At 67.0% G+C, this 57,046-nt stretch carries 57 protein-coding genes (2 of these 57 only partly in view); 17 read left to right on the top strand and 40 right to left on the bottom strand.

Annotated features, from left to right (window positions below):
- On the bottom strand, positions 1-142 hold the 5' portion of the coding sequence (locus AC5Y5O_RS03145; protein WP_500023668.1) for a hypothetical protein. Its footprint begins 8 nt before the window's first position; only the first 142 of its 150 coding nucleotides appear in the window; its start codon is at positions 140-142; its stop codon lies off the left edge, out of view.
- A gap of 29 nt (positions 143-171) precedes the next feature.
- On the opposite strand from AC5Y5O_RS03145, the gene AC5Y5O_RS03140 reads away from it, so the two are divergent.
- A complete protein-coding gene (locus AC5Y5O_RS03140) occupies positions 172-573 on the top strand; it encodes a styrene oxide isomerase (protein ID WP_500023667.1) in 402 nt (133 codons plus the stop codon).
- A 23-nt stretch (positions 574-596) separates the two neighbouring features.
- Here the strand turns inward: AC5Y5O_RS03140 and AC5Y5O_RS03135 are convergent, their stop codons facing one another.
- The 11 genes from AC5Y5O_RS03135 to AC5Y5O_RS03085 form a co-directional block, all read right to left on the bottom strand.
- Positions 597-1,196 carry a hypothetical protein gene (locus AC5Y5O_RS03135; RefSeq protein ID WP_500023665.1) on the bottom strand — a complete coding sequence of 200 codons (600 nt, stop codon included), beginning with the start codon at positions 1,194-1,196 and terminating at the stop codon, positions 597-599.
- Between the two features lie 257 nt (positions 1,197-1,453).
- Positions 1,454-3,079 carry a chaperonin GroEL gene (gene groL, locus AC5Y5O_RS03130; RefSeq protein ID WP_500023663.1) on the bottom strand — a complete coding sequence of 542 codons (1,626 nt, stop codon included), beginning with the start codon at positions 3,077-3,079 and terminating at the stop codon, positions 1,454-1,456.
- 88 nt (positions 3,080-3,167) lie between these two features.
- On the bottom strand, positions 3,168-3,470 hold the full coding sequence (gene groES, locus AC5Y5O_RS03125; RefSeq protein WP_090600574.1) for a co-chaperone GroES: 303 nt from the start codon (positions 3,468-3,470) through the stop codon (positions 3,168-3,170).
- A 240-nt stretch (positions 3,471-3,710) separates the two neighbouring features.
- Complete coding sequence (gene tsaD, locus AC5Y5O_RS03120; protein WP_500023660.1) at positions 3,711-4,739, bottom strand: tRNA (adenosine(37)-N6)-threonylcarbamoyltransferase complex transferase subunit TsaD; 1,029 nt, start codon at positions 4,737-4,739, stop codon at positions 3,711-3,713.
- Positions 4,736-5,203 (bottom strand): ribosomal protein S18-alanine N-acetyltransferase, encoded by a 468-nt coding sequence (rimI, locus tag AC5Y5O_RS03115; protein WP_500023658.1) that lies wholly within the window; start codon positions 5,201-5,203, stop codon positions 4,736-4,738. Before rimI ends, tsaD begins: the two co-directional genes overlap by 4 nt.
- On the bottom strand, positions 5,200-5,829 hold the full coding sequence (tsaB, locus tag AC5Y5O_RS03110) for a tRNA (adenosine(37)-N6)-threonylcarbamoyltransferase complex dimerization subunit type 1 TsaB (protein WP_500023656.1): 630 nt from the start codon (positions 5,827-5,829) through the stop codon (positions 5,200-5,202). The genes rimI and tsaB overlap by 4 nt, the downstream gene beginning before the upstream one ends.
- On the bottom strand, positions 5,826-6,293 hold the full coding sequence (tsaE, locus tag AC5Y5O_RS03105; RefSeq protein WP_500023654.1) for a tRNA (adenosine(37)-N6)-threonylcarbamoyltransferase complex ATPase subunit type 1 TsaE: 468 nt from the start codon (positions 6,291-6,293) through the stop codon (positions 5,826-5,828). The genes tsaB and tsaE overlap by 4 nt, the downstream gene beginning before the upstream one ends.
- Positions 6,286-7,338: an alpha/beta fold hydrolase gene (locus tag AC5Y5O_RS03100; RefSeq protein WP_207768515.1), complete on the bottom strand. Its 1,053-nt coding sequence runs from the start codon at positions 7,336-7,338 to the stop codon at positions 6,286-6,288. The genes tsaE and AC5Y5O_RS03100 overlap by 8 nt, the downstream gene beginning before the upstream one ends.
- Positions 7,339-7,390: 52 nt before the next feature.
- Entirely contained in the window at positions 7,391-8,557 is a 1,167-nt protein-coding gene (gene alr / locus AC5Y5O_RS03095; protein ID WP_096284938.1) for an alanine racemase, read from the bottom strand.
- A gap of 104 nt (positions 8,558-8,661) precedes the next feature.
- Positions 8,662-10,059 carry a glutamate decarboxylase gene (gene gad, locus AC5Y5O_RS03090; RefSeq protein WP_500023651.1) on the bottom strand — a complete coding sequence of 466 codons (1,398 nt, stop codon included), beginning with the start codon at positions 10,057-10,059 and terminating at the stop codon, positions 8,662-8,664.
- A 21-nt stretch (positions 10,060-10,080) separates the two neighbouring features.
- Positions 10,081-11,511, bottom strand: a complete 1,431-nt coding sequence (locus tag AC5Y5O_RS03085) for an NAD(P)H-hydrate dehydratase (protein ID WP_500023761.1) — start codon at positions 11,509-11,511, stop codon at positions 10,081-10,083.
- Between the two features lie 92 nt (positions 11,512-11,603).
- Between AC5Y5O_RS03085 and AC5Y5O_RS03080 the strand changes: the two genes are divergently transcribed.
- Positions 11,604-12,533, top strand: a complete 930-nt coding sequence (locus AC5Y5O_RS03080; protein WP_500023649.1) for a class I SAM-dependent methyltransferase — start codon at positions 11,604-11,606, stop codon at positions 12,531-12,533.
- On the opposite strand, the gene AC5Y5O_RS03075 is transcribed toward AC5Y5O_RS03080, so the two are convergent.
- The 7 genes from AC5Y5O_RS03075 to glmS all read right to left on the bottom strand — a co-directional run bounded on the left by AC5Y5O_RS03075 (position 12,530) and on the right by glmS (position 23,361).
- Entirely contained in the window at positions 12,530-14,428 is a 1,899-nt protein-coding gene (locus tag AC5Y5O_RS03075) for an alpha/beta hydrolase family protein (RefSeq protein WP_500023647.1), read from the bottom strand. The two genes, AC5Y5O_RS03080 and AC5Y5O_RS03075, sit on opposite strands and share 4 nt — an antisense overlap.
- Positions 14,429-14,432: 4 nt before the next feature.
- Entirely contained in the window at positions 14,433-16,214 is a 1,782-nt protein-coding gene (locus AC5Y5O_RS03070) for an N-acetylglutaminylglutamine amidotransferase (RefSeq protein WP_500023645.1), read from the bottom strand.
- A 1-nt stretch (position 16,215) separates the two neighbouring features.
- The gene (locus AC5Y5O_RS03065; RefSeq protein ID WP_500023643.1) at positions 16,216-18,834 is read right to left on the bottom strand and encodes a glutamate--cysteine ligase; all 2,619 of its coding nucleotides are present in this window, start codon (positions 18,832-18,834) and stop codon (positions 16,216-16,218) included.
- A gap of 77 nt (positions 18,835-18,911) precedes the next feature.
- Positions 18,912-19,625, bottom strand: a complete 714-nt coding sequence (locus AC5Y5O_RS03060; protein ID WP_243393768.1) for a rhomboid-like protein — start codon at positions 19,623-19,625, stop codon at positions 18,912-18,914.
- A gap of 39 nt (positions 19,626-19,664) precedes the next feature.
- Positions 19,665-20,504 (bottom strand): DUF4436 domain-containing protein, encoded by an 840-nt coding sequence (locus tag AC5Y5O_RS03055; RefSeq protein ID WP_500023641.1) that lies wholly within the window; start codon positions 20,502-20,504, stop codon positions 19,665-19,667.
- A gap of 120 nt (positions 20,505-20,624) precedes the next feature.
- Positions 20,625-21,503 (bottom strand): DUF4436 domain-containing protein, encoded by an 879-nt coding sequence (locus AC5Y5O_RS03050; RefSeq protein ID WP_243393766.1) that lies wholly within the window; start codon positions 21,501-21,503, stop codon positions 20,625-20,627.
- A complete protein-coding gene (glmS, locus tag AC5Y5O_RS03045) occupies positions 21,496-23,361 on the bottom strand; it encodes a glutamine--fructose-6-phosphate transaminase (isomerizing) (RefSeq protein ID WP_096284926.1) in 1,866 nt (621 codons plus the stop codon). The genes AC5Y5O_RS03050 and glmS overlap by 8 nt, the downstream gene beginning before the upstream one ends.
- Positions 23,362-23,545: 184 nt before the next feature.
- On the opposite strand from glmS, the gene AC5Y5O_RS03040 reads away from it, so the two are divergent.
- Positions 23,546-23,995, top strand: coding sequence for a DUF2510 domain-containing protein (locus AC5Y5O_RS03040; protein ID WP_096284924.1), 450 nt, complete (start codon positions 23,546-23,548; stop codon positions 23,993-23,995).
- A 9-nt stretch (positions 23,996-24,004) separates the two neighbouring features.
- Positions 24,005-24,844, top strand: coding sequence for a dienelactone hydrolase family protein (locus tag AC5Y5O_RS03035; protein WP_096284922.1), 840 nt, complete (start codon positions 24,005-24,007; stop codon positions 24,842-24,844).
- A gap of 2 nt (positions 24,845-24,846) precedes the next feature.
- Here the strand turns inward: AC5Y5O_RS03035 and AC5Y5O_RS03030 are convergent, their stop codons facing one another.
- On the bottom strand, positions 24,847-25,425 hold the full coding sequence (locus AC5Y5O_RS03030; RefSeq protein ID WP_096284920.1) for an ATPase: 579 nt from the start codon (positions 25,423-25,425) through the stop codon (positions 24,847-24,849).
- Complete coding sequence (locus tag AC5Y5O_RS03025) at positions 25,422-25,847, bottom strand: TA system antitoxin ParD family protein (protein ID WP_096284918.1); 426 nt, start codon at positions 25,845-25,847, stop codon at positions 25,422-25,424. The genes AC5Y5O_RS03030 and AC5Y5O_RS03025 overlap by 4 nt, the downstream gene beginning before the upstream one ends.
- 115 nt (positions 25,848-25,962) lie before the next feature.
- On the opposite strand from AC5Y5O_RS03025, the gene AC5Y5O_RS03020 reads away from it, so the two are divergent.
- Positions 25,963-27,003, top strand: coding sequence for an LLM class F420-dependent oxidoreductase (locus AC5Y5O_RS03020; protein WP_096284916.1), 1,041 nt, complete (start codon positions 25,963-25,965; stop codon positions 27,001-27,003).
- Positions 27,004-27,007: 4 nt separating this feature from the next.
- On the opposite strand, the gene AC5Y5O_RS03015 is transcribed toward AC5Y5O_RS03020, so the two are convergent.
- The 10 genes from AC5Y5O_RS03015 to eccCa form a co-directional block, all read right to left on the bottom strand.
- Complete coding sequence (locus tag AC5Y5O_RS03015; RefSeq protein ID WP_500023637.1) at positions 27,008-28,402, bottom strand: hypothetical protein; 1,395 nt, start codon at positions 28,400-28,402, stop codon at positions 27,008-27,010.
- 2 nt (positions 28,403-28,404) lie between these two features.
- Positions 28,405-28,722, bottom strand: a complete 318-nt coding sequence (locus tag AC5Y5O_RS03010; RefSeq protein ID WP_370494447.1) for a DUF7162 family protein — start codon at positions 28,720-28,722, stop codon at positions 28,405-28,407.
- 47 nt (positions 28,723-28,769) lie between these two features.
- Positions 28,770-30,107, bottom strand: a complete 1,338-nt coding sequence (gene glmM / locus AC5Y5O_RS03005; protein WP_500023634.1) for a phosphoglucosamine mutase — start codon at positions 30,105-30,107, stop codon at positions 28,770-28,772.
- Positions 30,108-30,253: 146 nt separating this feature from the next.
- Positions 30,254-30,712 (bottom strand): 30S ribosomal protein S9, encoded by a 459-nt coding sequence (rpsI, locus tag AC5Y5O_RS03000; protein WP_500023759.1) that lies wholly within the window; start codon positions 30,710-30,712, stop codon positions 30,254-30,256.
- Positions 30,713-30,762: 50 nt separating this feature from the next.
- Positions 30,763-31,206 (bottom strand): 50S ribosomal protein L13, encoded by a 444-nt coding sequence (rplM, locus tag AC5Y5O_RS02995; RefSeq protein ID WP_096284910.1) that lies wholly within the window; start codon positions 31,204-31,206, stop codon positions 30,763-30,765.
- A gap of 168 nt (positions 31,207-31,374) precedes the next feature.
- Positions 31,375-31,671: a HigA family addiction module antitoxin gene (locus tag AC5Y5O_RS02990; protein WP_096284908.1), complete on the bottom strand. Its 297-nt coding sequence runs from the start codon at positions 31,669-31,671 to the stop codon at positions 31,375-31,377.
- A 197-nt stretch (positions 31,672-31,868) separates the two neighbouring features.
- Complete coding sequence (locus AC5Y5O_RS02985; RefSeq protein WP_096284906.1) at positions 31,869-32,171, bottom strand: WXG100 family type VII secretion target; 303 nt, start codon at positions 32,169-32,171, stop codon at positions 31,869-31,871.
- A gap of 6 nt (positions 32,172-32,177) precedes the next feature.
- On the bottom strand, positions 32,178-32,504 hold the full coding sequence (locus tag AC5Y5O_RS02980; protein WP_096284904.1) for a WXG100 family type VII secretion target: 327 nt from the start codon (positions 32,502-32,504) through the stop codon (positions 32,178-32,180).
- A gap of 84 nt (positions 32,505-32,588) precedes the next feature.
- Positions 32,589-33,824, bottom strand: coding sequence for a type VII secretion-associated protein (locus AC5Y5O_RS02975; protein WP_096284902.1), 1,236 nt, complete (start codon positions 33,822-33,824; stop codon positions 32,589-32,591).
- Entirely contained in the window at positions 33,821-37,495 is a 3,675-nt protein-coding gene (eccCa, locus tag AC5Y5O_RS02970) for a type VII secretion protein EccCa (protein ID WP_096284900.1), read from the bottom strand. Before eccCa ends, AC5Y5O_RS02975 begins: the two co-directional genes overlap by 4 nt.
- A gap of 158 nt (positions 37,496-37,653) precedes the next feature.
- On the opposite strand from eccCa, the gene eccD reads away from it, so the two are divergent.
- Both eccD and mycP read left to right on the top strand, forming a co-directional pair.
- A complete protein-coding gene (gene eccD / locus AC5Y5O_RS02965; protein ID WP_279304383.1) occupies positions 37,654-38,997 on the top strand; it encodes a type VII secretion integral membrane protein EccD in 1,344 nt (447 codons plus the stop codon).
- A complete protein-coding gene (mycP, locus tag AC5Y5O_RS02960) occupies positions 38,988-40,301 on the top strand; it encodes a type VII secretion-associated serine protease mycosin (RefSeq protein WP_103175398.1) in 1,314 nt (437 codons plus the stop codon). The genes eccD and mycP overlap by 10 nt, the downstream gene beginning before the upstream one ends.
- On the opposite strand, the gene eccB is transcribed toward mycP, so the two are convergent.
- Positions 40,266-41,648, bottom strand: coding sequence for a type VII secretion protein EccB (gene eccB / locus AC5Y5O_RS02955; RefSeq protein ID WP_500023630.1), 1,383 nt, complete (start codon positions 41,646-41,648; stop codon positions 40,266-40,268). The genes mycP and eccB overlap by 36 nt on opposite strands.
- A 157-nt stretch (positions 41,649-41,805) precedes the next feature.
- On the opposite strand from eccB, the gene AC5Y5O_RS02950 reads away from it, so the two are divergent.
- The 4 genes from AC5Y5O_RS02950 (at position 41,806) to AC5Y5O_RS02935 (ending at position 45,837) form a co-directional block, all read left to right on the top strand.
- Complete coding sequence (locus AC5Y5O_RS02950; RefSeq protein ID WP_207768514.1) at positions 41,806-42,672, top strand: cutinase family protein; 867 nt, start codon at positions 41,806-41,808, stop codon at positions 42,670-42,672.
- Between the two features lie 30 nt (positions 42,673-42,702).
- Positions 42,703-43,365, top strand: a complete 663-nt coding sequence (locus AC5Y5O_RS02945) for a cutinase family protein (RefSeq protein WP_096284894.1) — start codon at positions 42,703-42,705, stop codon at positions 43,363-43,365.
- 84 nt (positions 43,366-43,449) lie between these two features.
- On the top strand, positions 43,450-44,094 hold the full coding sequence (locus AC5Y5O_RS02940) for a cutinase family protein (protein ID WP_096284892.1): 645 nt from the start codon (positions 43,450-43,452) through the stop codon (positions 44,092-44,094).
- A gap of 78 nt (positions 44,095-44,172) precedes the next feature.
- Complete coding sequence (locus tag AC5Y5O_RS02935) at positions 44,173-45,837, top strand: purine-cytosine permease family protein (protein WP_500023627.1); 1,665 nt, start codon at positions 44,173-44,175, stop codon at positions 45,835-45,837.
- 75 nt (positions 45,838-45,912) lie between these two features.
- Here AC5Y5O_RS02935 and truA read toward each other — a convergent pair whose 3' ends face one another.
- The 8 genes from truA to infA form a co-directional block, all read right to left on the bottom strand.
- Positions 45,913-46,773 (bottom strand): tRNA pseudouridine(38-40) synthase TruA, encoded by an 861-nt coding sequence (gene truA, locus AC5Y5O_RS02930; RefSeq protein WP_165796301.1) that lies wholly within the window; start codon positions 46,771-46,773, stop codon positions 45,913-45,915.
- Complete coding sequence (gene rplQ / locus AC5Y5O_RS02925; RefSeq protein ID WP_096284887.1) at positions 46,751-47,368, bottom strand: 50S ribosomal protein L17; 618 nt, start codon at positions 47,366-47,368, stop codon at positions 46,751-46,753. The genes truA and rplQ overlap by 23 nt, the downstream gene beginning before the upstream one ends.
- 117 nt (positions 47,369-47,485) lie before the next feature.
- The gene (locus AC5Y5O_RS02920; protein WP_279304457.1) at positions 47,486-48,562 is read right to left on the bottom strand and encodes a DNA-directed RNA polymerase subunit alpha; all 1,077 of its coding nucleotides are present in this window, start codon (positions 48,560-48,562) and stop codon (positions 47,486-47,488) included.
- 42 nt (positions 48,563-48,604) lie between these two features.
- Positions 48,605-49,210 carry a 30S ribosomal protein S4 gene (rpsD, locus tag AC5Y5O_RS02915; RefSeq protein ID WP_090600537.1) on the bottom strand — a complete coding sequence of 202 codons (606 nt, stop codon included), beginning with the start codon at positions 49,208-49,210 and terminating at the stop codon, positions 48,605-48,607.
- A gap of 9 nt (positions 49,211-49,219) precedes the next feature.
- Positions 49,220-49,639, bottom strand: coding sequence for a 30S ribosomal protein S11 (gene rpsK, locus AC5Y5O_RS02910; protein WP_090600535.1), 420 nt, complete (start codon positions 49,637-49,639; stop codon positions 49,220-49,222).
- Positions 49,640-49,645: 6 nt separating this feature from the next.
- Positions 49,646-50,020: a 30S ribosomal protein S13 gene (rpsM, locus tag AC5Y5O_RS02905; RefSeq protein WP_025737540.1), complete on the bottom strand. Its 375-nt coding sequence runs from the start codon at positions 50,018-50,020 to the stop codon at positions 49,646-49,648.
- Between the two features lie 156 nt (positions 50,021-50,176).
- Positions 50,177-50,290 (bottom strand): 50S ribosomal protein L36, encoded by a 114-nt coding sequence (gene rpmJ, locus AC5Y5O_RS02900; RefSeq protein ID WP_003879483.1) that lies wholly within the window; start codon positions 50,288-50,290, stop codon positions 50,177-50,179.
- Positions 50,291-50,323: 33 nt separating this feature from the next.
- Entirely contained in the window at positions 50,324-50,545 is a 222-nt protein-coding gene (infA, locus tag AC5Y5O_RS02895) for a translation initiation factor IF-1 (protein ID WP_003418601.1), read from the bottom strand.
- A gap of 258 nt (positions 50,546-50,803) precedes the next feature.
- Here infA and AC5Y5O_RS02890 point away from each other — a divergent pair, with 258 nt between their 5' ends.
- The 6 genes in view from AC5Y5O_RS02890 to rfbC are tightly spaced (at most 28 nt apart) and all read left to right on the top strand, a layout consistent with a single transcriptional unit that may run on beyond the window.
- Positions 50,804-52,480: an NAD(P)/FAD-dependent oxidoreductase gene (locus AC5Y5O_RS02890; protein WP_096284883.1), complete on the top strand. Its 1,677-nt coding sequence runs from the start codon at positions 50,804-50,806 to the stop codon at positions 52,478-52,480.
- Positions 52,481-52,494: 14 nt separating this feature from the next.
- A complete protein-coding gene (locus AC5Y5O_RS02885) occupies positions 52,495-54,003 on the top strand; it encodes an ATP-binding protein (RefSeq protein ID WP_096284881.1) in 1,509 nt (502 codons plus the stop codon).
- Positions 54,004-54,031: 28 nt separating this feature from the next.
- Positions 54,032-54,895, top strand: coding sequence for an LLM class F420-dependent oxidoreductase (locus tag AC5Y5O_RS02880; protein WP_096284879.1), 864 nt, complete (start codon positions 54,032-54,034; stop codon positions 54,893-54,895).
- 21 nt (positions 54,896-54,916) lie between these two features.
- Entirely contained in the window at positions 54,917-55,783 is an 867-nt protein-coding gene (locus AC5Y5O_RS02875) for an LLM class F420-dependent oxidoreductase (protein ID WP_096284877.1), read from the top strand.
- A 26-nt stretch (positions 55,784-55,809) separates the two neighbouring features.
- The gene (gene rfbB / locus AC5Y5O_RS02870; protein ID WP_096284875.1) at positions 55,810-56,805 is read left to right on the top strand and encodes a dTDP-glucose 4,6-dehydratase; all 996 of its coding nucleotides are present in this window, start codon (positions 55,810-55,812) and stop codon (positions 56,803-56,805) included.
- 1 nt (position 56,806) lies between these two features.
- Positions 56,807-57,046 carry the start of a dTDP-4-dehydrorhamnose 3,5-epimerase gene (gene rfbC, locus AC5Y5O_RS02865; protein WP_096284873.1) on the top strand. Its footprint extends 372 nt past the window's final position, so the window shows 240 of its 612 coding nt (coding positions 1-240); the start codon lies at positions 56,807-56,809; its stop codon lies off the right edge, out of view.

The following is a 57,046-nucleotide window of genomic DNA, read 5'->3' as shown; positions in this document are numbered from 1 at the left end:
TCGCCCGGCCGGTGCTGCCGAATGTCACCGGGTCGTCGATGCCCGACGTCGACACGGTGTGAGACGTATTCGCCGAGAACTTCGTGCGCGCCGTCGCGCCCGGCTGACGATCGCGGCCCCACTTTCGATCATTTTCAGACACAAGCAGTCGGAACGCCCATACTGTTCGGCATGCAGACGGGGTTGTTCACGCTGGGGTTGGTCTTGTTTCTGCTCGGTCTGCTCACTGGATTTGCCGTCCCGGCTCTGAAGAACCCGCGCATGGGGCTGTCGAGTCACCTCGAGGCCGTCCTCAACGGCATGTTCCTCGTTCTGCTGGGCCTACTCTGGCCACACATCCACTTGCCCAAGGCGTGGGCAGTTACGGCAGTCGTACTGATCGTCTATGCCGCCTACGCGAACTGGATCGCGTCGCTGCTTGCTGCGGCGTGGGGCGCCGGCCGCAAACTCGCGCCGATCGCCACGGGCGACCACGAAGCCGCGGCGGCGAAGGAGGCGATCGTCAGCTTTCTGTTGGTGTCGCTGTCGGTCGCGATTGTGGTCGGCGTGGGCATCGTCATCGCCGGGCTGTGACGACGCACCGGCCGCCCAATTAGTCACCTGTCGGCGAACTCGGCGAGCTTGGCGTCGACCTCCGCATGATCTGGTTCCGCGTAGGTCTTTGGATCGCGTTTGTTGACCCATACCAGGAACGGACAGCTGGCTGCGGGACCGTCGACCGTTCCGAGTTGTTCGATCTGCTTGCCGGTCTTCGCCTCGCGGAGTTCGAGGTTGTACTGCACCGCGTAGTAGTCGACGGTCACATGTTCGCCCGTGTCCGTCTTGAGGTTGCAGGTGAGTGACTTCACCTCGGTTCCGGGCTTGCGGGTAAGGCAGGCAACAACATTCGTCGACAGGAAGTCGTTGGGATTGGCCCGGTAATCGGCATGGGGGTCGATCATCACTTCGCTCCAGTGGGTGTTTGTCATTTCCCGCATCGGGTTCGGCTCGTCGTCTGGAGCGAATGCGACGATCTTGTACGGCTTCCCGTAGGCTGCGGCATTGCGGATCGACCCGCCATCGCACACCGCATTGAAGTCCGTAATGGAGGCGGCCTTCCGGCTTTCACCGCGCCCGTCGCGAGCAATGTCGCGGACCACGAAAAATCCGATGATCGCCGCCGGTACCAGCAAGACGATCGCGGCGATCGAAAGCACAACGACGAGTGCGCGATTGGTCTTACGCGGCGCGGGCGCCGGCGGGTAGGGCGGGACTGGATAAGGCGGGGGATACGGCGGTGGCCATTGCTGCGGGCTGTGCGGCGGTTGCGGCGGTGGCCACTGCTGCGGATAGTTCACCCTCGTGCCCCCCACGTCATCGGTGCGGCCAGCCTAGCAACCGGCGCCGTCGCAGTAAGCCGCCGAAGACGAAACACCCCCGGCCGAATGGCCGGGGGTGTTTCGCACTAACTCGCTCAGTGGTGATGGTGGTGACCGTGGCCGTGGCCGTGGTCATCCTCCTCGTTGGCCGGCTTCTCGACGACCGCCGTCTCGGTGGTCAGCACCATGCGGGCAACCGAGGCCGCATTCAGCACCGCCGACCGGGTGACCTTGACGGGGTCGATGACACCCTGCTTGATCAGGTCGCCGTACTCCAGCGTCGCGGCGTTCAGGCCGTGCCCGGCGGGCAGCTCACTGACCTTGTGCACCGCGACCGCGCCGTCCAGCCCGGCGTTGACCGCGATCCAGTACAGCGGCGCGGACAGCGCCTCGGCGAACACACCGACACCTGACGCCTCGTCGCCGGACAACGACTCGCGCAGCTTGTTCAGCGACTTGCCGGCCTGAATCAGCGCCGAACCACCGCCGGCGACGATGCCCTCCTCGACGGCCGCCTTGGCGGCCGCGACGGCGTCCTCGACGCTTTCCTTGCGCTCCTTGAGGGCGGTCTCGGTAGCGGCCCCGACCTTGATGACGGCCACGCCGCCGGCCAGCTTCGCCACGCGCTCCTGCAGCTTCTCGCGATCCCATTCCGAATCGCTCGCCTCGATCTCGGCACGCAGCTGCTTGACCCGCTTTTCCACTGCGTCCTTAGAGCCACCGCCGTCGACGATGATGGTGTCGTCTTTGCTGACCACCACGCGCCGGGCGGAGCCCAGCACCTCGGTGCCCACCTCACGCAGCACCAAACCGGCGTCGGGGTTGACCACCTGACCGCCCGTCACGATCGCCAGATCCTCGAGGAAGGCCTTGCGGCGGTCACCGAAGAACGGCGACTTGACCGCAACAGCCTTGAGCGTCTTGCGGATCGAGTTGACGACCAGCGTCGCCAACGCCTCGCCCTCGACGTCCTCGGCGACGATCAGCAGCGGCTTGCCCGATTCGGCGATCTTCTCCAGCATCGGCAGCAGGTCCGGCAACGAGCTGATCTTCTCCTGGTGCAGCAGGATCAGCGGGTCTTCGAGCACGGCCTCCTGCGAGTCGAAGTCGTTGACGAAGTACGCCGACAGGAAACCCTTGTCGAAGCCGACGCCCTCGGTGAATTCGAGCTCGGTGTTCAGCGTCGACGATTCCTCAACGCTGACGACGCCATCGGCGCCGACCTTGTTCATGCCCTCGCCGACCAGCGTGCCGATCTGCTCGTCGCGCGAGGAGACCGTCGCGATCTGCGCGATACCCTCTCGCCCGGCAACCGGAGTGGCCGCGGCCAGCAGCGCCTCGGACACCGCGTCGGCGGCCTTGCTGATGCCCGCGCCCAGCGCGATCGGGTTGGCACCGGCGGCGACCAAGCGCAGGCCGCCCTTCACCAGCGCCTGTGCCAGCACGGTGGCGGTGGTGGTGCCGTCGCCGGCGACGTCGTTGGTCTTGGTGGCCACCGACTTCACCAGCTGGGCACCCAAGTTCTCGAACGGGTCTTCCAGGTCGATCTCACGCGCGACGGTCACGCCGTCGTTGGTGATCACCGGCCCGCCGAACGCCTTGGCCAGCACCACATGCCGACCGCGGGGACCCAGCGTGACCCGCACCGCGTCGGCGAGCTTGTTCACGCCCGCCTCCATCGCGCGACGCGCGGTCTCGTCGTACTCAATAAGCTTGCTCATCAGGCTCCTTCAAGAGGCGTGAGAACGCATGCCGCCCCGGAAATCACCCGTGCTTGCGCACAGGGATCGCCGGGGCGGAACACGGTTCTTACTTGGATACGACAGCCAGCACGTCGCGTGCCGACAGGATCAGGTACTCCTCGCCGCCGTACTTGATCTCGGTGCCGCCGTACTTGCTGTAGATGACGGTGTCACCCTCGGAAACGTCAAGCGGGATCCGCTTGTCGCCGTCCTCGTCCCACCGGCCGGGGCCGACTGCGACGACGGTGCCTTCTTGCGGCTTCTCCTTGGCGGTGTCAGGAATGACCAGACCGGACGCGGTCGTGGTCTCGGCCTCGTTGGCCTGCACGAGGATCTTGTCCTCGAGTGGCTTGATCTTCACCTTCGCCACGATTGGAGCCCTCCACTATTTGGATCGGGTCCGGGATTCGCCCGGACTGGAGTTGGCGGCCGGCCCGGGGCTTCGCCCGAACCGTCCGTTTATCAGATGATTCGGCATTCGGCCGCGCCCCCGGGCCGTCGTCGCGGGTGCCGACACAGGGGATCGTCCGATTGCCACCTAGCACTCTATACACGAGAGTGCTAGCACTCAAGGGCGCCCTGCTGCTTCCCGCGGAATTACGCTGTGAGCTCAGCCGACCTGGCCTTTTACCACCGGCAGCCCCGGGTCGCTCGGCACGTCCAGCGGCGACGGAGCCGCACCCGCGCCAATCAGGTGCGCGGCGAACGCCGCGATCATCGCGCCGTTGTCGGTGCACAGCCGTGGCCTGGGGATACGCAGCGTCAGGCCGGCCTGCCCGCACCGCTCGGTGGCCAGCTCGCGCAGCCGCGAGTTGGCGGCGACTCCACCGGCGATCAGCAGTGTCCGCACGCCGAGGCCGGTGGCGGCCCGGACTGCCTTCATGGTCAGCACGTCGGCGACGGCTTCCTGGAATCCGGCGGCGATGTCGGCCGTCACGGCGTCCGGGTTGCCCTCCACGTAGCGCGCGACCGCGGTCTTGAGGCCGGAGAAGCTGAACGTGTGCGGGTCGTCTCGCGGGCCGGTCATGCCGCGCGGGAACGGGATGGCGTCGCGGTCACCGGTGCGAGCCAGCTCGTCGAGGACCCGGCCGCCCGGATAGCCCAGGCCCAGCAGCCGGGCCACCTTGTCGTAGGCCTCGCCCGCGGCGTCGTCGACGGTGCTGCCGAGCTCGAGGATCGGCTCGCCGAGCGAGCGCACATGCAGCAGATGCGTATGCCCGCCGGACACCAGCAGCGCCACGCACTCGGGCAACGGCCCGTGCTGGTAGACGTCGGCGGCCAGGTGCCCGCCCAGATGGTTCACCGCGTAGAACGGCACGTCCCAGGCGGCCGAATACGCTTTGGCCGCAGCCACTCCCACCAGCAAGGCGCCAGCCAGCCCGGGGCCGATGGTCGCGGCGACGACGTCCGGCTTGTCCAGTTCGGCGGCGTCCAGCGCGCGGCGCATGGCCGGTCCGAGCGCCTCCAGGTGGGCGCGGGAGGCGATTTCGGGGACCACACCGCCGAACCGGACGTGCTCGTCGACGCTGGAGGCGACCTCGTCGGCCAGCAGTGTGACGGTGCCGTCGGACTCAAGCCGCGCGATGCCGACTCCTGTTTCGTCACAAGAGGTTTCGATGGCAAGGATGGTGGTTGTCATTGTGCTTCCCGCCGCATCGTGTAGGCGTCCGCGCCGCTGACTCGGTAGTAGCGCTTGCGCAGGCCGATCTGCTCGAAACCCACGCTACGGTAAAGCGCGATGGCGGCCTCGTTGTCGGTGCGGACCTCCAGGTAGACCACGCCGCCGTCGGCGAACTCCAGCAACTCCCCGAGCAGCCGGCGGCCGATGCCGTGGCCCTGGTACTGCGGGTCGACGCCGATCGTGTGCACCTCGTATTCGAACGGCGGGGTGCGGCCCAACCTGGAGATGCCGGCGTAGCCGACGAGAAGATCGGCGGTACGCGCACCCACGTAATGGTTGTGGGCACTGGCCAATTCGCGATGGAACGCCGCCGCGGGCCAGGGGTCGTCGCCGTCGAACAGCTGGGCTTCCAGTTGCGCACACCGCTGCGCGTCGGCGCGGGTCAGCGCGCCGATCGTCACGGGTTCGCTGCACGCCGTCATCCCCGGGCCGCCAGCGGTTTGGCGTCGGGCCGGCGCAGATACAGCGCCACCAGCGGCGCCGGGTCGCTGGACCAGTCGGGCACCGCGGCGACCAGCCCGGCCGCCGTGGGATGGACGGGCTCGCGGACCGCAAGACCGAACAGCGCCGCGTGTGCGGGCGAGCCCGCGACCGCTTTCGCGGGTCCGGGGTCGACGTCGCCGGGCGCATTGACCGACGGGCCGGCCGTGCGCAACCCGTCGCTGTATCGGGCCCAGTAGACCTCGCGCCGCCGGGCATCGGTGACCACCAGGGTGTCGCCGGTGGTCAGCGCGCCGATGGCGTCCAGACTGCAGACCCCCCACACGGGGATGTCCAGCGCATGGCCATAGGCGGCGGCCGAAGCCATCCCGGCGCGCAGACCGGTGAACGGGCCCGGGCCACAGCCGACCACGACGCCGTCGAGGTCGGCCATCCTCAGTCCGGCTTCGGCCAGCGCGGCAAGCACATTCGGGGTCAGCCGTTCGGCGTGGGCGCGAGAGTCGACGGTGACCTGCTGGGCCAGCACCGTGCACTCGGCGCCGTCGCGGCGCACGATGCCGGCCGTCACCGCGGGGGTGGCGGTGTCCAGAGTCAAGATCAGGCTCACGACCGGCCCCACTCCCACGTCACGATCCGCACGTCGGATCCGCTGACCCGCTCCAGCCGGATGTCGAGATGCCGTTCGGAGAGACGTTCGGCCAGGCCCTCGCCCCACTCCACCACGACGACCGCGTCCTCGAGATCGGTGTCGAGGTCCAGCGAATCGAGTTCGGCGAGCAGATCCGTGCCCTGGTGGTCCAGTAACCGGTAGACGTCGACGTGAATCATCGTCGGCGCGCCCGCCTGCCGCGGCGGGTGCACGCGGGCCAACACGTACGTCGGTGAGGTGATCGGGCCGTCGACGTCCATCGCCTCGGCAATTCCCTTGGCCAACACGGTCTTTCCCGCTCCGAGCGGGCCGGACAGCACCACGACGTCACCGGCGCGCAGCTGCTGTCCCAACCGCGACCCGAGCGCGATGGTGTCCTCGGCGCGCTCGCAGGTCGCCGTGCCGGGTCTCAGGTCAGCCACGGCGCCGCAACCGTTGTCGAGTTCGCCGGTACCACAGGGTCATTCTGCCCGGAATGGCCCGATTGACCAGCCGGACCAGCCCGTCGTTGATGGCCTCGGGCTTGTCCAGCAGGGCCAGGTGACTGGCCCCGCTGACGATGACCAGCTCCGAGCGCGGCAGCGAGGCCGCCATCTTGCGCGAGTACTCGTCCGGAGTGATCAGATCGTGGTCACCACAAGCGATCAGCGTCGGGATCCGCAGCAATGTCCACAGGCCGGCGGTTTCGTCGTGGGTTTCCAGCGCGTTCAGGAATCCCACCAGCGTGGGGATCGGGGTGCCGTTCATCATCCGCTGGGAGAATGCGTCCAGGCTGCGGCTGACATGCAGATCGCTGTAGGACGCGGCCCGCAGAATCGGGCCGATCAGCGAGCGCGACACATTGCGGCCGCGGTGCATCAGCTTGGGCGCCGACCGAGCGGTGAACCGCAGTGCCTCCACCGCGGGGTTTTTCAGGATCTCACCCAGCGGCGAGCGGGTAACCCCTTCGGCGGCAGTGGAAATCAGCGCCGCCCCGACGATGCGGCTACCGTACTGGTCCGGGTACTGACGGGCATGCGACAACACCGTCATGCCGCCCATCGAATGGCCGACCAACACGATCACCCCACGCGGCGCGACCTCGGTCAGGACGCTGTGCAGGTCCTGCCCAAGCTGGGTCAGCGTGTAGGTCTCGGGTGAGGCCGAGCCGGAGCGCCCATGCCCGCGCTGGTCGTAGAAGACCATCCGCACCCGCGGTCCCCACTTCTCGGCGAGTCGCTTGCGCTGAAAGTAGAACGCACCCATGCGCAGGCAGAAGCCGTGCACGAAGACCATCGTCAGCCCAGCGTCCAGCGGGCCGACTTCACGCACCGCCAACGACACGCCGTCGGGCGTGGTCACCACATAGCTGCGGTCGCTGTGGAGGCGCTCGAAATCCTCGTCGGCATACGGGTCCTCGGCGAGCGTGACACGCTGCGTCATCGACCGGCGCACCGAAGCGCCGACGATGGTGGCGACCGCAGTCAGCCCTGCCCCTCCCGCAAGCCAAGCCCTTCCCCTCAGGCGCCCGCGAGTTTCCTCATCGTCCAACGGTTTCGGCCTCGCGATAGGTCCTGGCGATGCGCCCCCGCGGACTGGTGACCACTTCGTAGTGGATGGTGCCGAGCAGATCGGCCCAATCCTGGGCGGTTGGTTCACCAGTGGCGCCGGGGCCGAACAGAATCGCCTCGTCACCTTCTGCCACGTCGACGGCTCCGGGACCGAGGTCGACGAGGAATTGGTCCATGCAGATCCGCCCGACGCCCGGGCGTCGCCTGCCGTTGATCAGCACGTCGAGCCGCCCGCCCAGCGACCGGAACACACCGTCGGCGTAGCCGATCGGAATCAGCGCCACGGTCGTGTCGTGCGGCGCGACCCAGGTGTGGGCGTACGACACGCCCTCGCCTGCGCCGACCGATTTCACCAGTGCGACAGCGCATTTCACTGTCATTGCGGGCAACAATCCCATGTCGCCGAGCTCGGGAACCGGACTCAGGCCGTAGACCGCGATTCCGGGCCGCACCATGTCGAAGGCCAGGTCGGGACGAGACATCGTGGCCGACGAATTCGACAGGTGGGCAATCTCGAATCGCACTCCCTGGTCGTTTGCGTACGCCAGCATCTCGCGAAACCGTTGCGCCTGAACATCATTGATCGAGTTGTTGGGCTGGTCGGCGAACACCAGGTGCGACATCAGCCCGCGTAACCGAATCGTCTCGTCCGAGACGGCCCGGCGCACCGCGGTCAACATCGCTTCGTAGTGGCCTGGGGGCACGCCGTTGCGGTTCAGCCCGGTGTCGACCTTGAGGCTCACCGTCGCCGCCTTGTCGGTCCGGTGCACCGCGTCGAGCACCTCGTCGAGCTGACGCACCGAGGACACCGCGATCTCCACATTGCCCTGCAGCGCCGGCCCGAAGTCGATGCCGGGCGGGTGCAGCCAGGCCAGCACCGGCGCGGTGATTCCGTCGGCACGCAGCGCCAAGGCTTCGTCGACCGTCGCGACGCCCAACTCGGCGGCCCCGGCGGCCAGGGCGGAGTGTGCCACCCGGATGGCGCCGTGGCCGTAGCCGTCGGCCTTGACGACGGCCATCACCTGCGCGGAGCCGGCGTGCTCGCGCAGTACCCGCACGTTGTGCGCGATCGCACCCAGGTCCACCACGGCCTCGGCGAGCACGCCCGGCGTCAGGGATATCGGCGTTACTGCCACGGCCGCTATTGTCCCAGAAACCCAAAAAGCCCCGCGAAAGTGCAACCAGGGACACCGCTACTCGCGATTTGCGTCCCTAGATGCACTCTCGCGACGCACGACCGCTAGTGGGCGAAGTGCTCGCTGGTGTAGTGCCCACCCGGCTTCAGCTTGTCCAGGGAGGCCAGCGCGCTGCGGGCATCGTCGTGCAGGGCCCGGGCCAGGTCGGCGGACAGTCCCTCGCGCACCACGACCCGCAGCACCGACACGTCGGAGGCGTTGTCGGGCATCGTGTAGGCGGGCACCTGCCAGCCGTAGCCGCGCAGCTCGTGGGAGACGTCGAACTCGGTGTAACCCAGGCCGCGCGCCAGCCGGAAGCTGACCACCGGGATTGCCGAGCCGTCGGAGATCAGCTCGCAATGTTCGCCGTCCCGCAGCTGCTCGCCCAGCCAGCGCGCCGTCGACGACAGCGTCTGCATGACCTGGGTGTAACCCTCGCGGCCCAACCGCAGGAAGTTGTAGTACTGGCCGACGACCTGGTTGCCCGGGCGGGAGAAGTTCAACGTGAAGGTCGGCATGTCGCCGCCCAGATAGTTCACGTGGAACACCAGATCCTCGGGGAGATACTCCTTGTCGCGCCACACCACGAATCCGACACCCGGGTAGGTCAGCCCGTACTTGTGGCCGCTGACGTTGATCGACACCACCCGCGGCAGCCGGAAGTCCCACTTGAGCTCGGGATGCAGAAACGGCACCACGAATCCGCCGCTGGCCGCGTCGACGTGCACCGGGACATCGACACCCCCGTCGGCCGCCAGCTTGTCCAGCGCCGCGCAGATCTCGGCGATCGGTTCCAGCTCTCCCGTGTAGGTGGTGCCCAGGATCGCGACCACCCCGATGGTGTCCTCGTCGACGGCATCGACGACCTGCTCGGGGGTGATGACGTACCGCCCCTCCTCCATCGGCAAGTAACGCGGCTCGACGTCGAAGTAGCGGCAGAATTTCTCCCAGACCACCTGGACGTTGGAGCCCATCACCAGGTTGGGCGTGCGCCCCTTCCAGCCTTCCTTTTTCCCGGAGCCGACCTTTTCGCGCCATCGCCACTTCATCGCCAGACCGCCCAGCATCACCGCTTCGCTGGAACCGATGGTGGAGACCCCGGTCGCGCTGGACGGATCGTCGTCGCGCAGCCCGTCAGCGTGAAAGAGGTCGGCCACCATGGACACACAGCGCTGCTCGATGGCCGCGGTCGCGGGGTATTCGTCCTTGTCGATCATGTTCTTGTCGAAGGTTTCGGCCATCAGCCGTCCGGCCTGGGGATCCATCCAGGTCGTCACGAAGGTGGCCAGGTTCAGCCGCGAGCTGCCGTCGAGCATCAGCTCGTCGTGGATGAAGCGATAGGCGGCATCGGGGTCCATCGACTCCTCGGGCAGCCTCAGCGCGGGTATCGGCGCGGTGAACAGGCGGCCGGTGTAGGCGGGGGCGATCGAGTGCCCGGGGACGGACGGATGGCTGCCGGTCATGGCGGATCCTCTCGTTGACGATTACAGAGCGGCCAGCGCGGCGCGGATGTGCGGCACGATGCGCGACGCCGAGGTGGGCGCCGCACCGGGACCCGGGTCCGCGGCCGAGAGCGCGGCGGCGCGGGCGTGGACGTAGGCGCCGGCGGCGGCCGCCTCGGCCGGCGGCAGTCCCGCGGCCAGCAGTGCGCCGATCATCCCGGACAGCACGTCGCCGGAGCCGGCGGTGGCCGCCCAGGACTGCCCGGCGGGATTGAGGTAGACCGGGCCGCCGGGGTCGGCGATGACGGTGACGTTGCCCTTGAGCAGGACGGTCGCGCCGAACGTGTCGGCCAGCTTGCGGGTGGCCGAGATCCGGTCGTCGCCGGGCGGCGCCCCGGCCAATCGGGCGAACTCCCCCGCGTGCGGGGTGAGCACCGTCGGTGCGCGACGACTGGCCACCAGCTCGGGGTGGGCGGCCAGAATCGTCAGCCCGTCGGCGTCGACCAGCACCGGCAGGTCGGTTTCCAGCGCGAACCACAACGCGGCGGCACCGGCGTCGTCGGTGCCCAAACCGGGTCCGACCACCCACGCCTGCACCCGCCCGGCCGCCGCGGGAGAGGGCGTCGCGATGACCTCCGGCCACACCGCGAGAACCTGGCGGTGCCCGCTGCCCGCATAGCGCACCATGCCCGAGGTGGCCGCGACGGCGGCGCCGGTGCACAGCACGGCCGCACCCGGATACGTCGACGAGCCGGCCAGAATGCCCGTGACACCTTGGGTGTATTTGTCGTCGTGCGGCCCCGGAACCGGCCAGCGGGCGACGACGTCTTCGGCCTCGAAACCGAGCACTGATGCTGTTGAGGTGTCCGGCAGGTCGAGCCCGATGTCGACCAGCTTGACGTCGCCGCAGTCGGCCAGCGCGTGCACGGGCTTGAGGCCACCGAACGTCACCGTCAGCGCGGCGTGCACCGCGGGGCCGGTGATCGCGCCGGTCGCCACGTCGACGCCGCTGGGGATGTCGACGGCGACCACTGGGATCTCGTGAGCATCGACCGCGGCGAACACTTCGGCCGCTGCCGGCCGCAGCGGACCCGAGCCGGAGATGCCGACCACGCCGTCGATGACGAGATCGGTTGTCGCCGAGACGCTCTCGACGACGCGGCCGCCGGCTTTGCGAAAGGCGGCCAGGCCCTTGCGGTGGGTGTGGTCCGGGCTGAGCAACACCGCGTGCGCGGCCGCGCCGCGACGCAGCAGAAAGGTCGACGCCCACAGCGCGTCACCGCCGTTGTCGCCCGAGCCGACGACCGCGCACACCCGCCGACCGGCGACGCCGCCGGTGCGGGCGGTCAACTGTTTGACAATCTCGGTGGCCAACCCGAAAGCCGCACGTTTCATCAGGACGCCGTCGGGCAGGCTGGCCAGCAGCGGTGCTTCGGCGTCGCGGATCGCATCCACGGAGTAGTAATGCCGCATCGAATTCAGCATTCCATGCTCGTCGGTGTTTTCGCACAGCAGTCGTTCAGGAGCCGTCCGTACATTCGGCGGTAGCGACGATTGGAGGGGCGATGGCGCGCACGGATGACGACACCTGGGACCTGGCAAATGGCGTGGGAGCCACCGCAACCGGCGTAGCCGTGGGCCGCGCACTGGCCACCCGGGCGCCTCAGCGACTGATCAACGACCCGTTCGCCGAGCCGCTGGTGCGCGCCGTCGGCGTGGAGTTTTTCACCCGGCTCGCCGGCGGCGAACTGGATCCCGCCGAGGTTGACGACAACGGCGACTTCGGCATGGTGGGCATGGGCCTGATGATGGGCATCCGCACCCGGTTCTTCGACGACTTCTTCGTGACCGCGGCCGCCGCGGGTGTCCGGCAGGCGGTGATTCTGGCCTCGGGGCTGGACGCCCGCGCCTACCGGCTGCCCTGGCCCGACGGGACGACGGTGTTCGAGATCGACCAGTCGCGGGTCATCGAGTTCAAGAGCGCAACCCTGGCCGATCTGGGTGCCGACCCGACGGCCGACCTGCGCGCAGTGCCCGTCGACTTACGCCACGACTGGCCGGCCGCGCTGCGCGCCGCGGGACTGGACCCCAGCAAGCCGACCGCGTGGAGCGCCGAGGGTCTGATGCCGTTCTTGCCGCCCGAGGCCCAGGATCGGATGCTGGACAACATCACTGCGCTCAGCGCGCCGGGAAGTCAGTTGGCCACCGAAAACCTGCAGGGCACCAGCGATGTCGTAGCGACGATGGCCGGCCGCATCCGTGAGGTCACCGACCAATGGCGCGAACACGGCTTCGACATCGAGATGACCGACCTCTGGTACGCGGGTGAACGCAACGACGTGGTCGAGTACCTGCGGTCCCATGGCTGGCAAACGACCGCCAGGGCGGTGCCGGATCTGGCTGCGGATTACGGTCTTTCGCTGCCGTCCCGGCCGGCGGGTGACAACGAGGACACGCTCTCCTCGATGCAGTACGTCACCGCGACGCGAAACTAGCCGTTGCCGACGTCACCGAGCACCGGCGAGAGGTCATCGGCATCGAATGCCGCAGTCAACCACTGACTCATCGAGGCGGCCAACGTCACCCGATTCTCACGCTTGGCGATGCCATGTCCGTCGTCGCTGAACACCAGATAGCCAACCCGACGACCGGCCTTTCGTAGCGCGTCGACGATCTGTTCCGATTGGCTCATCGGCACATTGGTGTCCTTGGCTCCATGGACCACCAACAACGGCGCCGTCAACGCGTCCACCCGGTGCAGGGGCGACAGGTGCTCGAGCAACTCACGATCGCTGACGGGATGGCCGTACTTCGGATAGGCCGCGGCGGCAATCCACGGCTCGGTATGGCGGTAGAACGTGCCGAGGTCGCTCATGCCGCAGATGCTGATGCCCGCCGCGAACAACGCGGGATGAAACGTCAGCGCCGCCATGGTCAGATAACCGCCGTACGACCAGCCCGCGCAGGCAATTCGCCGCGGGTCGGCTAGGCCGTTGTCCACCAGGAATCGCACGCAGTCGGCGACATCGTCGATGGCGGCGAACCGCTTCTCCTTGTCGTCGGCATGCATGAAGGTCCGGCCGAGGCCTCCGGAGCCACGCACGTTCGGCGCCAGCACCAGAATCCCGTCGTTGACCAGCCGCGCAAAGATCTCGCTGTAACCGGGACGAGCCTGACCTTCCGGTCCGCCGTGCAGGTATACCACCGCTCCTTTGACGGCTTCTGCGGCCGGCGGCCGGTAGAGCCAGGCATTCAGGCTCAGCCCGTCGCGCGCGGTGATCGTCTCCGGCCTCGTCGCGGCGGAAAATCCCGGTACGACCGGGCCCTGGCTCGGTTCGCGATCGATGAGTTCCCATCGGCGCGACCGGGGATCGACCAGCTCGACGGTGCGCGGCGCCGCCGGACCTTCGACGGTCATCGCGATCATCGAGCCGCCGGCACTGATGGACAGCTCGCCGGCGACCAGCCCGGGCAGTGGGATCGGATCAGTCAGGGTGTTGTCGGCATATTGGAGGATTTGTAATTCGCTGCGGCCCTGCATGTTCCACAGCAGAACCACGGTGGACAGGTCGTCGCTGACGGCGAATGCGTCCAGTTCACAGTTGGGGCGCTCGGCCACCACGCAATAACTGACGCCGTCGTGGGTGGCCGTCACTTCCAGCAGCCGGGCGTATTCACAGCCATTGTCGCTGCGGATCAGTGCCCGCACATATCCGTTCGCGCCCGTGCCCGGGTAGTAAAGCTTGGTCAGATCGCGATCCGGACCGTAGCGGATGCGGCGCGGATGGTGGTCGTCGAGGATGACGCCGTCGGCCGTCGTGGAGCCGGGATCGGATGGCAATAAGGCGATCTCGGTCGGTCCGTGCAGCATGATCAGTTCGTGGTAGCCGCGCGGTCCGACCCGGATCAGTGCCGCTCCGGCCCAGGCGTCGACCAGGCGGCCACCAGAGCGTCGGTCCAACACCGTGCAACAGCCGTCGGCCGGATCGATCAGACACGATTGCCCGACCCCGTCCTCACCGGTCAGGATCGCCGCGACACGGCCACCGTCCCAGCCGACGAGCTCAGCGGTCCCGTCGTGCTCGTCGTCGATGCCGTCGATCCTAAGGGCCATCCTGTCGTCGGGATCGGTGGTGACGACCCAGATCTGGGTTCGTGTGCCGCCGCTGGGCGCCACCTCGCACGCCAGCCACTGACCGTCCGCCGAGTGGATCACCCGCGAAACAGGACCCTCGACCGGCAGGACGACGTCGCGCGACGAGCTTGCCCGGCGGCCTCGCAGAAAGCGTTGCACCGCGCGGGGATAACCGCCGTCGTCGATCAGGTGTGCGAATGCCGTCGCGTCCGGGGACAGCGACGCGCCGTAGATGGCGCGCACGTGTTGCGCCATCGACTCAGGCCCCCAGGCTCTGCAGCCACATTTCGAGCACCGCCAGTTGCCACAACGCGTTGGAGCCCAATGTGGTTCGCGTCTCGTTGGGCGCGGCCAGCAAGGCGTCGACGGTGTCGGTGCGATACAGGCCGCGGTTGCGGGCCGCACCGTTGGTCAGCGCATCGCGCACCATCTCGAACACCTCGCCGTGCAGATGCCGGATGCCCGGCACCAGGAAGTGGCCTTTGGTCCGGTCGATCACCTCCGACGGAAGTAGTTCTCGCGCACCACCTTTCAGCACACCCTTGCCGCCCGAGGCCAGCTTCAAATCGGGCGGACATGCTGCGGCCAGCTCGACGAAATCGTGGTCGAGGAACGGCACGCGAGCCTCGAGGCCCCACGCCATCGTCATCGTGTCGACCCGCTTGACGGGATCGTCGACGAGCATCACCTGGGTGTCCAGACGCAGCGCCGCGTCGACAGCACAGTCGGCACCCGGCGCGCCCTGATGGGCTGCGACGAATGCGCGGCTGACATCGGCATCAATCATGTACTCGGGGGCCAAGATTGACCGTAGATCGTCATGGCTGCGATCAAAGAAAACCTTCGCATACGCCTCGGTGGTCTGCTCACGGGCGATATCGGCCAGCGGCGGATACCACGAGTAACCGGCCAGGATCTCGTCGGCACCCTGACCCGACTGCACCACCTTCACCGACCTGCTCACCTCTTGCGACAGCAGGTAAAAGGCGACGCAGTCATGACTGACCATGGGTTCACTCATCGCGGCGATGCATTTCGGTACGGCGGGCACCAGTCGCGATTCGTCGATGTGAATCTTGTGGTGGTCGGTGTCATACGTCTTGGCGACCAGATCGGAATAGAAGTACTCGTCTCCGGACTCCCCGTCTGCGGAGTCGAACCCGATGCTGAAGGTTGCCAGCCCCTGCTGACCCTCCTCTGCCAGTAACGCGACCACGATCGATGAGTCGATGCCACCGGACAGCAGAACACCCACCGGAACGTCGGCGACCATCCGGCGTTTGACCGCGGTGCGCAGTGCCTGCATCAGCGAAGCTTCCCAATCACGCGCTGACCATGACGCTTTCGCCGGATTACGCCCGAATTCCGGTGTCCAGTAAATGGTGTCGGCCTGGGTACCGTCGGGTTGGATCACCCGTACGGTTGCCGGCGGCAGCTTACGCACACCGCGAAATATCGTCAGCGGCGCCGGTACCACGGAGTGAAAAGTCATGTAATGGTGCAACGCTTCACGGTCGAGCTCCGTGTCCACCCCGCCGGCCTCGAGCAATGCCCGCACCGAGGATGCAAACCGCAGCCCGCCGGGTAGGGACGCGATATAGAGCGGCTTGATGCCGAGTCTGTCGCGGGCCAGCGTCACCGCGCCGGAGTCCCGGTCTGCGATGGCGAACGCGAACATCCCCTTGAACTTCTCGACGCAGCGTTCCCCCCACTTGTGAAACGCCTTGATCACCACCTCACTGTCGGCGGTGGAGAAGAATCGGTAGCCATCGGCGTGTAGTTGCTCGCGCAATTCCTGGTAGTTGTAGATGCAGCCGTTGAACACCAGCGTCAAGCCCAGATCGGCGTCGACCATGGGCTGCGCGCCGCGGGCGGACAAGTCGATGATCGACAGCCGCCGGTGCCCGAGTGCGACGGGTCCATGGGCCACCACCCCGTCGGCATCGGGCCCGCGTGACGTCATTGCCCCGGTCATGCGCGCGACGGCGCCGACATCCGCCGCACACCCGTCCCAGCGGATCTCACCGCAGATGCCGCACATATCAATCGCTTTCGCTTAATGGCTCGCTGAGGATCCAGGTATCTTTGCTGCCGCCGCCGTATGACGAGTTGACGATGCGCGACCCACGGCTGGCCACCCGCGTCAGCGCCGCGGGCATCACATGTGCCGATACGGCACCGTTTCCGGCCGCCCGAAGATGCACAAATGCACGCAAGTCGACGTGATGAGGGTATAGGCCGTCGCCGTCAAAGGTGGGATGGGTCGATAAGTTGACCGCCTCCTGGGCGATGAACCGCTCGGGTTGCGTTTCCAGCTCCCGTCGCCGCGCGTCCAACGCGGACTCGGAGGCGTCCGGCCCGATCAACACCCCGCTTCCGCCCAGTCCGTCGATCGGTTTGACGACCAGGTCGCCGAGATTTGCCAGCACGTAGTCACGCTGTTCGCGTTCGGCGCAGATCCAGGTAGGCACCTGCGCCAGGCTGGGCTTTTCGTCGAGATAGAACTTGATCATGTCGGGCACATAGGCGTAAATCGCCTTGTCGTCTGCGACACCGTTGGCCAGCGCATTCGCGATGGTGAGATCGCCGTCCGCGATCGCTCTGAGCAGACCCGGCCGCAGCGGCACGCCGTCGTATCCGGTGGACGACAACAGCATGTCCTCATCCATCCGCGCATACACGACATCGATGCGGCGGGCCCTTGATCCGACGTGCTGCACCAGTTTGCCGTCGCGCAGTGAGAGATCGGATGGCTGCACCAGTGCCACCGACATTTCCTCGGCCAAAAAGGTGTGCTCGAACCATGCGCTGTCCTCCCAGCCGGTCGACAGCACCGCGACGGTCAGGTCGTCGGACGCGTGCGCCGGTGCCGCTGCGCGCAGCGTCTCGAGCAGCATCGCGGGTGCCTGGCCGGCTTCTTCGATCGCCGCGGGCGGTTGCAACTCGCTGAGGTGTTTGGTGACCAGGCGATGGTTGACGATGGCGTAGGCCATCCCCGAGGGCACTCGCAAATTGTCCTCGAGCACCGTCCACCCACCGGCGCGGTCGCACACGATGTCGGTGCCGCTGATGTGGGCGCGGACGGTATTGCCCGCAAGCCGGCCGGTAGAGCGAAAGCCGGGTGCCCGGTCGAGAATCTGTTCGCCGATGATGCCGGCCGCGACGATCTCTTGCGCGGAATAGATGTCGCGCAGAAACGCGTCCAGCGCGCGGGCCCGCTGGGCTAAGCCTTGGCACAACTGCGTCCACTCCGGTGCGGTCACGATGCGCGGCACGAGGTCAACCGGGAACAGTTGGGCCCGGGTTTGACCGGTGACGCGAAACGTGACGTTGTCGGCGCGCTGCTCCTGCTCGATGGCCGCTTCCCGGGAACGCAGTTCGGCCACGCCGATCTGGGCGATGGCATCGAGGACATTCCGATAGTGCGGGTGTGGTTGACCGCTGGTGTCGACCGCTTCGTCGTAACTGTCGTCGAGGTTGCCACCAGCGGTATCGGTGCGTTTGCTGCCCGGCTGGTAGCCGTACCGAAGCGTCCGGTCGTCACCGACAGTCATCGAGGTCGGACCGGTGGCCGCCGTCTCGACAATGAGCTGGTCGACGACGTCGGTGAGACGCCCGCGACGGCGCAGCGCCCGCCGCTGCCGTGCCGAGGACGTTCCCATCTCGAGCGCTTGGCGGCTCAGCTCGCTCACGGTTTCCCAATCACCGGTTTCGTCCAATTGCGCACGCAGTCCCTCGACCAGCTCGCTAACCACCTCGGATGCCGGGCGGCCGACAGGTCCGCGGACGTCGACCAGCTCGCCCTCCAACCCCGACCGGGCGGCTCGCCACACCGCGGCCCGGCTCACCGCCGGTGAGAGCACCGTCGGCTCAGTTCCCGCGTGCGCGGCCGCGGCCTCGCGCTCCACCAGGGCCCGGAATATCCCGGCGATCAAGACGACCGTGTCCACGGACGGGCAGCTGTCGCATACCCGCAGCTCCAGCGTCGGCGCCGCGCTAGCCGGGCGCACGTCGAAATAAACCATCCCGACGTCGAAGATGACGCCGCTGGCCACCAGGTCGGCGACCAGTTGGTCGTATTCCGCGGCCGTGTGAACCGGGGCGGCCGGACCCGTTGTAGGCCAGCGCTGCCAAACCAGCGTGCGCAGACTCGCGTAACCGGTGTCAGACCCGTCGGACGCAAAGGGCGAGCTGGCAGACAAGGCGAGCAGAGTCGGGAGATACGCGGCCACCCGGTAGCCGACCTCGACCGCTTCGTCGCGATCGGCGACGCCCACATGTATCTGGGTGCCGCAGATCAGCTGCTCTCGGGCCAGCAGTTGGTAATCGGCGAGCATCTGCCGATAGCGCGGCGTCTTGGTCACCTGCATCTCGGCCGGGACCGCCAGCGGCACCGCGCCGGCGGCGACCACTCCCATGCCCAATTCGGTGGCGGCCTCGACCAAGACCTTGCGCTGGCGGACGAGTTCCTCGCGCAATTCGCCCAGCGAATTAACCACTTGAGTGTTGGTCTCGACGACGCACCGCTGCAACTCGGCGACATAGTCCTCGGTCAGCTCGGCCAGCAGTTCGGGTGCGCGCGCCGTGAGCCGCCTTGTCTTCAGATCGACAAGGTGGAACTCCTCTTCAGCGCCCAGCGTTCGCGGCGACACAGCTCGCATTTCCCCACGCTATGGCGGCGCAATTACCGTGGCGTTAAACGCAGATCGCGTTCGCAACAGCAAAACCGGCCGGACCCTCAGATCGGATCCTCGCGGGAGCGGAATCGTCGTATCGCGGCTCGGAACCGGGCCGGGCTCCACGGCTTGTCTATTCTCGCCCGGGCCATCGGATAGAAGCAGAGCCCGATGAGGATCGACGTGAAGTGACCGATCGCGGTGAAGTTCAGCCCGTGTTTGGCCATCGTGATCAGAGGAAAGCCGAAGACGACCAGCAGTACGCCGAGGTAAAGCCAGCGCCATGGCCGCTCGATGCGATACGCCAACACGGCCATGATGCCGACCAGGAAGTAGCTGACCCCGATATCGCGGGAGCGCACCAGCCGTTCCGATGCGTCGTGTTCCTCGATCGCGAAGTACAGGATGCCTTCGCTGATGTAGGTCGAAAGGATGTGGCTGGTCAATCCCACGGTGAGCCAGTTCAAGTGGCCGAGCCAGTGTTCGGCCGGGGCGAGAAACAAGGTGAACAGCAGCAGGTAGGGCTCCAGGCTCTTGCCGTCGATCCACAGCAGGCTGGAAAACAGCACCGAAAGCGGATCGGTGCCCAACTCGTGAATGTTGGTGGAGCGGTGCAGCAACACCGAGTGCAATTGCCGCCCGGAGAGCTGGTTTTGGATGACTGTGGTGATCATCAACACCAGGAGCCAGCCGTAGGTCAGCGGAGCGCTGCTGACGAAATGCCAGACCCCGATAGCCAAGCTTCGTAGTCGCGCCCCCACCGATCCATCCGCCACGGCGTCCACCTTTGCATGCCCGGCGGCTTGGGCAAACTTTTATGCCGCCTTTTCAGGTTCGGGTCGTAGATGCCGCCACCAGCAAAAGATGTACAGCACCATCGACATCACCAGTGTGACGATTACCCAGAGCGTGACCGTGACATCGACCCAGGACCCGATCGGGGGTGCGTCGGGCAACGCATTTCGCAGTGGTATCACCGCGAACAGCATTGCCGCGTACCACGTTGTCATCGGTGGCTGGAATTTTCGACGGTCGCGCGCCGTCTGGATGGCGACGAAGGCGCCGACTCCGGCGAGCGCGAGCATCACCACGACGATGACGGCGGCGAACGCCGCGATGCTGGGCGAGCGCCGTAGCTCCACCCGGTACGGCGACTGCAAACTACCCTCACCGGCAACGGAAAGCTGCCAGCCGGAGACACGGTCGACGAATTTCACCGGTAGCTGTTCGGGTCGCTCGGTGCCGTAGATGAGGTCGACCGTGATCGGGCCCGACTGATATTTGTCGAGGGGCCACACCGACGGATCGCCGCTAATCGTCAGCGGGACAGGGTATTCGCCGGGAAGCATGCCTTTCGTCCAGGCGCGTTTGCTGGGCGTGGCCGCGGAGTGGACCACGACGGCGAAGTCTGAGTTGAGGCCGCGGGTGACCGGATCCAGCAGCCCAGGCCCCGGCGTGATGGTGACGTCGGCGTGCAGCGCGCCCTTCATCGACTGGGTATCGAGGAAGTCGATCGTCACCGTGGTCCCGTCGGCCGACGGCTTGCCGGGGGTCAGTTGCAGCGGGCAGCCGCAACCGGACCTGGCATAGAGCGCGACCGTGGTCACGTACGCGCCGATGAAAAAGATCACCAAAGCTATGATCGAAAACTTCATGAACCGAGTGCCTCTGGCGAAGCCGTTCGCTGCCAAGGTTGCCTCCCCCGCTGACTGTCCCGTCCGACATGCATCACCCCGGCCAGAAATACTAGTGGCTTACCGCGCGGCGACCAGACGCTAAGTCGGCCGCTGCGAGGCCAGCTCGTCGGGTGCGGGCCGCAGATGCCGCCACCAGCAAGAGATGTAGAGCCCCATCGAAATCACCAATACGACGATCACCCACAGCACGATCGTGACGTCGATGAAGGCTCCGAAGGGAGGCGCGTCGGGAAGCGCATTCCGCAATGGCACCACCGCGAACAGCATCGCCGCGTACCAGGTTGTCATCGGCGGCTGGAATTTGCGCTTGTCGCGCCAGGTCTGGACCGCGACAAAGAGCGCAAACGCGGCGAGCGCGACCAGTACGCCAAGGATGACAACCGCGAACGCAACCGTGCTCATCGATCGGGACAGATCCACCTGGTAGGGGCCGAGCAGATCTGCGTCGCTGATGCGGCTGACGTCGATATCCCAGCCGAGCAGACGATCGGCCATGGTCACCACCGCCGGCACCCGCGTGGAGGTGGTGGGGCCGGACAAGAGCTCGGAGACGATGGGCCCCGAGTGGTATTCGTCCAGCGGCCAGACCGCGACTTCACCGCCCACGGCCAGTGAAACCCGAAACACATCGGGCACAGTGCCTTTCGGCCACGTACGCTTGCTGGCCGTCACCGCGGACGTGACCGCGATGGTGAGATCTTCCTTGAGATTGTGGGTTCGCGGATCGAGTAGCGCGGGTCCGGGAAAGACGCTGACGTTGGCGACGAGCAGGCTGTTGGCCGACTGAACTTCCTGGACATCGATGGTCACCCGGGTCAGGTCGGGCTCCGACTGACCTCGAACGACAATGCTGCGGTGGCTCAGGCCGCCGTCGACGTACAGCGCAACCGAGACGCCATAGGCCACCAGGAACAACACGACACCGACGATGCCGAATATCCGGCGGTGGCTATTCAACCGTGACCGACTTGGCCAGATTTCTCGGTTTGTCGACGTCGTACCCACGGGCCTGCGCCACCGACGCGGCAAACACCTGCAGCGGGATGGTCGACAGCAGTGGCTGCAAAAGCGTTGACACCGAAGGGATTTCGATCAAATGATCGGCATAGGGACGCACGGTGTCGTCCCCTTCCTCGGCGATGACGATGGTCACCGCGCCACGCGTCTGAATCTCGCGGATATTGGACATCAACTTCGCATGCAGCGTAGCCGACCCCTTGGGTGACGGCATCACGACGATGACCGGCAGGTCGTCCTCGATCAGCGCGATCGGGCCGTGCTTGAGCTCGCCGGCGGCGAAACCCTCGGCGTGCATGTAGGCCAGCTCTTTGAGTTTGAGCGCGCCTTCCAGCGCCACCGGGTAGCCGACATGGCGGCCCAGGAACAGCACGGTCGAGGATTGGGCGAACCGATAAGCCAGGGCGGCAACGGGTTCGATGTTGGCGAGCACCCGCGAAACGATCTCGGGCATCGCTTCCAGCTCACGGTATTCGCGCTCGACCTCGTCGGGGTACTTGGTGCCGCGGGCCTGTGCGAGCGCCAGTCCGACCAGGTAGTTGGCGGTGATCTGGGCCAGGAAGGTCTTCGTCGAGGCCACCCCGATTTCCGGCCCGGCGCGCGTGTAGAGCACCGCGTCGCATTCGCGGGGGATCTGCGAGCCATTGGTATTGCAGATCGCCAGCACCTTGGCCTTCTGCGCCTTGGCGTGGCGGACCGCTTCCAGGGTGTCCGCGGTTTCACCGGACTGCGAGATGGCGACCACGAGTGTGCTGCGGTCCAAAACCGGGTCCCGGTAGCGGAATTCGCTGGCAAGCTCGACTTCCACCGGCAGTCGCGTCCAGTGCTCGATCGCATACTTCGCCAGCAGCCCGGAGTGATACGCGGTGCCACAGGCGACGACGAATACCTTGTCGACCTCGCGCAGTTCCTGATCGGAGAGGCGTTGCTCGTCGAGCACGATGCGGCCGTTGACGAAATGGCCGAGCAGCGTGTCGGCCACCGCCGTGGGCTGCTCGGCGATCTCCTTGAGCATGAAGTACTCGTAGCCACCCTTTTCGGCGGCGGCGAGGTCCCAATCGATATGGAACTCGCGATAATCGACGTCTTCGTTGCCGTCGAAGTCGGTGATCCGGTAGCCGTCGGCGGTCAGCACCACGCATTGGTCCTGGCCGAGTTCGACGGCGTTGCGGGTGTGCGGAATGAAGGCCGCCACGTCGGAGCCGACGAACATCTCGCCGTCACCGACGCCGACCACCAACGGGGTCGACCGTCGCGCGGCCACGATGGTGCCGGGCTCGTCGGCGTTGGCGAACACGAGCGTGAAGTGGCCCTCCAGCCGGCGCAGCACCGCGAGCACCGACGCGGCGAAGTCGCCGGCCGTCTCACCCTCGCGATACGCCCGGGCGACCAGGTGCACGGCGACCTCGGTGTCGGTGTCGCTGGCGAACTCGACGCCGGCCGCCTCCAGCTCTTGGCGCAGGGTCGCGAAGTTCTCGATGATGCCGTTGTGGACGACGGCGATCTTGCCGGCGGCGTCGCGGTGCGGGTGGGCGTTGCGGTCGGTCGGGCGGCCGTGGGTGGCCCAGCGGGTGTGGCCCAGGCCGGTGGTGGCGCCCAGGTCCTTGGCCGGCATGTCGGCCACCGCTTTGTCCAGGTTTTCCAGTCGGCCGGCGCGGCGGCGCACGGTGAGCCTGCCGGTGCCGTCGACCAGCGCGATGCCCGAGGAGTCGTAGCCGCGGTACTCCATGCGGCGAAGTGCGTCCATGACGACTTGGCAGGCAGGGGCCTGCCCGACGTAGCCGACAATTCCGCACATTGTGACCAGGGTAGTGCAGATGACGCGCCCGCTCGGCCCGCTGCCAGGCCCAACCCGGATGAGTGGTCGCTCAGGCGGCTTTTCGGCCGAAGTGTCGCCCCGAGCTCACGCTCAACGGCACTGAAGTGACACACGGCGCCCAGCCGGTAACGTTTGGCCCGCCCACCAGCGCGAAAGGCCCGCTTTGACCGACCCGTACCACCGCTTCTCCGTCAGGCTCCACGAGCACACCGGCTTCGTGGTCTTTTGGGTCCAGCGCACGATCACCTGCACCGGGACGCTCGAGCAATGCGAGAAGGCATACCGCGATGCGCAGCTGCATTGCCTGGTCACCGGCTGGTGGGGCCTGCTGTCGCTTTTCCTGATGAACCCGATCGCGCTGATCTCGAACTACACGGCGATTCGACGAGTACGCGCCCAGGCGAAGGAAGCCCCGGCGCCCCACGCCGCGACGCCCTATGCCCCCGTCGGCCAGGCTGTTCGCGCCGTGGCGCCCCGCCAGGCCGTCGCGCCTCACCCAGCCGCCCCACCCCGACCGGTCGGGCCGCCGCCGGGCTGGTACCCCGACCCGGGCGGACCGGGACAGCGGTACTGGGACGGTGTCGCGTGGACTCACTGGACCCATCCCCGCTAACGTCGACGGGTGGCCCGCATCCGCAAGCTCGTCACCGCCCTCAGCCGCCGTGGCCCGCATAGGGTTTTGCGTGGTGACCTGGCTTTTGCCGGATTGCCGGGAGTGGTTTACACCCCCGAATCCGGTCTGAACCTGCCCGGTATCGCGTTCGGCCACGACTGGCTCGCCGGCGCGGCCCGCTATTCGGGTCTGCTCGAGCATCTGGCGTCGTGGGGCATCGTGGCCGGCGCGCCCGACACCGAGCGGGGCCTGGCGCCGTCGGTGCTCAACCTGGCCTCCGATCTGGGCACCGCCCTCGACATCGTGGCAGGGGTGCGGCTGGGGCCGGGCAACATCAGCGTGCACCCGGCGAAGCTCGGCGTCGTGGGCCACGGATTCGGCGCCTCGGCGGCCGTGTTCGCCGCTGCCGGAATGCCGACCGCGCTGGCCGCGGCCGTCGCGGTGTTTCCGACCGTCACGACTCCCCCGGCCGAGCAGCCGGCTGCGTCGCTGAAGGTCCCGGGGTTGATCCTGACCGCGCCGGATGATCCAAAGACGTTGAACGCCAACGCACTTGCGCTTTCCAGCGCGTGGAGTTCGGCCACGCTGCGCATCGTCAGCAAAGCCGAACCCCGCGGGCTTGGCGAAGGCCGACGACTGGCGTCGGTGTTCGGGCTACCCGGTTCCCACCGCCGCACCCAACGATCGGTGCGCGCCCTGCTGACCGGGTACCTGCTCGCCACACTGGCCGGTGACAAAACCTATCGCGAGTTCGCCGATCCGGACGTTGTGCTGCCCAAGACAACTCCGATCGACCCCGAGGCCGAACCGGTCGCTCTCGAAGAGAAGATCGTCGCGCTGCTGAAGTAACGTTATGCGGGCCAGCGCGACCTCAACGCGCTCGGCGCCCAGGCCGGCCAGTTAGGTGCTCCGACAACCTGGCCACCGCTCATTTGGGCGACGATGCGGGGGCCTTTGAGCGCGCTGTTGTCGTAGACGGTCGCGCAGTCACAGCGCGTGATCGCGGCGACGACCAGCGGCCAAAGGCGTTGAAAGCGTTGACGAATCTTGTCCTCGGGTACGGCATGCCCACCGGCTTTGACTCGGTATCTGACCCGCTCCACCGCGAGCTCCTCGGCGACGAGCAGTACATGCAGGACGACGGTGTACGTCGCCGCGTGGGCGCTGTCGATCAGCTCCAGCTTGGACGGATGGGAAAACACCGTCTCGGCGATGAACGATCGGCGCAGCTCGATCAGCCTTGCCCTGGTGTCGGCCGCGACCCGGGCGGCCTCGTACGAATGGGTAGCCGGGTCGGCCGGCCAGCGTTGTCGGGCGATCTCGTCGGCATTGACGAAGACGGCAGTCGGCAGCAGCGGCGCGAGCGTGAATTCGACGAAGGTCGACTTGCCCGCGCCATTAGGCCCGACGACCAGGTCGAGCCGGTTCATCGGGCCTCGGCGTTCCCCTTCTTGCGCCTGGGCTGTGGCTTGGCCGCCAATACCGCCGAGCCGCCATCGGGCCGGTATTCGACGATCTCACCGGCGTCGTTGAGCGCGACGGTGGTAACGCCGCGCTTGGCCAACAGCTCGCCGTAGTTGGCTTCGTTGAGGTTTTCCTGGATTGCCGCGGCGATCTCGGCGTTGACGACGACGCCTTCCTCGACGCTGAGCTCGCTCAGCTCCAGGTCTCCGGCCAGCGCCGCCTCCACCCGGCGACGGGCAGCGGTGTGCTGGCTCGACACCGCGCGCCCGACACGCACCCAATGGTCGAGTTGCTGCTTGGCCGAGCGGCTCTGCCGCACACCCTCGGCCGCGGCGCTATCGACCAGGTCCGCCGCGAACCGGGTCACCCGATCGGCGCTGTCAGCCATTTTCCCCTCCACCTGTAGCAGGTTGTAACAACTGTAGCAACTTGCTACAGCTTATGCGAACGACGACCGGCACCGCTCCGTCGGGCGTCCTGCCCGGCGTGATTAAGTGTCGTTCATGCGAATCGGAATCGCCCTGGACTATTCGGGCGGCTTTCACGAAGCCGTCGACCGTATCGTCGAACTCGAGAAGGCCGGCCTCGACATCGCCGTGGTGGCCGAGGCGTATTCCTACGACGCCATCAGCCAGCTGGGGTATCTGGCCGCCAAGACCAACACCGTCGAATTGGCCACCGGCGTGGTTCCCATCTACATCCGCACGCCGTCGCTGCTGGCGATGACCGCCGCGGGCCTGGATTTCGTGTCGGGCGGCCGGTTCCGGCTTGGCATCGGGACCTCCGGGCCTCAGGTGATGGAGGGGTTTCACGGCGTCGCGTTCGACGCCCCGCTCGGGCGCACCCGCGAGGTCGTGGAGATCTGCCGCAAGGTGTGGCGGCGCGAGCGGCTGCAATACGACGGCAAGTACTATCAGCTGCCGCTGCCGCCGGACCGCGGCACCGGTTTGGGTAAGCCGCTTGCGCTCATCAATCACCCTGTGCGCGAACGTATTCCGATAACGATCGCGGCGCTGGGCCCGAAGAACGTCGAGCTCACCGCCGAGATCGCCGAGGGCTGGCAACCGGTGTTCTACCTCCCGGAGAAGGCCCACACCGTCTGGGGCGCGGCGCTGGCCGCCGGCACTGCCAAACGGGATCCGGCCCTGGGCCCGCTGGACACCATGGTGCATGCGTCGGTGGCGATCGGCGACAACGTCGAGGAGCGGCTGGCCTGGGTCAAGCCGCAGCTGGCGCTCTACCTCGGTGGCATGGGCGCCAAGGGTAAAAACTTCTACCACAACCTAGCCACGCGCTACGGCTACGGCGAGGTCGCGGACAAGATCCAAGAGCTGTACCTGACCGGCCGCAAGAGCGAGGCCGTCGACCTGGTGCCCGACGAGCTGGTGCGGGGTATGTCGCTGATCGGCCCGCGCGGTTTCGTCAAAGAGCGCATCGCCGCCTTCGCCGAGTCCGGTGTGACGACGTTGTTGGCAAGCCCGGCGGCCGCCGACCCTAAAGAGGCCGTGCGCTTCGTCGAAGAGGTGCTCGAACTGCGGGGCTGAGGCGTCACTGCCCTGCCTGCGGAACCTGGTCTGCGGCAATCTCACACGGCGTCGCCCCCTCAGTTGGCGGCGCCGGGGCGGCCGCGGGCGTCGGCGGCGGGTTAGGCGGATCGGCGGGGACCGGCGCGCCAACCGGCAGTGGCGGCGTCTCAGCGGCGGCCGGCGGGGCGCTCACCGGCTGAGCCTCGTCGGCTTCCTTTGGCTCATCGGCTTCCTTTGGCTCATCGGTCTTTTCAGCGTCGGCCTTGTCGCGTCCTGCTTCGTCGTCGTCGTGCTCGTCATCGGGTTTGAACGGATCCTCATCCTCATCCTCGTCGAACGGGTCGTGACCTATCGGATCGTCGAGCCCCGACGAATCGCCGAGCCCGTCTGTCGCCGAACCCAGCAGACCACCCAGTGCATCGACGATGCGGCCGGCCAGGCCGCTGAGGCCGCCCAGACCGCCGGTTGCACCACCCGAATCGCCGAGTGCGCCGGCAGCCGCTGGCAGGGCCGCGTCGCCCAGGCCGGCGCCCAGGTCCGAGAGCGCTGGCGCGGGGTCCGAGAGCGGCGGCGCGGCGGGCGTCGGAGCCACAGCGGGGGCGTTGGCTACCGGCGCGGGGGCCGGGTCCGGCGCGAGGGCGGGAAGCACCGCCGCGGGTGCCGTCGCGGCCGCAAGCGGCTGGGGAGGTAACCCCGGGGACGGTTGGGGTAGTTGGAAACCGGGGCCGAGGTCGGTGGGCATTTCGAAGTATGCCGCGGGTGCGGCGGCCATCCGGTCGTTCACCATGTCGTAGGCAGTGCCGAACGCGGCCGTCGACGAACGCATGGCCGACAGCCAGTCATTACGAATGTCGTTGTCCACGTATGGCATTACCTGCCCACGGACGACCTGTTCCGCCGTCGACCGCTCCCCCGCCCCGGCCGTCACCACCGCGGCGGCGGCCAACCACGCCGAGCGCTGCGCCTGGCTGCGGTCGTCGATCGCGATCGCAGCACCGACCTTGGAGTCGAGCAGGTACCACAAGTTGTCGCGTAGCGATTCGCACCGCTGCGCGGCCGCGCGCACCTCGGTGGCGACCATGTTGGCGGCGTCGCAATGGCGTTGCAAGAACGCGACGGCGGCGTCGCTTCCCGCCCCCATCCAGGCCGCCACCAGCCCAGCGACCTGATCCTGCTGAATCCGAAAGCCCTCCAATGCCGCAGCGCCTGCCGCCCGCAGTAGAGCGCAGTCGCGGTCGAGGACACGAAGATCGAGGCCGTCTTCACTGTCGAACCAGTCGCGAATCTGCGACGGGTGCGACGTCAGGTCCGGATGCTCGTATCCCATTGTCTGACAAGCCTGTACGTAGGCCTGGGTGCGCTCGATCGCGACTCGGCCCTCGGCGAGGCGTTCGGCGACGTCTAACCGATCGGCCACGGTCAGGCGATCCGCGCCGCGGCGTAAAGCTCGGCGTCGGCATAGCGCTGCGCTCCGGACCGCAGCGCGACTGCGATCGCGACCGAGGCACGTGACCACTGCGACAACTGCGTCGTCAATCGCTCCAGCTCGGCTCGTAGCGCATCCCCGCGCGCGGTGTATGCCCGTCCGGCCGTCGCGCCGCTGAAAGCCAACGCCGCCAAGTGATCACAGACCGCGCTGTCGACCAGCTCGGCGGCGGCCCGCAGTTGATCGGCAACGCGATGTACCGCCGCGACGTCGATTCCGGTGCGGTCAAAAGTGGCGTGTCGTATTCCCATGCCTAGTCCGACGCCGGACTCCCCGTCGGGGTTCCAGCGAAAAGGAACTAGCGCTGGTCGCTGACCGCTTCGGCGACGCGGTTGGCCACCCGCTGCGCGATGTCTTCTTCGGGCGCTTCGACCATGACGCGGATCATCGGCTCAGTTCCCGAGGGGCGCAACAGGATTCGACCGGTGTCGCCGAGTTCGGCCTCGGCCTCGTCGACCGCGCTGCGCACCGACGGCGCGGCGGCGGCGGTCGCTTTGTCGGCAACCTCGACGTTGATCAGCACCTGCGGGAACGACTGCATCGGCGCGGCGAGGTCGGCCAGCGACAAGCCGGTCTGCACCATGCGGGTCATCAGGCGCAGCCCGGTGACGATGCCGTCGCCGGTGGAGCCCAGCGCGGGCATCACGATGTGGCCGGATTGCTCACCGCCCAGGCTGAATTCGCCGGACCGCAGCTCCTCGAGGACGTAGCGGTCGCCGACGCCGGTGGTGCGGACGGTGACGCCCGCCGCCCGCATCGCCTGATGCAGTCCGAGGTTGCTCATCACGGTGGTGACCAAGGTGTTGGCGGCCAGCTCGCCGGCTTCCTGCATCGCCAGCGCGAGCACCACCATGATGGCGTCGCCGTCGACCAGTTCGCCCCTGGCGTCCAGCGCCAGGCACCGGTCGGCGTCGCCGTCGTGGGCCAGGCCCAGGTCGGCGCCGTGGGCAAGCACCGCCGCGCGCAGCGAGTCCAGGTGCGTCGATCCGCACCGGTCGTTGATGTTGAGGCCGTTGGGCTGGGCGTTGATCGCGATGACCCGGGCTCCGGCGGCGTGGTAGGCGCGGGGTGCGGCCGACGACGCCGCGCCGTGGGCACAGTCGACGACGACCGTCAGGCCGTCGAGTGGCAGCGTGTTGGCCTTGCCGACGTGGCGCAGGTAGCGATCGGCGGCGTCCTCGGCGTCGATCACGCGGCCGATCGCGGCGCCGACGGGTCGCGTGCCCGGGCCGGCGGCGACCAGCTCCTCGATCTGGTCTTCGGTGTCGTCGTCCAGCTTGTGGCCGCCGGGCCCGAAAATCTTGATGCCGTTGTCGGGCATCGGGTTGTGCGACGCCGAGATCATCACGCCGAAGTCGGCGTCATAGGCGCCGGTCAGGTAGGCCACCGCGGGGGTGGGAAGAACCCCGACGCGAAGCGCGTCGACACCCTGGCTGGTCAGGCCCGCGATCACCGCGGCTTCAAGCATCTCGCCGCTCGCCCGCGGATCGCGGCCGATCACGGCCACGTGCCGGCCCGGTTTTCCCGGTCCCGCCAACCGCCGCGCGGCCGCGCTGCCCAGCGATAGTGCCAGCTCAGCGGTCAATTCGCGATTGGCGACTCCGCGAACACCGTCGGTGCCGAATAGTCGAGCCATCGGACAAACCTCTCACAGTGACGTCATGCGCACAAAGTGCACTTCCTTTTGTGACCGCAACCGCGCAGGTTTGTGCGCCGACACGCCGAACCGGTGCCCAAAAGACGCGCAACGATGCGCGGCTGCGGCCAGAAAGTGATCGCTGATCAGCGCTTGCTGTACTGAGGTGCCTTACGGGCCTTCTTGAGGCCGTACTTCTTGCGCTCGGTGGCGCGCGGGTCACGGGTGAGGAAGCCGGCCTTCTTCAGCGGGGGCCGGTCCTCGGGCTGGGCCAGGATCAGCGCCCTGGCGATGCCTAGACGCAGCGCACCGGCCTGACCCGACGGGCCGCCGCCGTGCAGCAGCGCGTAGACGTCGAAGGTCTCCAGCCGGTCGACGGTGACCAGCGGGGCCTTGATCAGCTGCTGGTGCACCTTGTTCGGGAAGTAGGCCTCCAGGGTCCGCCCGTTCAGGTCGAACTTGCCGGTGCCGGGCACCAAGCGCACCCGCACCACGGCCTCCTTGCGACGGCCGACGGTCTGGATGGGCCGCTCGAGCACGATCGGCTCGCTGGGCTTGGCCGCGGGGGCCTCGGCGGTGTCGGCCGGGGCCTCCTCCGTGGTCACCTCGACAACCACCTCGGTGGTCTCCTCAGGCGCTGCCTCGTTGGTCTCGGTCACTGGGCCACCTGCTTGATCTCGAACGGAACCGGCTGCTGCGCCGCGTGCGGGTGCTGCGGGCCGGCGTAGACGTGGAGTTTGCGCTGGATCTGCTTGCTGAGCTTGTTGTGCGGAAGCATGCCGACGATCGCGTTCTCGACGACGCGGGTGGGGTGCTTCTCCAGCAGCTCACCGATCGTGCGCTTGCGCAGACCGCCGGGATACCCCGAGTGGCTATAGGCCAGCTTGCTCTGCAGTTTGTCGCCGCTGATGGCGACCTTGTCGGCGTTGATGACGATGACATAGTCGCCGCCATCGACATTGGGAGCGAACGTCGGCTTGTGCTTACCGCGCAACAGGGTGGCTGCCGCGACGGCAAGGCGACCAAGCACTACGTCCGTGGCGTCGATGACGTACCACGACCGCGTGGTGTCACCCGCCTTTGGCGCGTAGGTGGGCACAGCGCTTACCTTCTCTTCTCTCGGGTGGATCCCGGTTCAAGCCGGGTGCCGGTCAGGCGTGCACGGTTGGGGTTTGGTCTCGGCGACCGACGTTGACCCGAGTCCCCGGCGTACCGTACGCCAACGGAGCAGCTTACCGACCCACATCCCCGCAGGTCAAAATGACTATCAGCCGCCGGCCGCCAAGCGGCTGATGTGTGCCAACTCGTCGCCCTTTTCGATGCGTACTACGTCGGCGTCGTAACGTGCCTGCAGGTTGATCCAGAACATGTCGCTGAGCCCGAGCGCCCGCGAGAGGCGCAGCCCGGTGTCGGCGCTGATCCGGCGCTTGCCAGCGAGGATCTCCCCCACTCGCGTCTGCGATACCCCGATTTCCTTGGCGAGGCGATAGGGAGTGATCCCCATGGGCGCGAGGAACTCGCCGGCGAGGATTTCGCCGGGATGGGTGGGCGCAAAATCGACCATCGACTCCCTCCTCTCAGTGACAGTCGACTAGTTCGACATCGTCCGCGCCGCCGTTGCTCCAGTGGAAGCACCCCGCCGCACGAGTGGATCACGGTGTGATACTAACGAACCACGATACTAACGCCAATCGATAGCAATGACTGTGCGGTCCCGACGGCTCTCCTTCCGCCGGGACCGCACAGTGGCTCATGGGTGCGCTACCTTGCCCAGACGCCGGCCGCCCGGCGGTCGGCGTCGGCAACCTCGTCGGCGCCGTCGCGCACCGCGTTTCCAAGGTCGACCAAGATCTCGTTCAACGCGGTGGCCGCCTGGTGCCATTTGAGCTGCTCAGCCTGGTAGGCGGCGGCCGCTTCGCGGGTCCAGAGCTGTTGCAGCGGGGCGATTTGCGAGCGCAATTCGTCAAGCGCCGCGTTGAGACGAGCCGAGGTGGTGTGGATCTCCTGGCGCACCGAGTGTTCGATCTCGCCGAAGTTATAGGACAGCACTGGGTCCACCGGAATGTCCTTTCACAGATCGCCGCCGGCAACGCCGATGTGGTGGGCATGGTTCAGGCCGGCATCTCGCAGCGTGGCCTCGTTGTACCGAATGGTCTCCGCGATCGCGTGCAGCACGTGATACAGCCGCAACGACTCGGCATTCCAGCGATCCACCACGTCCTTGAACCGGGCGGCCGCGAACCCACCCCAGACCGATGGCGGCACGCTGCTCATCCGGCCGATGAATGCCTGCAGCATCGCCCGGATCTCATCGTTGCGGCTGTCCGTCGTGCCGGCGACCGAGCGCATCAGATCAAAATCGGTGCTCAGCGTGTTCGCACCTGGCGGTGTAGTCACCCTTCTCCTTCCTCTCCGATACCAAGTACGACCACCCACGCCGCGGTTTGGTTCCCTGCAATTTCCCCGCCCCGTCGCGACGGCTCATGCGATCGCGTGGGCTGACCGCACCGCCTCCTCACACACGTCGCGAACGGCGTCCTCACCACCGGGCCGGCTCTGGCATCCGATGCTGATCCGAACCGGGCCATCGACTAACACCGTCCATCGCACGTGATGACTGGCGCGGACTTCGCGATACGTCACCGCGGGGCGTCCCGCGGTAAACCCGGACGGATTGAAATCGACAAACACCCCCGCGGGCTCGCCGTCGATCGCAAGCTTCAACCGGTCGGCTGTGGTGCTGAGCGTCTCGTCCGGAATCAATGACTGGGTGATGTGCAACGCCACCTCACGATCCGACTGCGACGTGACCTGCAGTCGTGCCGAACCCGGCCCCGCGATCACCCGTTGCGTCGTCCAGTTCGCCGGCACCGTCAGTGCAACCCGGCCTTCCACGAGAATTGTCGTCGGCGCCGCAGCCACCGGGTCCACGCCGCGATGACCGCCCACCGCGATCGCCGGCACCGTCGCGGCCAGCACGACTGTGGCAGCCGCCAGGCCCGCGAACATCCGGATGCGGGACTGGACCCTACCGGGATCGACGCCCGAAGGCGGCGCCTGATCGACGTCGGAAGTCGCCGACAACGCCAACCGAGATAGCCGGGCGTCGTCCACCCGCACTGTTCTCTGTCCGCGTCTGCGCAAGCCGCCGGCGAGCAACGTTGCAAGCTCTCGGGCGCCGGTGACGCTATCAGGCAGATCGATCAGCACGGTTGCTGTTGTCCCGCAGGTCATTTCGTCGACGAGACCAACCACCTCTTCAACCACGCTCTGCGGATCCGCCCGGCGTGCAACGGCCACGACATCGTCACCCACGATCGCTATCAGCCGTTCGGCGATCTCCACCACCGGCACTTCCGGCTCCACCTTCGACACCCGGCGAATCAACCACGACCGCGGGCGCACCTCCAGGTCATCGGACACGGCCGCGGCCGCGGCGGCAACCACATCGACCCGCGACGACGACCACCAGGACGGATGCACTATCCGGATCGCTTTCCGCGCCTGCGGATTCCCACAGTCCAATGACCGCAGCCCACGGCGCCACAGCCGATCGACGGCCACCGGCAATCCGTCGACCAACGCCACCTGATCGTCAATCGCGTTCAAAGCCGCGTGGAGTATCTCCGATGTCCCGTCGGCGACTGTGCTTGTGGCACAACACAGACGGTGAACCATCCCCGGGCCCGCCGCGATAGTCGCGTGATGCCCGTTCATGGTGGCGGACTCCAGCCCACCTGGATGACCTGTTCGTCGCCGGCGTCGTTGACCAGAACGCCACGCCCCGGCGGCAACCGCGCCGGACGCCCCGCACCCAACAGCGAGCCGTCATCCGGTCGCGCGCTCATCATCAGTCCCATACAGCCGATCTCCCGCAGCCCCGCCAGCAGAGGCTCGAACAATCCGCGCGACGCACCCCCGCTGCGCCGGGCAGCGATGAGGTGCAATCCCAGATCCTTTGCATGCGGCAGGTATTCGAGAATGTCCAGCAGCGGATTTCCGGCCGGAGCGGCGACCAGGTCGTAGTCGTCGACGATGACATAAATGTCTGGACCGGACCACCATGACCTGGCTCGCAGCTGCGCCTGCGTCACGTCCGGCGCAGGCATCCGCCGCTGCAGCAGGTCGAGCATGTCCGGGATCAGTGTCCTGAGCGCGGTTGGCGACATGGCATAGCCGCCGAGATGTTGTGACTCGACGACGCCGAGCAGGGTGCGCCGGAAGTCGACGATCATTAGTCGTGCCTGTGCGGCCGTCTTCGTCCGAACAATCTCGCGGCACAGAGTCCGCAGCGCGGTGGTCTTTCCGCATTTGTTCTCCCCGAGGATCAGCAGATGCGAATTCCGGTCGAAATCAACGGCTACGGGCCGTAATCGACGCTCCTCAAGCCCAAGGAGGATCTGCGTGTCGCCCTCGCCGGCCGCCGACTCGACGACGGCACAGTGGTCGACGTGCGTGGGCAGCAGCGGTATGGCAGGGGCGGCCAGTTCGCCGTGGCGGCATCGCAATTCGTCGGCGTCAATCGGGCGGCACAGGACCATGTGCAGACCGTCGTGGGACAGACCGCGACCCGGGCGGTCGCGGGGCACTTCGTGCGCTCGTTTGCGGTCAAGCTCCGAATCGGCCGGATCGCCCAGCCGCAGTTCGATGCGGGTGCCGATCTGATCCCTCAACGAGGGTCTGATCTCGGCCCAGCGCGAGGCCGATACCACGACGTGCACCCCAAACGACAACCCCTGGGCCGCAACAGCAGTGACCGATTCCTCCAGAGTCCGGAACTCATCACGCAAACCCGCCCAGCCGTCGACGACGAGAAACACGTCAGCACGCTGCACGCACGACTCGGCCTCCCGAGCGCGAATGATCGATTCGATCTCGGCGATCATGCGCGCGACGAGCCGGGGTTCGGCTCTGCTCGCGATCGTGCCGATATGCGGCAGCGTGCGCAGCGACGCGAGCGCTCCACCGCCAAAGTCCAGACAGTAGAACTGCACCCGCCCCGGATCGTGCGCGGCCGCCAGCGCGGTGATCAGCGTTCGCAGGGCTGTCGACTTGCCCGTTTGGGGAGCGCCCACGATCGCGACATTGCCTGCCGCTCCGGATAAGTCGACCATCAGCGGTGTCCGGCACTGTTCAAACGGACGATCGACGATGCCGATGGGCACACTCAGGCTTCCCGTTCCCGCATCGCGCAGCAGGCGGTCCAGTGGCGGCGCCAAACCCAACGGGGGCAGCCACACTCGGTGCGCAACCGGCCCGTGCCCGGACAGCCGGTTCAGCACAGTCCGCAAGATGGTGGGTGCGGGCGACGCGCCTGCCTCGGGGACGCGGGTGATCGGTCCGACGGCGTGTGCGGTGAACGCCCGCACCGCTGCCGGCAGCTGCGGGAGCGCGGGGGCGACGCCACGCGCCGAGCTGTCTGGACCTGACACAAATGCGGTTTGGAAGCGGATCAGCTCGCCGCTGCCGCAGCGCAGCAAGCCTGCTCCGGGAGTGTTCGGCAGCTCGTATGCGTCGGGTGTTCCCAAGACGATTCGTGATTCGCTGGCGGACAATGTCTTCAAACACACGCGGTAGGACAGGTGGGCTTCCAGCCCACGCAGCCGACCCTCGTCGAGGCGCTGGCTCGCAAGCAATAGGTGCATGCCCAGTGACCGGCCGAGCCGACCGATTGCGACGAACATATCGGCGAAATCGGGATGCCGGCTGAGTAGCTCGGAGAACTCGTCGACAACGATGAACAGCACCGGCAGGGCAGTGATCGTCGCACCGGCCCGACGGGCCTGCTCGTACACCGCAACGCTGGAGCACTTCGCCGTCCGCAGCAACTCCTGGCGACGATTCATCTCACCGGCCAATGCGTCTCGCATCCGCGCGACCAGCGGTGCTTCCTCCGAGAGGTTGGTGATGACCGCGGCGACGTGCGGGGCCTGAGCCAAGTCGAGAAACGTTGCCCCACCCTTGAAGTCGATGAGGAGCAGGTTCAGCACTTCCGGAGAGTTTCGTACCATCATGCCCAGTGCGACGGTGCGCAGCAGCTCCGACTTGCCCGACCCGGTCGCCCCCACACAGAGCCCGTGCGGCCCCATGCCGTCTTCGGCGGCCTCTTTGATATCGAGTTCGAGAGCAACTCCGTCCGGCGCTCTTCCGATCGGAGCGCGAAGCCGAGCGCGGTGATCGCGGCTGCGCCACACCATGACCGGGTTGTAGCGGGCGACATCGTCAAGACCGACCAGTCCTGGCCAGCCTGAATCGCCACCGGGGTGAGACGCGGTGCCTGCCCGGTAGGCGGCAAGACGGCGCGCACACATCTCCGCATCGAGCGGATTCATCCGGTCGGGGTACGTCAAGGCGTGCACCGCGCCGGAGATCCGAATGGTCAACGGCGAGCCGCTGAGGCCGGGGCCCGTCTCGATGATGGTCGCACCCGGGATAGCGCTAGCGCTGTCTGCGTCGCCGAGCCCCTGCTGGTCGACGACGACCACCGCGCGTGCCGGCAGTTCGGTGCCGGCCAGTGCGCGCCGCAACTCCGCAGGGCTTTCAAACAGCATTCGCGCGCTGCCTATCGAATCCTTCGCGGTCGGGTGTTGGCTGTGCGGCAACCATTTCAACCAATCCCATTGGGCCCGTGTACAATCCGCAATCACAGCGGCAATCAGCAACCCATCCGGAGGGTGCAGCACGGCGAGCTGACAAATCATCGCACGCAGCAGTCCGTGCACCTCGGCCACATCACCATCGACAATGACCGACGCTGTTGGGTTCAGGGGAACGACGATGGGGACGTCCGCGATCGTTTCGTGTGTCCGGACGAAGCGCTGTGCGGCCGCGATGGTGACCGGATCCGGCCGCTGCCCGGCGGGTATTTCAGGGGCTACCAGCTTGGCCGAAAGTGGCTGAGTACCGATGCCGACGCGCACCGAACAGAAGTCGGGGTCGGTCACTCGTCGCTCCCACATCCGCGGGCCACCGATCAATGTCCATAACGCGGTGGGGTCGGGGTGACTCCAATTAAGTGAAAAGCGCTGTGCTGCAGTGATTTCAGTTACCGATCGACGCAGGCGTGTCAGATATCCCAGGTAGTCGGCACGGTTCGCGCCGATCTCGTTACCCTGCCGACGGCCGCGTTGCGCGACCGATGTCAGCACCATCGACACCAGCATCATCACCGGGAAGGCCAGGAATCCGGGGTTGCGGGTAACGGTCGGACCGGAGAAGGCCAGTGCCATGACCGCGACGGTTACGACGGACATGACAACCGGCAGCAGGCGCATCGGCAGACTTGGTGTCGTCGCCTGCGGCAGCTCCGGCGGCGCGGCGACGACGATGTCCGCGGTCGCGGCTTGCGCCGGTAGCCGGCGCTGCACCGGCACGAACAACTCAGTCATCCCGCCCCTTCCGCGTGCGACGACGGTAAGCAGAGCCGGGATTGGCCGCAATTCACTTGTGGATGGCCGAATACCGAGGACTCGAAACTGCTTTAACGTCCGGACCATCCGAATCTGAAGAGGTTGCGTTGTCTGTATCCGATCCGGCGCTTCGCCGCGTGTCCGTGCATGCGGGCACCGCCATTGTCGACCTGGCCCTGCCATCCGAGATACCGGTTGCCACTCTGCTGCCGCCTATCGTCGATACCCTTGAAGCCCACGGCGTCAGCGCTCCCATCGCTACCCGGTACCAGCTGTCGATCCTGGGTTCGGCGACCTTGGATTCGTCCACGACGCTGGCGAGCGGCGGTATCCGCGACGGCGATGTGCTGGTCCTGAGCCGGTCTGAACCACCGCCACCCACAGTGCGATACGACGACGTAGCAGCGGCTGTGTCGGACACGCTGGACGGCGGGAGGTGGAGTTCGTCTCGAAACGAGCTGGCAACGCGTCTTACCGCCGCCGTGGGGGCCGGCTGTCTCAGCGGCATCGGATGCCTGGCACTCATTCGAAACACCCTCGCCGCCAACGCTGTCCGTGATCACAGCCACACCGCGGGAAGCGCTGCGCTCATCGCGTTCGCGGCCGTGATACTGGCGGCGCGCGCGAATCGCACGTACCGGGACGCGATGGCCGCCCTCACGCTGAGCCTGGTCGCTACGGCATTCTCCGCAGTCGCGGGCTTTCTCGCGGTATCCGGCCCCCCGGGCCTGCCCCACGTGCTTCTGGCGGCTGCGGCCGCCGCGGTCACCGCGGTGCTGGCGATGCGCGTGTCCGATTGCGGAAAAACAACATTGACCGCGGTGTCGTGTTTCGCGGTGATCGTTGCCGTCGCAGCGTTCGGAGGTCTGATCACCGACGTCCCGTCGCAGGTGGTCGGTGCGGTGTTGGCGCTGGTATCGCTTGGCTTACTCGCGGTTGCGGCACGCGTGGCGCTCGTCCTGGCTGGGTTGTCGCCAAAGCCAGCCGACCCCCAACCAGTTCCAGACGATGTGGCCGCCAACGCTGTTCGTGCCGATGCCTGGTTGGCCAGCCTGCAAGCCGTGTTCTCGTTCTCGGCGGCCACCGGCGCCATCGTCACCGCAGCGACGGGCACACCGCGGCTGGGGTGCGCCGCGCTGGCGGTAGCCACCGGTGCACTACTGCTGCTGCGCGCCACGTCGGTCGACAAAAAGAGGACGTTGGTAAGCGCCATCGCCGGCATGGCCACGATCGGAACAACATTCGGCATTGCCGCGCTCAGGGCCCCGGAGCGCGGGACGTGGATCGCCGCGGCGACGGCATTGTCGGTCGCCGGCGCGATATACCTCGGGTTCGTAGCACCGCGGGTAGCGCCGTCAGCCGTCGCGCGACAATGCGTCGAGGTGCTGGAGTGCGTGGTGCTGATCGCGACTGTGCCACTGGCCTGTTGGATATGCGGCCTTTACGACGCCGCCCGCGGCCTGCATCCGACATGGAGTTGAGGACGTCGCGTCTCGTCCGACTGGTGGCGATATCGGTGTTGACGGCATTATCGAGCTGGGGAATGCCGTCGGCACAAGCGGTTTCACCGCCAGAGGTTGACGACCGGTTGTTGCCGAAGCCGGCGTTGCCGGCACCCACGAGGCCGACGCTGCAACGCGAGGTCTGCACGATGGTGACCGGGGACCCGGGTCCGGGGCGAAACCAGCTCTCAGATCTGGATTTACCGCACGTCTGGCAACTGACCCGCGGCGCGGGCCAACGCGTCGCGGTCATCGACACCGGGGTTTCGCGTCATCGCCGGTTGCCCGAAGTGGTGCCGGGCGGCGACTACGTATTCACCGGCGACGGCACTCAGGACTGCGACGCCCACGGCACGTTGGTCGCCGGAATCATCGCCGCCACAGCCGATTCGACAGCCGATAGTTTCAGCGGCGTCGCGCCCGACGTCACCTTGATCAGCATCCGGCAGTCCAGTTCGAAGTTCGCACCGGCCAGCGACCCGTCGAACTCGGGCATCGGCGACGTAGACACCATGGCGAAAGCGGTCCGGACTGCCGCCGACCTGGGCGCGTCGGTGATCAACATTTCGTCGGTGGCGTGCGTTCCGGTCACGTCGGCGCTCGACGACCGGGCACTGGGGGCCGCGCTGGCTTATGCCGTCGACGTCAAGAACGCCGTCGTGGTCGCCGCAGCCGGGAACGCCGGCGGCGGTGGACAGTGCCCGGCCCAGCGCCCGGATGCGACGTGGCAGACCATCTCGGTCGCGGTCAGTCCGGCCTGGTACGACGACTACGTGCTGACCGTCGGTTCGGTGAACGCCGACGGAACGCCCTCGGCCTTCACTCTTGCCGGTCCGTGGGTCGACGTCGCCGCTATCGGGCAGGGGGTGACGTCGCTGAGCTCCACGCCCTTGTCCGGGACCAGTTACGCCGCACCGGTTGTCAGCGGACTGGCCGCGTTGATCCGGGCCCGGTTTCCCGCGCTGACGGCGCGGCAGGTGACGCAGCGCATCGAGTCGACCGCACATCATCCGTCCGGGGGATGGAATCCGCTCGTCGGCAGCGGCACCATCGACGTACTTGCCGCGGTGAGCACCGACTCCGCCGCGACCGCCAATGTCGTCAAACCCCTGCCGGCGCCCGTTGCGATCGCCACGCCGGCACCGAAGCCGGCGAATTCTGTTGCGCGGGATACCGCATTGCGCGGTGCGGCCATCTGCCTGGTCGCTCTGATGTGCGCGCTGATCGTCGGTGCGGCCAAGCGACGGCTACCAGGATCCCGCGATGGTGTCGCGGGCGACTGACGCGCCCGCCCTGCTCAGCTCCGGCCCGGACGGAAGTACCGCGATCATCGGCCAGGGCGCCGGAACAGGGCCCGTCTGCAGACCAAGGTCACGGGCGGCGTCGTCGTCGTGAATCGCGAACCGCACACCGGTGTCGATGACGAGATAGCGTGTGCCCGCCCCGCCGTTGGCCCGCACGTAGCCGCTCCGGCCGGGTGGCAAGTAGACAGCATCGAGTGCGGGGCCGCGGCCGTCTGCTTGTGACAATGACACGGGGACCTGGCCGGGCGGAAGCGGCAAGCCACTCGCGGTCAGGATCGCCGCACCCGACGCGGTGGCTCCCGAACTCACACACACGGTGGTGGCACCGATCAGGCCGTCGGCCCCGGGCGCGCGTTCCGGGAACGTCCCCACCGGCAGCGTGTCGACGATCGGGGCGCCCCGGATCACGTCCGGTGCCACGGCGATGATGTTGGCAGCGCCGCGCGAGTCGCCGAACCGCATCAGATCCGCGGCTACCTGGCCGATGCGCTGGACTCCGGTGCCCAGTACTGCGTAGTACTCGTCGCCGTCGCCGCGTGTGATACGCAGCACACTGCCGACGGGAAAGTCGGGCAGTCCGGCCGCCCTGCCTCCGGCGCCCCGGATTCGCGGAGCCGTGATCGGCGGCGCCTCCGGAATCGAGTTCAGCAGGGACTGCGAGACGACGTTTGGCGGGTGGCCCTCCAGCCGTAACGCGCGCACCACCGCGGTGTCGGTGAGATCCACGACGGCCCGCTCACCGTGGTAGAGCAGGTACACCGGCGAACCCGTACCCGGTGCGACCAGCACCGCCTGATCGCGTGCCAAGCGATGGGCCGACGCCGCGCTGGGCGGCCCGACCATCACCGTGGTGGAAGTTCCACCTTCTGAATCGCAGATAGTCCAGACCGCATCGTTGCCGGACAGCTGCGGACCGAGAAGCTGCAGTGCGCCCGGAATGCCCAGCAGCGGACCACGTTTGGTGCCGCGCAAGTCGGACTCGGGCACTGGCTGCGGATTGGCATCCGTGGCCGCGACCAGCCGCGCCGAGGCCAGGTTGAGCACCGGGTGCCAGGTATCGCCGACTCGCACATACAGCGCTCCGGTCTCCTTGCCCATCACGATCTGGGCGTGATCCAGGCGGACGTGGGGCCGCAGCAACCCGATGAATGCACAGCCCAGCGCCGCGACAGCCGCCAGCACGCAACCCACCGTCAGGGGGCCGGTGCGCGCCCGCAGCGGCTGATCGGACGCCCCGGCGGCGCCGCTCAGTAGTGCGCCTTCAACCCGACGTAGCAGCAACCGATAACCGCTGACCTGCGCCCAGGTCGTCGATCGGTGGGGCATTGGCCTCCCAAAGTCCGCGAATCCGCTGGTCACAGTAACCGCGCGGCAACGCCTCGCGCCGCCGGTCATCCACAGCCGCGTAGGTTTGGCGAGGTCACAATTTGGGTAAAATTGACGCGTGATTTTTCACCGCATCCGTACCCGTCGGGAGGGCAGCGTGCGGTTGGCCGGCCGCGTCGCGGGCCTGGGCGCAACCGCCCTGGTCGTCGCTGCGGGCCTGCTCGCCACACCGAGCGCACCCGTCGCGCGCGCCTTCGACTGCCCCGACGTCGAGGTGATTTTCGCCCGCGGCACCAACGAGCCGGCCGGCCTGGGCCGCGTCGGTGACGCACTGGTCGACTCGCTGCGCCAGCAGACCGGTTTGAACATCCTGCCCTACGGGGTGAACTACGCCGCCAGCAAGCTGCAGCTGCACGGCGGCGACGGGGCCAACGACACTATCGACCGCGTCAAGAAGAGCGTGGAAACGTGCCCCAACACCAAGATTGTGCTGGGCGGCTACTCGCAGGGCGCGTCGGTGATGGACATCGTGGCCGGCGTCCCGATCGGCGGCATCAGCTGGGGCAACAAGCTGCCGGCGCAGTACGCGGACAACATCGCCGCCGTGGTCACCTTCGGTGACGTGGCCGACCGCGCGGGCGGCACGCTGCCCAGCCAGAGTGCACTGCTCGGCTCCAAAGCCGTCGACTACTGCAACCCCAACGACCCGATCTGCCACGCCGGTCCCGGCAACGAGTGGAGCGGGCACACCGAGGGCTATGTCCCCGTCTATACCACTCAGGCGGCGCAGTTCGTGGCGTCCAAATTGGCCGGCACCGGCCAGTCGATGCCCGGGTACGGGCCGTCGGCTCCGGGTGCTGGTCCCAACACGCCCGGCTACGGCCCGCAAATGCCGGGGCAGGCACCGGGTCCCGGCTCGCCGACGCCCGGCCCGTTGAGCCCCAGCTACGCACCACAAGCACCGGCCCCGTCGGCGCCCGGACCCACGGTTCCCCAGACCGACGTGGTTGCCGCCGTTCACTGACGCGCGATCAACAACCCGTACTATCGCGGCATGAGCCTTGCCGCGAAAAGATCACGGGCGCATAACTTTTCCCTTTTGGTGGTCGCCGCACTGGTGGTGGGCGCCGCGATGGTGTTCGGGTCTCCGCTGATCCCGCGTGCGTTTGCCGGGTGCCCGGACGTCGAGGTGGTGTTCGCCCGCGGAACCGACGAGCCCCCCGGACTCGGCAAAGTCGGCGGCGCCTTCGTCACCGCACTGCGCGCTCAGACCGACCGCAATGTGGGGTCCTACGGTGTCAACTACCCGGCTAACGACGATTTCCTGGCCGCGACCGACGGGGCGAACGACGCCAGCGGCCACATCCAGCACATGGCCGACCACTGCCCCAACACCAAGCTGGTGCTGGGCGGCTACTCGCAGGGCGCCGCCGTCATCGACATCGTCACCGCCGCACCCATAGCCGCCCTCGGCTTTCGCGATCCGCTGCCGGCCGATGCCGCCGACCACGTCGCCGCGGTGGCCCTGTTCGGGAATCCGTCGGGACGGGCCGGCAATCTGATGACGGCCCTGAGCCCCGATTTCGGCGGTAAGATCCTCAACCTGTGTAACCCCGGCGACCCGATCTGCTCCAACGGCAACTCGTGGCCGGCCCACCTCGGTTACGTGCCCGGATTGACCAATAAGGCAGCACATTTCGTCGCCGGCAAGATCTAGCGGCACAAAGATCCGGTAACACCGCGATCGCGGAGTGATCACGGCCGTTCACTAACACCCGCCGAAAATGCGTACCATCGGCTCATGGGGGTTAGACCGCTTGGCAACACACTGTTCGCGACATGCATGATCGCCGGCTCGGCTTTGACGCTGGCTCCGGTGGCCTCGGCGGGACCACCGTGCCCGGGCGCCGAGGTGGTGTTCGCCCGCGGCCGTGAGGAACCGCCGGGCGCCGGCCTGGTCGGCGATGCGTTCGCCAACTCGCTGCGCGCCAAGACTCAGCTGCCGGTCGGCGTCTACGGGGTCAACTACCCCGCCGACGTCGATCCGGCCAAGGGCGCCAGCGACATGAGCAACCACGTCCAGTACATGGCCAAGCATTGCCCGAACACCCGCGAGGTGCTCGGCGGCTACTCGCTCGGCGCGGTGTCGGCCGACCTGGTGATCGCGGTGACCCAGCCCTCATTCGGCTTCAAGAACCCGCTGCCCCCGGGCATCGACCAACACGTGGCCGCGGTCGCGTTGTTCGGCAACGGCACGCAGCGGGTGCTCGGCCCGGTCCCCGGCTTCAGCCCGGCCTTCGCCGGCAAGACGATCGAGGAGTGCGCCCCCGGCGACCCGATCTGCAACGGCAACGGCAAGGCGGTGTGGGCGTCGCATCTGCAGCCCTCCTACATCGACTCGGGATTGGTCGATCAGGCGGCGGGATTCGCCGCCGGCAAGCTTTAGTCCGTAAACCGCAGGCGCACAGGCAATTCCCAGGCGCCTCGATTGGCGTTTGACGTCGCGCAATCGGACAATGCAGACGTGACGACCACCGCTGCCACCGACCGCGACACCTCGCCGGCCGCCGCCCGGGAAACGCTCGGAGACTACACGTTGCGCTTTGCCCCGCGCAGCTACCGCAGGTGGTCTACCGCGGTGGTGGGGATCTCCGCCCTCGGCGGCATCGCCTACCTGGCCGACTTCGCGATCGGCGCCAACCTCGGCATCACCTACGGCACCGCAAACGCGTTGTGCGGTATCGGGATTTTCGCGGTGGTGATCGTGGCGACCGGATTCCCGGTGGCATACTACGCGGCGCGTTACAACATCGACCTGGATCTGATCACCCGCGGCAGTGGTTTCGGCTACTACGGCTCCGTGGTGACCAACGTCATCTTCGCGACGTTCACGTTCATCTTCTTTGCCCTCGAAGGCTCGATCATGGCGCAAGGCCTCCAACTCGGCCTGCACATTCCGCTGTGGATCGGCTATGCCGTCTCCACACTGATCGTCTTCCCACTGGTGATCTACGGCATGAAAGTCCTCTCCCAGCTTCAACTTTGGACGACCCCGCTGTGGCTGGTGCTGATGGTCGCCCCATTCGTCTACCTGGTGATCAGCCATCCCGAGGCGGTCGGCGAGTTCTTCTCCTACACGGGTAAGCAAGGCCACAGCGGCGTCGACGCCGGCTCGGCGCTGCTGGCCGCGGGCGTTTGCCTTGCGCTGATCGCTCAGATCGCCGAACAGATCGACTACCTACGGTTCATGCCGCCGCGCACGCCGCAGAACGCCCGCAGCTGGTGGACCTGGGTGTTGCTGGCCGGTCCCGGGTGGGTGCTGTTCGGCGCGATCAAGCAGATCGTCGGGCTTTTCCTGGCCGTCTATCTCGTGTTCCACTTGGCGGGTTCGCTGTCGATCGCGAATCAGCCGGTACACCAATTCGACGAGATCTACCGCAACTTCATGCCGGACTGGCTCGCGCTGACGCTGGCCGTGATCTTGGTGGTGCTCAGCCAGATCAAAATCAACGTGACGAACGCCTATTCGGGTTCGCTGGCGTGGACCAACTCGTTCACGCGGGTCACCAAGCACTACCCCGGCCGTGTCGTCTTCCTCGCCGTGAATCTGACGATTGCGCTGATCCTGATGGAAGCCAACATGTTCGACTTCCTCAACACGATCCTGGGTTTCTACGCCAACTGCGGGATGGCGTGGGTGGTGGCGGTAGCGTCCGACATCGTCTTCAACAAGTACGTGCTGGGCCTGTCGCCGAAGGCACCCGAATTCCGCCGCGGCATGTTGTACCCCGTCAATCCGGTCGGCTTCGGCTCCATGCTGCTGGCCGCCGGGCTCTCGATCGTCGCGTTCTTCGGCGGGCTCGGCCCCGAGCTGCGGCCCTATTCGCCTTTGGTGGCCATCATGGTCGCGCTGGTGATGCCGCCGGTCCTGGCGATCGCGACGCGGGGCAAGTACTATCTGCGCCGCATGGACGACGGCATCGACGTGCCGATGTACGACGAGCACGGCAACCCTGCCGCAGACGAATTGACCTGCCACGTCTGCAATCACGGCTTCGAACGTCCCGACATGCTGGCCTGCCAGGCCCACGACGCGCACATCTGCTCGCTGTGCCTGGCCACCGACAAGCAGGCCAAGCACCTGCTCGAGGCCCAACGGGCCGGCGGAGCCCAGACGTCGAGCCGGTAATTTTGCAGACGTCTCGCGGCGTGTCGTCTGCAAAATTACAGTGTCGCGCCGACTGAGGGGCGCTTAGGCCCACTGCTAGCGGGTGCGCAGATCCCGGGTGATCAGGATGCGCGACGCGAGCTCGTCGTCGGGCGGATAGTCCACCCCGACCAGCGTCAGGCCCTGCGCCGGAGCGGCCGCGAAGTCGCTGGATCGTGTTGTTGCGCTTAGCAATTCACGACACCACTCTCGAGAGCGCCGGTGTTCGCCGACGGCCAGCAGCGCGCCGACCAGTGAGCGCACCATCTGCCAGCAGAACGCATCGGCGGCGACGTGCGCGGTGATCAGATCGCCGTCACGCGACCAGTCCAGCCGCTGCAGGTCGCGAATCGTGGTGGCACCGTCGCGGTAACGGCAGAAGGCCGCAAAGTCGTTCAGCCCCAGCAGGTCTTGCGACGCTTCGCTCATCGCGTCCATGTCCAGCTCCCGCGGCCACGCGGTGATGTAGCGCGCCTGCTGCGGCTGCACGCCGTAGGCGGCCGTCGACAACCGGTATTCATAATGACGCCGCAGCGCCGAGAAGCGTGCGTCGAAACCAGCTGGGGCGCGGGCAATTCCGAGCACACGGACGTCGGCGGGTAAAAAGCGGCCCAGCCGGCGCAGCAGCGGCAGGAATTCCGGATCGCCGACGCGCGGCGAACGCGGGTAGGCGTTAGGCAGGGCGCCGGCGGGCACATCGAGATGGGCCACCTGTCCGGTGGCATGCACTCCGGTGTCGGTGCGCCCGGCCGCCCATAGCTTTACCGGCGTGCGGAAAACCGTCGTCAGCGCGTCGTCGATGACACCGGCGACAGTGCGCTGCCCGGCCTGCGTTGCCCAGCCCGCGAAATCGGTTCCGTCGTAGGCGATATCGAGCCTGAGACGGACGTCTTCGCTACTTGTCGGTGGACTCGTCACCCTCGTCGGCGGCCTCGGGCTCGGTGGCAGCCTCGGCCTCGGCGGCCGGCTCGGCCGCGTCGGTCGTGGTCTCTTCGGCCTCGGGAGCCGTCGCTTCTTCGACGGTCGGGCCTTCGGCGGCCTCGGGCTCGACCGCGGCCTGCGGCGCGGCGGCCGCAGCCACCGGCGCCTCAGCCGGCGTCTCGGCCTTCTTCGAAGCCTTCACCCGACGGGCCCGGTCGGCCTCTGAGGTGACGGTCTTTTCCTGGACCAACTCGATCACGGCCATCGGGGCGTTGTCGCCCTTGCGCGCCTCGACCTTGATGATGCGGGTGTAGCCGCCCTCACGATCGGCGAAGTGGGGCCCGATCTCCGCGAAAAGGGCGTGCACCACGTCCTTGTCGCGGATCTTCTTCATCACCTCTCGGCGATTGTGCAGCGTGCCCTTTTTCGCGTGCGTGATCAGCTTCTCCGCGTACGGCCGCAGCGCACGTGCCTTCGGCTCGGTCGTCTTGATGCGACCGTGCTCGAACAGCGACGTGGCCAGGTTGGCCAGCAGAGCCTTCTGGTGCGAAGACGACCCGCCGAGGCGAGGGCCCTTGGTGGGCTTGGGCATTGCACTATCTCCTATTTAGCGGCCGACCCCCGTATCAGGTAGGGCCGGGACGGACGGTGTTGCATGTGTCCGGTTCCTCATCGGCCGCTGCACGGCCGCATCGTCACCGGACGGTCTTTAGAGCTGTTCGGTTTCGGCGTAGTCCGCGTCGTCGTACGACGCCTCGCTGGACCAGGTGCCCGTGGCGACGTCGTAACCCGCGACCTCCGACGGGTCGAAGCTCGGCGGGCTGTCCTTGAGCGACAGGCCCAGCTGGTGCAGCTTGACCTTGACCTCGTCGATGGACTTCTGGCCGAAGTTGCGGATGTCGAGCAGGTCGGACTCGGTGCGGCTGACCAGCTCGCCGACGGTGTGCACACCCTCGCGCTTGAGGCAGTTGTAGGACCGCACGGTCAGATCCAGGTCGTCGATCGGCAGCGCGAACGAGGCGATGTGGTCGGCCTCGGCCGGCGACGGCCCGATCTCGATGCCCTCGGCCTCGACGTTGAGTTCGCGTGCCAGGCCGAACAATTCGACCAGGGTCTTACCCGCCGACGCCAGGGCGTCGCGGGGGGTGATCGAACTCTTGGTCTCGACGTCCAGGATCAGCTTGTCGAAGTCGGTGCGCTGCTCGACACGGGTGGCGTCCACCTTGTAGGTGACCTTGAGCACCGGCGAGTAGATGGAATCGACTGGGATACGGCCGATTTCGGCACCGGAAGCGCGGTTCTGCACGGCCGGCACGTAACCACGACCGCGCTCGACGACGAGCTCGACCTCGAGCTTGCCCTTGTCGTTCAGCGTCGCGATGTGCATGCCGGGGTTGTGCACCGTGACGCCGGCGGGCGGGACGATGTCACCCGCGGTGACCTCACCCGGGCCCTGCTTGCGCAGGTACATGGTGACCGGCTCGTCCTCCTCGGAGGACACGACCAGACCCTTGAGGTTCAGGATGATGTCGGTGACATCTTCCTTGACGCCGGGCACGGTGGTGAACTCGTGCAGCACGCCATCGATGCGAATGCTGGTGACGGCCGCGCCGGGGATCGACGACAGCAGGGTGCGCCGCAACGAATTGCCAAGGGTGTAACCGAAACCCGGCTCCAGCGGTTCGATGACGAACTGGGACCGGCTGTCGGTGAGGATTTCCTCCGACAGTGTGGGGCGCTGTGAAATCAGCATGTGTTTCTTGTTCTCCTTCTCGGCACCCGCTATTTGATGCCGTTAGGTTCCCGGGCCGGTCGGCCCGGAAAGTCTTTACTTCGAGTAGTACTCGACGATCAGCTGCTCGGTGAGCGGCACGTCGATCTGTGCGCGCTCGGGCAATTGGTGCACGAGGATGCGCTGACGCTCCCCGACCACCTGCAGCCAGCTCGGAATCGGGCGATCGCCCGCCGTCTCCCGCGCGATTTGGAAGGGCACGGTGTTCAGCGACCCGTCCCGCACGTCGATAATGTCGTACTGCGACACCCGGTAGCTGGGGACGTTGACGTGCACGCCGTTGACGCTGAAATGCCCGTGGCTGACCAGCTGGCGGGCCATCCGGCGGGTGCGCGCCAGCCCGGCGCGGTACACGACGTTGTCCAGCCGGCTTTCCAGGATCTGCAGCAGGTTCTCACCGGTCTTGCCGGAGTGGCGCACGGCCTCTTCGTAGTAGCGACGGAACTGCTTTTCCATCACGCCGTAGGTGAAGCGGGCCTTCTGCTTCTCCTGCAGCTGCAGCAGGTATTCGCTTTCCTTGATCCGCGCGCGGCCGTGCTGGCCGGGCGGGTAGGGACGCTTCTCGAAAGCCTGGTCGCCACCGACGAGGTCGGTGCGCAGCCGGCGCGATTTGCGGGTGATGGGTCCGGTGTAACGAGCCATGTTTTTTACCTAGACCCTTCTGCGCTTGGGGGGGCGGCAGCCGTTGTGCGGCTGGGGGGTGACGTCGGAAATCGCGCCGACCTCCAGGCCCGCGGCCTGCAGCGAACGGATCGCGGTCTCCCGGCCCGAGCCCGGGCCCTTCACGAACACGTCGACCTTGCGCACCCCGTGCTCCTGGGCCTTGCGCGCGGCGTTCTCCGCGGCGAGCTGCGCGGCGAACGGCGTCGACTTACGCGAACCCTTGAAGCCGACGTGGCCCGACGACGCCCAGGCGATGACGTTGCCCTGCGGGTCGGTGATGCTCACGATCGTGTTGTTGAACGTGCTCTTGATGTGCGCGGCGCCGTGCGGGATGTTCTTCTTTTCCCGCTTGCGGGTCTTCTGCCCCTTCTTGGGGGCCGACGCTGCTGCCTTCTTGGCTGGTGGCATGGGCGGTTACCTGGCCTTCTTCTTGCCGGCGATGGTGCGCTTGGGGCCCTTGCGGGTACGCGCGTTGGTCTTGGTGCGCTGGCCACGCACCGGCAGGCCGCGGCGGTGCCGCAGGCCCTGGTAGCAGCCGATCTCGATCTTGCGGCGGATGTCTGCCTGAACCTCGCGGCGCAGGTCACCCTCCACCTTGAGGTTGGCCTCGATGTAGTCACGCAGGTGGGTCAGCTGGTCGTCGGTGAGGTCCCGGGTGCGCAGATTCCGGTCGATGCCGGTCGCTTCCAGGATCTCGTTGGAACGGGTACGGCCAATGCCGAAGATGTAAGTCAGCGCGATCTCCATCCGCTTGTCACGCGGCAGATCGACGCCTACTAGTCGAGCCATAGGTGGCGTTTCCTCTTTTTACTAAGCGGAGGTCTTTTCCCAGCCCGTTCCCGAATGTTCGGGGCCCGGCCTCCGACCGGGCGTAGGTGAGCGGCGTATCCGCTCAGTGGTGCTGGGAGGTCTGCATTCAGTTGTGGGTGCAACTCGGCCCGGCAGTTAGCCCTGGCGCTGCTTGTGGCGTGGATCGGAGCAGATCACCATGACCCGCCCATGCCGACGGATCACCCTGCACTTGTCGCAAATCGGCTTCACGCTGGGGTTGACCTTCACGGCTGTTCGATCCTGTTCTCGTCTGTTGTTTGGTTACTTGTACCGGTACACGATGCGGCCCCGGGACAGGTCGTAGGGAGACAGCTCCACTACCACCCGGTCCTCGGGCAGGATGCGGATGTAGTGCTGCCGCATCTTGCCGCTGATGTGGGCAAGCACCTTGTGACCGTTCTCCAGCTCAATGCGAAACATCGCATTGGGCAGAGGCTCGACCACCCGGCCCTCGACCTCGATGGCGCCGTCCTTCTTGGCCATAACTACTCGTCAAATCCTCGTCGTTTAGTTTCGTTGTCGTCTGCGCCAACAACGGCACAGCATTCACACCGACTTTGGAACGTGAGCCGGTGACAGGAAATTCCTAGGGAACGGACACACAAAAAAGCCGGCGCGAAATGTCGCACCGTCGTTCCATGGTACCCGCTCGTGCGGCGTGGCCAAAATCCGCGATCCGGGCGCTCGCGGGTGCCACCTCGACCCACCACACCTAGCCTGACAAGCGCATACTTGACCACGATGACACGTCCCCTTGATGGCACCGCGCAGGCACGCAAACCGGTGATCCTGACCGTCGACGACGATCCCGCGGTTTCCCGCGCTGTGGCCCGGGACCTGCGGCGCAAATACGGCGAAGACCACCGCATTGTGCGCGCCGAGGCCGGTCCCGAGGCGCTGGAAACCCTCAAACAGCTCAAGCTGCGCGGCGAAACGGTCGCCGCGCTGATCGCCGACTACCGGATGCCGCAGATGAGCGGCATCGAGTTTCTCGAACAGGCGATGGATTTGTACCCGGTGGCGCGCCGTGTGCTGCTGACCGCCTACGCCGACACCCACGCCGCGATCGACGCGATCAACGTCGTGGACCTGGACCACTACCTGCTCAAGCCGTGGGATCCGCCGGAGGAGAAGTTCTATCCCGTGATCGACGGCCTGCTCGAGGCCTGGCGGGCGGCCCCGGAACACCCCATCCCGCACACCAAGGTGATCGGGCATCGCTGGTCGGCGCGGTCCTGGGAGGTGCGCGACTTCCTGGCCCGCAACGGCCTCTACTACACCTGGTTCATGGCCGACGAGCCCGACGGCGAGCGACTCCTGCAGGCGGCCGGCGAAGACGGCAAGCGGCTGCCCGTCGTCGTCACCGAGCACGGCGACCCGCTGGTGGAACCGTCCGACGCCGAGCTGGCCGACAAACTGGGCCTGTCCTCCACCCCGTCGCAGGAGTTCTACGACCTGATCGTGATCGGCGGAGGGCCCGCGGGCCTGGCCGCCGCCGTGTACGGCGCATCCGAGGGACTGCGCACGGTGCTGATCGAGCACACCGCGACCGGCGGGCAGGCGGGGCAGAGCTCGCGCATCGAGAACTACCTGGGCTTCCCGGACGGAGTATCGGGCGGCCAGCTGGCCGAGCGGGCTCGCCGGCAGGCCGAGAAGTTCGGCGCCGAGATCATCACCGCCCGCAGGGCGACCGGCCTCGAGGTGAACGGATCCAAGCGCACCGTGCGCTTCGCCGATGGCGGGTCGATCGACGCGCACGCCGTCATCCTGGCCACCGGTGTCTCTTACCGTCAGCTGACCGCCGAGGGACTCACGGAGCTGACCGGCTGCGGCGTCTACTACGGCGCCGCGGTGTCGATCGCCTCGGATTGCGAAGACGAAGAGGTCTATGTGATCGGCGGCGCCAACTCCGCCGGCCAGGCCGCGATGTATCTGTCGCGCACGGCCAAATCGGTCAACATCGTGGTGCGCGCTCCGTCGCTGGAAGCGTCGATGTCCTACTACCTGATTCAGCAGATCGAGGCGAACCCCAAGATCAACGTCCTAACCTGCACCGAGGTGCGGCGCGCGACCGGCGACGGCCATCTGGAGAAGCTGACCCTGGTCAACAACCGGACCGAGCAAGTCGAGGACGTCGCCTGCGGACGGATGTTCATCTTCATCGGCGCCGCCCCGCGCACCGAGTGGCTGGACGGGGTGCTGGCCCGCGACAACCACGGCTTCATCCTGACCGGCCCGGACCTGCGCAACGTGTGCGGCTGGACGCTGGACCGGCCACCGCATCACCTGGAAACCAGCGTGCCGGGCGTCTTCGCCACCGGGGACGTCCGCTCCACGTCCGCCAAACGGGTCGCGGCCGCCGTCGGTGAAGGGTCGATGGCCGTGATGCTGGTCCACCGCTACCTGGCCGAGTCCTAGAAGGGTCGCGCGTCATGACCGCCAATACGCCGTGTCAGCCCGACGAGCTGCGCTCCCTGTTCCTGTTCGAGGCGCTGACCGACGAACAGCTCGCGGTGCTGTGCAGCAACGGGTGCATCGAGGAGTACCAGCCGGGGCCGATCTGTGTGGAAGGCGAACCGGCGACCTGCTTCTACGTACTGCTCGAGGGTGAACTGACGATGTCCAAGCTCTCCGGCGGCCAGGACATCGAAACCAACCGCACCTCGCAACGCGGGGTATACGCCGGGGCCTGGCGAGCGTTCACCGGCGGGAAGCAGAAGACCTACGACGCCTCGGTGCACGTGACCAAGCCGTCACGGTTTTTCGTGATGGACGCGCCCGTCTTCGCCCAGTTCATGCGCGACCAGTTCCCGATGGCGGTGCACCTGCTCGACGGCATCGCCGTCGGCACGGACCGGACTCGCCGCATCATCGACAACCGGGAGAAGCTGCTGGCGCTGGGCCGGCTGTCGGCCGGGCTGACGCATCAGCTCAACAACCCGGCCGCGGCGATCGCGCGGGCCGCGGCGGATCTGCGCGAGCGCGTGGCCAACATGCGCCACAAGCTCGCGATGCTCGCCGACGGCACCATCTCACCGGAGGCGTTGAGCGCGCTGGTGCGCCTGCAGGAGCGGGTTGCCGAGCAGGTCGCCAAATCGGCGAGTCAGCACCTGAGCGCGCTGGAGAGCTCCGACCGCGAAGACGCCGTCGCAGATTGGCTGGACGAGCACGGCATCGACGGCGGCTGGGACATCGCGCCGACGTTCGTCGAGGGCGGCATCGACACCGATTGGCTGGAACGGATTTCCACGGTCAGCCAGGAACTCGCGTCGGCAACGTTGGAGCAGGCGGTCCGATGGATCAACTACACCATCGAGAGCGAACTGTTGATGAACCAGATTCTGGAAGCGAGCAAACGGATTTCGGCGCTGGTGGCCGACGCCAAGCAGTACTCGCAGATGGATCGGGCCCCGTTCCAGGTGGCCAACGTGCACGACCTGCTCTACAGCACGCTGGTGATGTTCGCCGACCGGTTGACCAAGGACGGCAGCAAGGACGAAAAATCGATCACCCTCGTCAAGGATTTCGACAAATCGTTACCCGAAATCCCCTGCTACCCAGGCGATCTCAACCAGGTATGGACCAATATCATCGACAATGCGCTGGCCGCGATGCGCGACACGGGCGGCACGCTGACCGTGCGCACCTGCCGCTACCACGACAACATGGCCCGGGTCGAAATCTGTGACACCGGGCCGGGCGTCCCCGCCGATATCCGCGAGCACATCTTCGAGCCGTTCTTCACCACCAAACCCTTCGGCGAGGGCACCGGCCTCGGGCTGGATCTGGCGTTCAACATCGTCGTCAAGAAACATCGGGGCGACCTGCGGGTGGAATCGGTGCCCGGCGACACCCGATTCATCGTCCTGCTGCCGCTGGAGATGCCCGTCGCCGACGTCGCCGCCGTGGATGACGACGAGGATCCGGACGAGGCGGAATAGCACCCACGGCGACCGGGTTGGAGACGGCATGACCGATGCAGCTGCAAGCAAGCCCGATCTTGGCCGGTTCGGATCGTTCGGACGTGGCGTAACGCCACAGCAAGCAAAGGAAATCGAGGCACTGGGCTACGGCGCCGTCTGGGTAGGCGGGTCACCGCCCGCCGAGCTGGCTTGGGTGGAGCCCATCCTGGCAGCGACGAGCACGTTGCAGGTGGCCACCGGCATCGTGAACATTTGGACCGCACCCGCCAACGAGGTCGCCGAGTCGTTCCATCGCATCGACCAGGCCTACCCAAATCGTTTTGTGCTCGGCATCGGCGTCGGCCACCGCGAGGTGATCAGCGAATATCGCAAGCCCTACGACGCGCTGGTCGACTACCTGGACGCACTCGACGAGTACGGCGTGCCCGCCCACCGCCGGGTGGTGGCCGCGCTGGGCCCACGGGTGCTGGGGCTCTCGGCGCAGCGCAGCGCCGGCGCGCACCCGTATCTGACCACGCCGGAGCACACCGCGCAGGCACGCGAGCTGATCGGGCCGTCGGCATTCTTGGCACCTGAGCACAAGGTGGTGCTGACCACCCCGGACAAGGCGGGAGCGGACGAGGCCCGCGCGGTCGGGCGCAAGGCGCTGGACATCTACTTCAACCTGGCCAACTACCGCAACAACTGGAAGCGGTCGGGCTTCGGCGACGACGAGGTCGTCCGTCCGGGCAGCGACCGCCTGGTCGACGCGGTGGTGGCCTACGGCACCCCCGAGGCGATCGCCGCGCGGCTCAACGAGCATCTCGAGGCGGGGGCCGACCACGTGCCCGTGCAGGTCCTCACCAAAGATGAAAACCTGGTCTCGGCTTTGGCTGAGCTAGCGGGGCCGCTCGGACTGAACCGCTCGTAACCGACCGCGGAGGAAACCTCGATGAACGACGCCGCAGCACTCAAGCCCAACCTCGGCCGCTACGGCGCCTGGCTGCCCACCCGATCCATCACACCCGAGCTGGCCGCCGAGATCGAAGCCCTCGGGTATTCGGCGGCCTGGATCGGCGGATCACCGGACGCCGACCTGGCCTGGGTGGAACCGGCGTTGGCCCAAACCAGCTCGCTGCAGCTGGCCACCGGCATCGTCAACATCTGGACGGCGGCGGCCACACCCGTCGCCGAATCGTTCAAGCGCATCGAAAGTGCTTACCCTGGAAGGTTTTTGCTCGGTATCGGGGTGGGACACCCCGAGCACACCCAGGAGTACGTCAAGCCCTACGCCGCACTGGTCGGCTATCTCGATGCCCTCGACGAGGCACTGGTGCCGACCAGCCGGCGGGTGCTCGCCGCGCTCGGGCCCAAGGTGTTGGCGCTGTCCGCCGAACGCAGCGCCGGCGCCCACCCGTACCTGACCACGCCCGAGCACACGGCCAGGGCGCGCGAACAGCTCGGCAATTCGGTGTTCCTGGCCCCGGAGCACAAGGTGGTGCTGACCACCGACCGCGACAAGGCACGCGAGGCCGGCCGTCAGATCGTCCAGCACTATCTGGGGCTGAGCAACTACGTGAACAACTGGCTGCGGCTGGGATTCACCGAGGCCGATGTGCGCGCGCCCGGCAGCGACCGGCTGATCGACGCGGTGGTCGCATACGGCACCCCGGAGGCCATCGTGAAGCGCCTGAGCGAGCACCTCGACGCCGGCGCCGACCACGTGGCCATCCAGGTGCTGGGCGGCTACAACGAAGAGACGCTGCTGCCCGCGTTGAGTGAACTGGCTGGGCCGCTTGGGCTGACCCCCGCAAGCTGACCGCCGCCCTCGGTTAGGGTTTGACCATGCGGCTGCTGGTCACTGGTGGCGCCGGTTTCATCGGCGCGAATTTCGTGCACAGCACCGTGCGCGAACGTCCCGACGTCTCAGTAACGGTGCTGGACGCCCTGACTTACGCCGGCCGGCGTGAATCGCTGGCCGACGTCGACGACGCGATCAGGCTGGTCGAGGGCGACATCTGCGACGCCGAGCTGGTCTCTGGGCTGATCGCCGAGTCCGACGCGGTGGTGCACTTCGCCGCGGAGAGCCACGTCGACAACGCGCTGGACAACCCCGAGCCGTTCTTGCATACGAACGTGGTCGGCACGTACACGATCCTGGAAGCGGTACGGCGTCGCGGGGTGCGGCTGCACCACATCTCGACCGACGAGGTCTACGGCGATCTCGAGCTCGACGACCCGCAGCGGTTCACCGAGTCGACGCCGTACAACCCGTCCAGCCCGTACTCGGCGACCAAGGCCGCGGCCGACATGCTGGTCCGGGCGTGGGTTCGCTCGTACGGCGTACGCGCGACGCTGTCCAATTGCTCGAACAACTACGGGCCTTATCAGCACATCGAGAAGTTCATCCCGCGCCAGATCACCAATGTGCTGACCGGCAGACGGTGCAAGCTGTACGGCGCCGGCGCCAACGTCCGCGACTGGATCCACGTCGACGACCACAACAGCGCGGTCTGGCAGATCCTGGACAAGGGCCAGATCGGTCAGACCTACCTGATCTCCGCCGAGGGCGAGCGCGACAACCTGACCGTGCTGCGCACGCTGTTGCGCATGATGGGTCGCGACGAAGACGACTTCGACCACGTCACCGACCGCGTCGGCCACGATCTGCGCTACGCGATCGATCCGTCGTTGCTGTATGACGAATTGCACTGGGCGCCAAAGCACACCGACTTCGAAGAGGGGTTGCGGGAAACCATCGACTGGTATCGGGCAAACGAATCCTGGTGGCGTCCGCTGAAGGACGCATCGGAAGCCCGCTACGAACAACGGGGGCAGTGAGATGGAAGTTCGTGAACTCAAGGTGCCGGGCGCCTGGGAAATCACCCCGAGAATTCACGGGGATTCGCGCGGCATGTTCTTCGAATGGCTGAAAAACACCGATTTCGGTTCATTCGCCGGTCATGGGCTCAATGTGCAACAGGCCAATTGCTCGGTATCGGCCGCCGGGGTGCTGCGCGGGCTGCACTTCGCCCAGCTCCCGCCCAGCCAGGCCAAATACGTGACCTGCGTGCGCGGTGCG

It is taken from the genome of Mycobacterium sp. NGS40, assembly GCF_059812735.1.
Note: the sequence above shows the minus strand (reverse complement) of the source record. Positions and strands in the feature narration are given on the sequence as shown.

Bases quoted from the DNA above. Each gene is read 5' to 3' on its own strand.
- AC5Y5O_RS03140 (WP_500023667.1), top strand. From the start codon at position 172: ATGCAGACGGGGTTGTTCACGCTGGGGTTGGTCTTGTTTCTGCTCGGT.
- groL (WP_500023663.1), bottom strand. From the start codon at position 3,079: ATGAGCAAGCTTATTGAGTACGACGAGACCGCGCGTCGCGCGATGGAG.
- tsaD (WP_500023660.1), bottom strand. From the start codon at position 4,739: ATGACAACCACCATCCTTGCCATCGAAACCTCTTGTGACGAAACAGGA.
- rimI (WP_500023658.1), bottom strand. From the start codon at position 5,203: ATGACGGCGTGCAGCGAACCCGTGACGATCGGCGCGCTGACCCGCGCC.
- gad (WP_500023651.1), bottom strand. From the start codon at position 10,059: ATGACCGGCAGCCATCCGTCCGTCCCCGGGCACTCGATCGCCCCCGCC.
- AC5Y5O_RS03085 (WP_500023761.1), bottom strand. From the start codon at position 11,511: ATGCGGCATTACTACTCCGTGGATGCGATCCGCGACGCCGAAGCACCG.
- AC5Y5O_RS03080 (WP_500023649.1), top strand. From the start codon at position 11,604: ATGGCGCGCACGGATGACGACACCTGGGACCTGGCAAATGGCGTGGGA.
- AC5Y5O_RS03075 (WP_500023647.1), bottom strand. From the start codon at position 14,428: ATGGCGCAACACGTGCGCGCCATCTACGGCGCGTCGCTGTCCCCGGAC.
- AC5Y5O_RS03070 (WP_500023645.1), bottom strand. From the start codon at position 16,214: ATGTGCGGCATCTGCGGTGAGATCCGCTGGGACGGGTGTGCGGCGGAT.
- AC5Y5O_RS03065 (WP_500023643.1), bottom strand. From the start codon at position 18,834: ATGCGAGCTGTGTCGCCGCGAACGCTGGGCGCTGAAGAGGAGTTCCAC.
- AC5Y5O_RS03055 (WP_500023641.1), bottom strand. From the start codon at position 20,504: ATGAAGTTTTCGATCATAGCTTTGGTGATCTTTTTCATCGGCGCGTAC.
- glmS (WP_096284926.1), bottom strand. From the start codon at position 23,361: ATGTGCGGAATTGTCGGCTACGTCGGGCAGGCCCCTGCCTGCCAAGTC.
- AC5Y5O_RS03030 (WP_096284920.1), bottom strand. From the start codon at position 25,425: ATGAACCGGCTCGACCTGGTCGTCGGGCCTAATGGCGCGGGCAAGTCG.
- AC5Y5O_RS03025 (WP_096284918.1), bottom strand. From the start codon at position 25,847: ATGGCTGACAGCGCCGATCGGGTGACCCGGTTCGCGGCGGACCTGGTC.
- AC5Y5O_RS03020 (WP_096284916.1), top strand. From the start codon at position 25,963: ATGCGAATCGGAATCGCCCTGGACTATTCGGGCGGCTTTCACGAAGCC.
- AC5Y5O_RS03010 (WP_370494447.1), bottom strand. From the start codon at position 28,722: ATGGGAATACGACACGCCACTTTTGACCGCACCGGAATCGACGTCGCG.
- glmM (WP_500023634.1), bottom strand. From the start codon at position 30,107: ATGGCTCGACTATTCGGCACCGACGGTGTTCGCGGAGTCGCCAATCGC.
- AC5Y5O_RS02990 (WP_096284908.1), bottom strand. From the start codon at position 31,671: ATGGTCGATTTTGCGCCCACCCATCCCGGCGAAATCCTCGCCGGCGAG.
- AC5Y5O_RS02975 (WP_096284902.1), bottom strand. From the start codon at position 33,824: ATGAACGGGCATCACGCGACTATCGCGGCGGGCCCGGGGATGGTTCAC.
- eccCa (WP_096284900.1), bottom strand. From the start codon at position 37,495: ATGACTGAGTTGTTCGTGCCGGTGCAGCGCCGGCTACCGGCGCAAGCC.
- mycP (WP_103175398.1), top strand. From the start codon at position 38,988: ATGGAGTTGAGGACGTCGCGTCTCGTCCGACTGGTGGCGATATCGGTG.
- eccB (WP_500023630.1), bottom strand. From the start codon at position 41,648: ATGCCCCACCGATCGACGACCTGGGCGCAGGTCAGCGGTTATCGGTTG.
- AC5Y5O_RS02945 (WP_096284894.1), top strand. From the start codon at position 42,703: ATGAGCCTTGCCGCGAAAAGATCACGGGCGCATAACTTTTCCCTTTTG.
- AC5Y5O_RS02940 (WP_096284892.1), top strand. From the start codon at position 43,450: ATGGGGGTTAGACCGCTTGGCAACACACTGTTCGCGACATGCATGATC.
- rplQ (WP_096284887.1), bottom strand. From the start codon at position 47,368: ATGCCCAAGCCCACCAAGGGCCCTCGCCTCGGCGGGTCGTCTTCGCAC.
- rpsD (WP_090600537.1), bottom strand. From the start codon at position 49,210: ATGGCTCGTTACACCGGACCCATCACCCGCAAATCGCGCCGGCTGCGC.
- rpsK (WP_090600535.1), bottom strand. From the start codon at position 49,639: ATGCCACCAGCCAAGAAGGCAGCAGCGTCGGCCCCCAAGAAGGGGCAG.
- rpsM (WP_025737540.1), bottom strand. From the start codon at position 50,020: ATGGCTCGACTAGTAGGCGTCGATCTGCCGCGTGACAAGCGGATGGAG.
- infA (WP_003418601.1), bottom strand. From the start codon at position 50,545: ATGGCCAAGAAGGACGGCGCCATCGAGGTCGAGGGCCGGGTGGTCGAG.
- AC5Y5O_RS02890 (WP_096284883.1), top strand. From the start codon at position 50,804: ATGACACGTCCCCTTGATGGCACCGCGCAGGCACGCAAACCGGTGATC.
- AC5Y5O_RS02885 (WP_096284881.1), top strand. From the start codon at position 52,495: ATGACCGCCAATACGCCGTGTCAGCCCGACGAGCTGCGCTCCCTGTTC.
- AC5Y5O_RS02880 (WP_096284879.1), top strand. From the start codon at position 54,032: ATGACCGATGCAGCTGCAAGCAAGCCCGATCTTGGCCGGTTCGGATCG.
- AC5Y5O_RS02875 (WP_096284877.1), top strand. From the start codon at position 54,917: ATGAACGACGCCGCAGCACTCAAGCCCAACCTCGGCCGCTACGGCGCC.
- rfbB (WP_096284875.1), top strand. From the start codon at position 55,810: ATGCGGCTGCTGGTCACTGGTGGCGCCGGTTTCATCGGCGCGAATTTC.